The sequence below is a fragment of the Methylophilus sp. VKM B-3414 genome, assembly GCF_032248435.1.
GTDB lineage: Bacteria > Pseudomonadota > Gammaproteobacteria > Burkholderiales > Methylophilaceae > Methylophilus > Methylophilus glucosoxydans.
Genome location: NZ_JAVTLI010000009.1, coordinates 1 through 54,647 on the forward strand (window position 1 = coordinate 1; position 54,647 = coordinate 54,647).

At 52.0% G+C, this 54,647-nt stretch carries 52 protein-coding genes; 19 read left to right on the plus strand and 33 right to left on the minus strand.

The features are described from left to right. The first annotated feature begins 152 nt into the window (after positions 1 to 152). The 6 genes from Q9292_RS09525 to Q9292_RS09550 all read left to right on the plus strand — a co-directional run bounded on the left by Q9292_RS09525 (position 153) and on the right by Q9292_RS09550 (position 5,593). The gene (locus Q9292_RS09525) at positions 153 to 551 is read left to right on the plus strand and encodes a hypothetical protein (RefSeq protein ID WP_313987312.1); all 399 of its coding nucleotides are present in this window, start codon (positions 153 to 155) and stop codon (positions 549 to 551) included. A gap of 826 nt (positions 552 to 1,377) precedes the next feature. Then, positions 1,378 to 1,809, plus strand: a complete 432-nt coding sequence (locus Q9292_RS09530) for a hypothetical protein (protein WP_313987314.1) — start codon at positions 1,378 to 1,380, stop codon at positions 1,807 to 1,809. Positions 1,810 to 2,126: 317 nt separating this feature from the next. Beyond that, positions 2,127 to 2,414, plus strand: coding sequence for a co-chaperone GroES (locus tag Q9292_RS09535; protein WP_018986062.1), 288 nt, complete (start codon positions 2,127 to 2,129; stop codon positions 2,412 to 2,414). Between the two features lie 46 nt (positions 2,415 to 2,460). After that, complete coding sequence (gene groL / locus Q9292_RS09540; protein WP_194748563.1) at positions 2,461 to 4,101, plus strand: chaperonin GroEL; 1,641 nt, start codon at positions 2,461 to 2,463, stop codon at positions 4,099 to 4,101. 303 nt (positions 4,102 to 4,404) lie between these two features. Beyond that, entirely contained in the window at positions 4,405 to 5,022 is a 618-nt protein-coding gene (locus tag Q9292_RS09545) for an FKBP-type peptidyl-prolyl cis-trans isomerase (protein ID WP_409934493.1), read from the plus strand. A gap of 148 nt (positions 5,023 to 5,170) precedes the next feature. Next, positions 5,171 to 5,593 (plus strand): cupin domain-containing protein, encoded by a 423-nt coding sequence (locus Q9292_RS09550; protein ID WP_313987322.1) that lies wholly within the window; start codon positions 5,171 to 5,173, stop codon positions 5,591 to 5,593. A gap of 20 nt (positions 5,594 to 5,613) precedes the next feature. Here Q9292_RS09550 and Q9292_RS09555 read toward each other — a convergent pair whose 3' ends face one another. The 4 genes from Q9292_RS09555 to Q9292_RS09570 all read right to left on the minus strand — a co-directional run bounded on the left by Q9292_RS09555 (position 5,614) and on the right by Q9292_RS09570 (position 7,928). Further along, a complete protein-coding gene (locus Q9292_RS09555; protein ID WP_313987324.1) occupies positions 5,614 to 6,606 on the minus strand; it encodes an NAD(P)H-dependent glycerol-3-phosphate dehydrogenase in 993 nt (330 codons plus the stop codon). Between the two features lie 61 nt (positions 6,607 to 6,667). After that, the gene (gene secB, locus Q9292_RS09560) at positions 6,668 to 7,144 is read right to left on the minus strand and encodes a protein-export chaperone SecB (protein ID WP_194748568.1); all 477 of its coding nucleotides are present in this window, start codon (positions 7,142 to 7,144) and stop codon (positions 6,668 to 6,670) included. Between the two features lie 95 nt (positions 7,145 to 7,239). Beyond that, a complete protein-coding gene (gene grxC / locus Q9292_RS09565) occupies positions 7,240 to 7,497 on the minus strand; it encodes a glutaredoxin 3 (protein ID WP_194748569.1) in 258 nt (85 codons plus the stop codon). Positions 7,498 to 7,508: 11 nt separating this feature from the next. Then, positions 7,509 to 7,928, minus strand: coding sequence for a rhodanese-like domain-containing protein (locus Q9292_RS09570; RefSeq protein ID WP_194748570.1), 420 nt, complete (start codon positions 7,926 to 7,928; stop codon positions 7,509 to 7,511). Positions 7,929 to 8,074: 146 nt separating this feature from the next. On the opposite strand from Q9292_RS09570, the gene gpmI reads away from it, so the two are divergent. Together gpmI and Q9292_RS09580 are read left to right on the plus strand one after the other, a co-directional pair. Beyond that, positions 8,075 to 9,625 (plus strand): 2,3-bisphosphoglycerate-independent phosphoglycerate mutase, encoded by a 1,551-nt coding sequence (gene gpmI / locus Q9292_RS09575; RefSeq protein ID WP_313987330.1) that lies wholly within the window; start codon positions 8,075 to 8,077, stop codon positions 9,623 to 9,625. Positions 9,626 to 9,641: 16 nt separating this feature from the next. After that, positions 9,642 to 11,021, plus strand: a complete 1,380-nt coding sequence (locus Q9292_RS09580) for a murein hydrolase activator EnvC family protein (RefSeq protein ID WP_275356181.1) — start codon at positions 9,642 to 9,644, stop codon at positions 11,019 to 11,021. Between the two features lie 47 nt (positions 11,022 to 11,068). Here Q9292_RS09580 and Q9292_RS09585 read toward each other — a convergent pair whose 3' ends face one another. The 5 genes from Q9292_RS09585 to Q9292_RS09605 all read right to left on the minus strand — a co-directional run bounded on the left by Q9292_RS09585 (position 11,069) and on the right by Q9292_RS09605 (position 16,371). Beyond that, positions 11,069 to 11,368 (minus strand): hypothetical protein, encoded by a 300-nt coding sequence (locus Q9292_RS09585; protein ID WP_313987334.1) that lies wholly within the window; start codon positions 11,366 to 11,368, stop codon positions 11,069 to 11,071. A 35-nt stretch (positions 11,369 to 11,403) separates the two neighbouring features. Then, positions 11,404 to 11,823 carry a secondary thiamine-phosphate synthase enzyme YjbQ gene (locus Q9292_RS09590; protein ID WP_194740530.1) on the minus strand — a complete coding sequence of 140 codons (420 nt, stop codon included), beginning with the start codon at positions 11,821 to 11,823 and terminating at the stop codon, positions 11,404 to 11,406. A 30-nt stretch (positions 11,824 to 11,853) separates the two neighbouring features. Next, positions 11,854 to 12,390, minus strand: a complete 537-nt coding sequence (locus tag Q9292_RS09595; protein ID WP_194748574.1) for a hypothetical protein — start codon at positions 12,388 to 12,390, stop codon at positions 11,854 to 11,856. A 122-nt stretch (positions 12,391 to 12,512) separates the two neighbouring features. Then, positions 12,513 to 15,095 carry an ATP-dependent chaperone ClpB gene (gene clpB / locus Q9292_RS09600; RefSeq protein ID WP_313987341.1) on the minus strand — a complete coding sequence of 861 codons (2,583 nt, stop codon included), beginning with the start codon at positions 15,093 to 15,095 and terminating at the stop codon, positions 12,513 to 12,515. A gap of 118 nt (positions 15,096 to 15,213) precedes the next feature. Next, positions 15,214 to 16,371: a sialidase family protein gene (locus Q9292_RS09605; protein WP_313987344.1), complete on the minus strand. Its 1,158-nt coding sequence runs from the start codon at positions 16,369 to 16,371 to the stop codon at positions 15,214 to 15,216. A 170-nt stretch (positions 16,372 to 16,541) separates the two neighbouring features. On the opposite strand from Q9292_RS09605, the gene Q9292_RS09610 reads away from it, so the two are divergent. Both Q9292_RS09610 and Q9292_RS09615 read left to right on the plus strand, forming a co-directional pair. After that, on the plus strand, positions 16,542 to 19,481 hold the full coding sequence (locus Q9292_RS09610) for an EAL domain-containing protein (protein WP_313987347.1): 2,940 nt from the start codon (positions 16,542 to 16,544) through the stop codon (positions 19,479 to 19,481). Next, positions 19,474 to 20,751, plus strand: a complete 1,278-nt coding sequence (locus Q9292_RS09615) for an HD-GYP domain-containing protein (RefSeq protein ID WP_313987350.1) — start codon at positions 19,474 to 19,476, stop codon at positions 20,749 to 20,751. Before Q9292_RS09610 ends, Q9292_RS09615 begins: the two co-directional genes overlap by 8 nt. A gap of 38 nt (positions 20,752 to 20,789) precedes the next feature. Here the strand turns inward: Q9292_RS09615 and Q9292_RS09620 are convergent, their stop codons facing one another. The 6 genes from Q9292_RS09620 to Q9292_RS09645 form a co-directional block, all read right to left on the minus strand. Continuing rightward, complete coding sequence (locus Q9292_RS09620) at positions 20,790 to 23,141, minus strand: TonB-dependent receptor (protein ID WP_313987353.1); 2,352 nt, start codon at positions 23,139 to 23,141, stop codon at positions 20,790 to 20,792. 30 nt (positions 23,142 to 23,171) lie between these two features. Further along, positions 23,172 to 25,436 (minus strand): TonB-dependent receptor, encoded by a 2,265-nt coding sequence (locus tag Q9292_RS09625; RefSeq protein ID WP_313987356.1) that lies wholly within the window; start codon positions 25,434 to 25,436, stop codon positions 23,172 to 23,174. Between the two features lie 62 nt (positions 25,437 to 25,498). Next, positions 25,499 to 26,218, minus strand: coding sequence for a PEP-CTERM sorting domain-containing protein (locus Q9292_RS09630; protein WP_313987359.1), 720 nt, complete (start codon positions 26,216 to 26,218; stop codon positions 25,499 to 25,501). 63 nt (positions 26,219 to 26,281) lie between these two features. Beyond that, the gene (locus tag Q9292_RS09635; protein WP_313987362.1) at positions 26,282 to 27,031 is read right to left on the minus strand and encodes a PEP-CTERM sorting domain-containing protein; all 750 of its coding nucleotides are present in this window, start codon (positions 27,029 to 27,031) and stop codon (positions 26,282 to 26,284) included. A gap of 77 nt (positions 27,032 to 27,108) precedes the next feature. After that, the gene (locus Q9292_RS09640) at positions 27,109 to 27,357 is read right to left on the minus strand and encodes a helix-turn-helix domain-containing protein (RefSeq protein WP_194748582.1); all 249 of its coding nucleotides are present in this window, start codon (positions 27,355 to 27,357) and stop codon (positions 27,109 to 27,111) included. Positions 27,358 to 27,421: 64 nt separating this feature from the next. Continuing rightward, positions 27,422 to 27,856, minus strand: a complete 435-nt coding sequence (locus Q9292_RS09645; RefSeq protein ID WP_313987366.1) for a DUF2946 domain-containing protein — start codon at positions 27,854 to 27,856, stop codon at positions 27,422 to 27,424. 64 nt (positions 27,857 to 27,920) lie between these two features. On the opposite strand from Q9292_RS09645, the gene Q9292_RS09650 reads away from it, so the two are divergent. Then, positions 27,921 to 28,817 carry a DUF808 domain-containing protein gene (locus Q9292_RS09650; RefSeq protein ID WP_313987369.1) on the plus strand — a complete coding sequence of 299 codons (897 nt, stop codon included), beginning with the start codon at positions 27,921 to 27,923 and terminating at the stop codon, positions 28,815 to 28,817. A gap of 131 nt (positions 28,818 to 28,948) precedes the next feature. Next, a complete protein-coding gene (locus Q9292_RS09655; RefSeq protein ID WP_313987373.1) occupies positions 28,949 to 31,162 on the plus strand; it encodes a putative bifunctional diguanylate cyclase/phosphodiesterase in 2,214 nt (737 codons plus the stop codon). A 24-nt stretch (positions 31,163 to 31,186) separates the two neighbouring features. Here the strand turns inward: Q9292_RS09655 and Q9292_RS09660 are convergent, their stop codons facing one another. The 5 genes from Q9292_RS09660 to murJ all read right to left on the minus strand — a co-directional run bounded on the left by Q9292_RS09660 (position 31,187) and on the right by murJ (position 37,463). Continuing rightward, a complete protein-coding gene (locus Q9292_RS09660) occupies positions 31,187 to 31,546 on the minus strand; it encodes a DUF1905 domain-containing protein (RefSeq protein WP_313987376.1) in 360 nt (119 codons plus the stop codon). A 45-nt stretch (positions 31,547 to 31,591) separates the two neighbouring features. Continuing rightward, a complete protein-coding gene (gene lspA / locus Q9292_RS09665; RefSeq protein ID WP_313987379.1) occupies positions 31,592 to 32,071 on the minus strand; it encodes a signal peptidase II in 480 nt (159 codons plus the stop codon). Continuing rightward, complete coding sequence (gene ileS, locus Q9292_RS09670) at positions 32,064 to 34,922, minus strand: isoleucine--tRNA ligase (protein ID WP_313987382.1); 2,859 nt, start codon at positions 34,920 to 34,922, stop codon at positions 32,064 to 32,066. The genes lspA and ileS overlap by 8 nt, the downstream gene beginning before the upstream one ends. A gap of 94 nt (positions 34,923 to 35,016) precedes the next feature. After that, positions 35,017 to 35,919 carry a bifunctional riboflavin kinase/FAD synthetase gene (locus Q9292_RS09675; protein WP_313987385.1) on the minus strand — a complete coding sequence of 301 codons (903 nt, stop codon included), beginning with the start codon at positions 35,917 to 35,919 and terminating at the stop codon, positions 35,017 to 35,019. Beyond that, positions 35,919 to 37,463, minus strand: a complete 1,545-nt coding sequence (murJ, locus tag Q9292_RS09680; RefSeq protein ID WP_194748588.1) for a murein biosynthesis integral membrane protein MurJ — start codon at positions 37,461 to 37,463, stop codon at positions 35,919 to 35,921. Before murJ ends, Q9292_RS09675 begins: the two co-directional genes overlap by 1 nt. Positions 37,464 to 37,672: 209 nt before the next feature. Here murJ and rpsT point away from each other — a divergent pair, with 209 nt between their 5' ends. Together rpsT and Q9292_RS09690 are read left to right on the plus strand one after the other, a co-directional pair. Next, the gene (rpsT, locus tag Q9292_RS09685) at positions 37,673 to 38,044 is read left to right on the plus strand and encodes a 30S ribosomal protein S20 (RefSeq protein ID WP_194748589.1); all 372 of its coding nucleotides are present in this window, start codon (positions 37,673 to 37,675) and stop codon (positions 38,042 to 38,044) included. Between the two features lie 151 nt (positions 38,045 to 38,195). Next, positions 38,196 to 38,660: a PH domain-containing protein gene (locus tag Q9292_RS09690; RefSeq protein WP_313987389.1), complete on the plus strand. Its 465-nt coding sequence runs from the start codon at positions 38,196 to 38,198 to the stop codon at positions 38,658 to 38,660. A 64-nt stretch (positions 38,661 to 38,724) separates the two neighbouring features. Here Q9292_RS09690 and Q9292_RS09695 read toward each other — a convergent pair whose 3' ends face one another. The 7 genes from Q9292_RS09695 to Q9292_RS09725 form a co-directional block, all read right to left on the minus strand. Further along, positions 38,725 to 39,873, minus strand: coding sequence for a 5-(carboxyamino)imidazole ribonucleotide synthase (locus tag Q9292_RS09695; RefSeq protein ID WP_313987392.1), 1,149 nt, complete (start codon positions 39,871 to 39,873; stop codon positions 38,725 to 38,727). After that, positions 39,870 to 40,364, minus strand: coding sequence for a 5-(carboxyamino)imidazole ribonucleotide mutase (purE, locus tag Q9292_RS09700; protein WP_313987394.1), 495 nt, complete (start codon positions 40,362 to 40,364; stop codon positions 39,870 to 39,872). The genes Q9292_RS09695 and purE overlap by 4 nt, the downstream gene beginning before the upstream one ends. Before the next feature lie 68 nt (positions 40,365 to 40,432). Then, positions 40,433 to 41,554 carry a glutamate 5-kinase gene (gene proB, locus Q9292_RS09705; RefSeq protein ID WP_313987397.1) on the minus strand — a complete coding sequence of 374 codons (1,122 nt, stop codon included), beginning with the start codon at positions 41,552 to 41,554 and terminating at the stop codon, positions 40,433 to 40,435. A 4-nt stretch (positions 41,555 to 41,558) separates the two neighbouring features. Further along, a complete protein-coding gene (gene cgtA, locus Q9292_RS09710) occupies positions 41,559 to 42,611 on the minus strand; it encodes an Obg family GTPase CgtA (protein WP_313987400.1) in 1,053 nt (350 codons plus the stop codon). Between the two features lie 212 nt (positions 42,612 to 42,823). Then, on the minus strand, positions 42,824 to 43,081 hold the full coding sequence (rpmA, locus tag Q9292_RS09715; RefSeq protein ID WP_049637894.1) for a 50S ribosomal protein L27: 258 nt from the start codon (positions 43,079 to 43,081) through the stop codon (positions 42,824 to 42,826). Between the two features lie 47 nt (positions 43,082 to 43,128). Next, entirely contained in the window at positions 43,129 to 43,443 is a 315-nt protein-coding gene (rplU, locus tag Q9292_RS09720; RefSeq protein WP_018986099.1) for a 50S ribosomal protein L21, read from the minus strand. Positions 43,444 to 43,577: 134 nt separating this feature from the next. Continuing rightward, a complete protein-coding gene (locus Q9292_RS09725) occupies positions 43,578 to 43,922 on the minus strand; it encodes a hypothetical protein (RefSeq protein WP_313987406.1) in 345 nt (114 codons plus the stop codon). Positions 43,923 to 44,034: 112 nt separating this feature from the next. Here Q9292_RS09725 and Q9292_RS09730 point away from each other — a divergent pair, with 112 nt between their 5' ends. Both Q9292_RS09730 and ccoG read left to right on the plus strand, forming a co-directional pair. Continuing rightward, positions 44,035 to 45,438 carry a PLP-dependent aminotransferase family protein gene (locus Q9292_RS09730; protein ID WP_313987409.1) on the plus strand — a complete coding sequence of 468 codons (1,404 nt, stop codon included), beginning with the start codon at positions 44,035 to 44,037 and terminating at the stop codon, positions 45,436 to 45,438. A gap of 112 nt (positions 45,439 to 45,550) precedes the next feature. Then, complete coding sequence (ccoG, locus tag Q9292_RS09735; protein ID WP_313987411.1) at positions 45,551 to 46,960, plus strand: cytochrome c oxidase accessory protein CcoG; 1,410 nt, start codon at positions 45,551 to 45,553, stop codon at positions 46,958 to 46,960. A 45-nt stretch (positions 46,961 to 47,005) separates the two neighbouring features. Here ccoG and Q9292_RS09740 read toward each other — a convergent pair whose 3' ends face one another. After that, positions 47,006 to 48,397 (minus strand): 3'-5' exonuclease family protein, encoded by a 1,392-nt coding sequence (locus Q9292_RS09740; RefSeq protein WP_313987414.1) that lies wholly within the window; start codon positions 48,395 to 48,397, stop codon positions 47,006 to 47,008. Between the two features lie 306 nt (positions 48,398 to 48,703). Between Q9292_RS09740 and Q9292_RS09745 the strand changes: the two genes are divergently transcribed. Continuing rightward, a complete protein-coding gene (locus Q9292_RS09745; protein WP_313987416.1) occupies positions 48,704 to 49,078 on the plus strand; it encodes a MarR family transcriptional regulator in 375 nt (124 codons plus the stop codon). 81 nt (positions 49,079 to 49,159) lie between these two features. On the opposite strand, the gene Q9292_RS09750 is transcribed toward Q9292_RS09745, so the two are convergent. The 4 genes from Q9292_RS09750 to Q9292_RS09765 form a co-directional block, all read right to left on the minus strand. Continuing rightward, the gene (locus Q9292_RS09750) at positions 49,160 to 49,387 is read right to left on the minus strand and encodes a hypothetical protein (RefSeq protein ID WP_313987419.1); all 228 of its coding nucleotides are present in this window, start codon (positions 49,385 to 49,387) and stop codon (positions 49,160 to 49,162) included. Positions 49,388 to 49,447: 60 nt separating this feature from the next. Further along, on the minus strand, positions 49,448 to 49,720 hold the full coding sequence (locus Q9292_RS09755) for a hypothetical protein (RefSeq protein WP_275356208.1): 273 nt from the start codon (positions 49,718 to 49,720) through the stop codon (positions 49,448 to 49,450). A 15-nt stretch (positions 49,721 to 49,735) separates the two neighbouring features. Then, the gene (locus Q9292_RS09760) at positions 49,736 to 49,945 is read right to left on the minus strand and encodes a hypothetical protein (RefSeq protein ID WP_194748602.1); all 210 of its coding nucleotides are present in this window, start codon (positions 49,943 to 49,945) and stop codon (positions 49,736 to 49,738) included. A 121-nt stretch (positions 49,946 to 50,066) separates the two neighbouring features. Then, positions 50,067 to 52,505, minus strand: a complete 2,439-nt coding sequence (locus Q9292_RS09765) for a putative bifunctional diguanylate cyclase/phosphodiesterase (protein WP_313987424.1) — start codon at positions 52,503 to 52,505, stop codon at positions 50,067 to 50,069. Between the two features lie 397 nt (positions 52,506 to 52,902). Here Q9292_RS09765 and Q9292_RS09770 point away from each other — a divergent pair, with 397 nt between their 5' ends. Further along, positions 52,903 to 53,139 carry a hypothetical protein gene (locus Q9292_RS09770; protein ID WP_313987427.1) on the plus strand — a complete coding sequence of 79 codons (237 nt, stop codon included), beginning with the start codon at positions 52,903 to 52,905 and terminating at the stop codon, positions 53,137 to 53,139. 74 nt (positions 53,140 to 53,213) lie between these two features. On the opposite strand, the gene Q9292_RS09775 is transcribed toward Q9292_RS09770, so the two are convergent. Beyond that, positions 53,214 to 53,555, minus strand: coding sequence for a PilZ domain-containing protein (locus Q9292_RS09775; RefSeq protein WP_194748605.1), 342 nt, complete (start codon positions 53,553 to 53,555; stop codon positions 53,214 to 53,216). A 231-nt stretch (positions 53,556 to 53,786) separates the two neighbouring features. Here Q9292_RS09775 and Q9292_RS09780 point away from each other — a divergent pair, with 231 nt between their 5' ends. Beyond that, positions 53,787 to 54,437 (plus strand): PEP-CTERM sorting domain-containing protein, encoded by a 651-nt coding sequence (locus Q9292_RS09780; RefSeq protein ID WP_313987431.1) that lies wholly within the window; start codon positions 53,787 to 53,789, stop codon positions 54,435 to 54,437. Positions 54,438 to 54,647: the final 210 nt, after the last annotated feature.

A 54,647-nucleotide genomic window follows, 5' to 3' on the forward strand; every position in this document is an offset into this window, starting at 1 on the left:
TTGCTCATTTAATACTCCTATTAACCTCAAGTATGAGGCTAAAAAGTATCTAATGCAGCCGGGGCGATTCACTTTTATGAAATGTTTATTAATAACGAGGGTTGAGTCGCCAATGTCGCCAGCCCCTTACCTCAAACGTTAGGCATACCATAATGGACAAGGAACGCATCAATATTCTCCTTGCTGAGTTAGAAGAGTTGGTACCTATTGAAGGTGCGGAAGTCCAATTTCTAAATGGGCCAGAGGAAGCATTGTTTAAAGCCACAGAGGCGGGTTATTTACGCTTTGGCCTCGAATTCATGAAAGGTGCATTTTTGCCGAAGCAGAATGAGAAAGTGTCTGATTTCATTCCAATGAATCTAGAGTCTATAGTTACCAACGACTCCACGGTGGCATTTGATTGTTTTTTGCGTGTTGATAGCTTGCAAGAACCGGATAAACCTTCCCCATCAAACAAAGTTATTGGCTGGGCACTCGCAATTACAGGGAGTCTCCTAGTTACCATGCTCGTAATTGGTGTGTTCACTACAATTGCTTGGCTTTTCAAATAACCTCAATGTCTAGCCCATCATTCAAGCGGGACTGGCGAGAAGATGCTTTTATGAATTGTTTATTAATAACGCAGGTTGAGCCTCCAGTGTCGCCAACCCCTTACTTCAAACGTTAGAGCTACATATGATCCGCTGGGGTTTATTGCTGCTAGCTGTAATTGTTAATTTTTTTTGGGCAGTTTCGTCCTATGGCACTTGCTTTGTTACATGGGCACAAATTGTTCCAAAAGAAATAGGCTGCTCATTGTGTTCGCAGCCCGAAGTGCAGGCAGCTCTTATCAAAGCTGTTGAGCTTGGGCGACAACAAATGTGTAACGGGTTGCCAGACACATGGCTGGTGGTTTGCCTGGTTCTGTTTAACTTGGCGGTTATTGCGGGTTTGCTGTTTTCCTCCGCTCTAACCCGTCAGTCAAGCGGGTCGCGCTAAAGCGCGCCCCTTACTTTCGACATTAGGTGCCAGATGATTTGCGAACATTTGAATCCAGTTGAAGAAAAAATTAAGTCTGAAGGTATTCCCGAAACTTTCAGAGGCAAGCCTTGGAGCAATGTCAAAGGTGTGTGAGTTTACTTCGACTGTTACCTTTCTCCAAACAGTCTAATTGAATCATTGTCTCTCCCCGGCTGCGTTAGAAAGCATGAACACAAAGGCACTCACGACGGCTCAGAGCTAGGCCTAGTATGCGAGAGTTGTGATCGCGGGGTAATGGGCTTACACCCCTCTGTAAGAAAAGGCGGCATTAAAAGTGTCGGCTAGATGGTGTCCATTTTTTACAGGCAAGATCACTGGCCAAAGCCAGCCCCTTAATTCAAACGGTTAGGAGGCTATGTGAGCACGAAGAACATTGATTCACTACATTTGTTCGGCGCTTCTTTTGCGGCCTCTATTGTTTTATGTCTTTTCAGCATGGTTGCAACGTTCTTTATAAAAACAGACGGAACAGTATTCGGTACTTTATTTTGGCAAGTTGTTTTTGGCTTCTCTTACACCCCTGTAATTTTTGTTTGCTCAATCCCTCTCATTTGGGTCACATGGCGGCTCATCAAAAACTACAAGTTAAGCAGAATCATTTCAGGTGGAGCAGTTGGGATATGCGCAGCATGGCTTGTAGCCTCCGCCAATCTTCCATATTTTGTAAGTCTTCATTTGCTGACAGTGCCTTATGATCTTCTAATTGTTACAGCAGGTGTGGCTTTAAACATCGCGGCTTTTTTATGGTTGTCGTCGCCACCTCACCCATCCATCAAGCGGGACGACTAGTGGCGCCCCTGACTTCAAACGTTAACCTAAATCTCAAATTTAGAAAAAACTTCCTTTTATTGAATCCTTGAGATTAAGAAGTTCGTTAACTATCTGATTTTACTGAAATGACACTCTCGACTTGAATTGCAAAAATCTCAAGTTAAATTGCAAACGACAAAAACCCATAAAATTTTTATGTATTAGCCCTTGAAATCAAAAAATCCCGCCCCAAATTAGCAATCAAGGTGCGCGAGTGCTAAAATGCGTACCGCTTTGATTGTTTTAGTTTTAACGTTATCCCTATAACACTTTAGGAAAACTCCAAGGAGAATCTCATGAACATTCGTCCGTTGCACGACCGTGTAATTGTTAAACGCGCTGCTGAAGAGCGCACTACTGCTTCTGGCATTGTGATCCCTGACAGTGCAACAGAGAAACCAGACCAAGGTGTGGTTCAGGCAGTTGGCAATGGCAAAAAAGATGAAAACGGCAAGGCGATTGCTTTGGACGTGAAAGTCGGCGACAAAGTATTGTTCGGCAAATACTCCGGCCAAACAGTGAAAGTCAACGGCGAAGAGCTGTTGGTGATGCGCGAAGAAGACATTATGGCGATTGTTGAGTAATCACTCGCAACTCAATCCCACACATTTGTAATTTAGGAGAATTTAAATGGCAGCTAAAGACGTAAGATTTGGTGATGACGTTCGCCAAAAAATGGTAAATGGCGTTAACGTATTGGCTAACGCTGTTCGTGTAACTTTGGGCCCTAAAGGCCGTAACGTGGTATTGGAGCGTTCTTTTGGCGCGCCAACCATCACTAAAGATGGTGTGTCTGTGGCTAAAGAAATCGAACTGAAAGACAAGTTCGAAAACATGGGCGCACAGATGGTGAAAGAAGTTGCTTCTAAAACCAATGACATCGCTGGTGACGGTACAACGACTGCGACTGTGTTGGCACAAGCCATCATCCGTGAAGGCATGAAGTCTGTGGCTGCGGGCATGAACCCAATGGACCTGAAGCGCGGTATCGACAAAGCAGTTGAAGCTGCTGTAGCTGACCTGAAAGCACAATCCAAACCCTGTACTACCAGCAAAGAAATCGCCCAAGTTGGCGCGATCTCTGCTAACTCTGACGCCTCTGTTGGCCAGATCATTGCGGATGCAATGGACAAAGTGGGTAAAGAAGGCGTGATCACTGTTGAAGACGGTTCAGGCCTGAGCAACGAGCTGGATGTGGTTGAAGGTATGCAGTTTGACCGTGGTTACCTGTCTCCATACTTCATCAACAACCCAGAGCGCCAAATCGCGTTGCTGGACAACCCATTCGTGTTGTTGCACGACAAAAAAATCTCCAACATCCGTGACTTGCTGCCAACCTTGGAGCAAGTAGCGAAAGCTGGCCGTCCATTGCTGATCATCGCTGAAGATGTCGATGGCGAAGCGCTGGCAACCCTGGTAGTGAACAACATCCGCGGCATCTTGAAAACGACTGCAGTTAAAGCCCCAGGCTTTGGTGACCGTCGTAAAGCCATGTTGGAAGACATCGCGATTCTGACTGGCGGTACTGTGATCTCTGAAGAAGTGGGTCTGAAACTGGAAGCCGTACAACTGCACGATCTGGGTCAAGCCAAACGTATCGAAGTGGGCAAAGAAAACACCATCATCATTGACGGTGCTGGCAACGAAGAAGCGATCAAGGCCCGTATCACTCAAATCAAAACACAAATCGAAGAAGCTTCTAGCGACTACGACCGTGAAAAACTGCAAGAGCGCGTGGCCAAACTGGCTGGCGGTGTTGCCGTGATCAAGGTTGGCGCGACGACTGAAATCGAAATGAAAGAGAAAAAAGCCCGCGTGGAAGATGCATTGCACGCGACCCGTGCTGCGGTTGAAGAAGGCATTGTGGCAGGCGGTGGCGTGGCATTGATTCGTGCCCGCGAAGCGATTGCCAAAGTGAAAGGTGACAACCTGGATCAAGAAGCAGGCATCAAGATCGTTCTGCGTGCGGTTGAAGAGCCACTGCGTCAGATCACACAGAACGCTGGCGTTGAACCATCAGTCGTGGTGAACAACGTGGCTGCCGGTAAAGGCAACTACGGTTACAACGCAGCCAACGAAACCTATGGCGACATGGTTGAGATGGGCGTACTGGATCCAACTAAAGTGACCCGCTCTGCCTTGCAACACGCGGCTTCTGTGGCTGGCCTGATGCTGACCACTGACTGCATGGTGGCTGAATTGCCTAAAGAAGATGCACCAGCGATGGGTGGTGATATGGGCGGTATGGGTGGCATGGGCGGTATGATGTAGCCTTTGCTTGGATGACATCATTGCCGACCATACAAAACAGTGGCGCGGCATGATGTCATTTCAATCTTCCCTGCATCGGTGATGCGTCGTTAGTTTTGACATTTAGTCCTTGCCGTACTTCATGTACTGTCTGCGTCGTAAATGTTTCAACGCCTAGCCTCACCTTGGCATTGAAGTTGAAATGCCCTAACAAGCATTCGCACAAACAAAACCCGCTTCTGCGGGTTTTGTTTTATCTGTCATTCTCCGCCATAATGGCGAATGGCGCGGCGCATATGCGCGGCATACTCATCTCACGAAAGAATTCATATGACTACTCTAAACACCCTCACTCAACGCCTGAGCTATATCGTCGGCGAAAATATGGCTCACCAATTGCAAAATGACGGCCTGGAGCTGGATGCTGCGGCCGTGGCGCTGGCAGTGAGCGATGTGATGGCCGGCAATGCTTCACGCATGACCGACGACGAAAAACGCAGCACAGTGGAACAAGTACAACAAGAGAGCCAGGCCAGACAGATGGCTGCCCACGCGAAAAACAAGGCGGCAGGTGAAGCCTATCTGGCAGACAATGCGAAAAAAGAAGGCGTAACCACAACAGCAAGTGGCTTGCAGTATAAACAACTGGTCGCAGGCGATGGCGCCAAGCCTACCACCAGCGACCGTGTCAAAGTCCACTACCACGGCACACTGACCGACGGCACGGTGTTTGATAGCTCTTATCAGCGCGGCGAACCGATTGTGTTTCCGGTGACTGGCGTGATTGCAGGCTGGGTAGAAGGCTTGCAGTTGATGAACGTAGGTAGCAAGTTTGAGCTGACTATCCCATCGCACCTGGCGTATGGCGCAAACGGCAGCGGCCCGGTGATTGGCCCGGATGCGACGTTGGTGTTTCAGGTTGAGTTGTTGGCTATCGAATAAGCCGGTCCTAGTAATACAAATTCAAGGCAATACAGATTCAGGGCACCCGTCGGGTGCCCTTTTTCACGGGGCCGCCGATTCCCGGCTTGCCTCCATGCCTGCGCTATTGTTAGACTTTGTGAATCTTTCACATTGTCGAGCGCCACAGATGCAAGATCCTCAATTAAACTTAACCGGTGAAATCGTGACTGTGCGCCCTGAACACAGCATAGATACCATTCAGCACCTGCCCAATTATGTGGGCATCTCTCAAATGACGGCGGGGGCCAGGGGCATTTCGATGAATATCGTGGTGATCCCGCCAGCGGCAAAAGCGCAACCGCATTACCATCAAGGCTTTGAAACGGCGATTTACCTACTGAAGGGTGAAGTGCAAACGTTTTATGGTAAAAATTTGAGCAAGTCATGCACCAATCAAGCGGGCGACTTTATTTTCATCCCGGCAGGGGTGCCGCATCAGCCAGTCAATTTGAGCCCTGATACCGAAGCGATTGCGCTCGTGGCACGTAACGATGCCAATGAGCAGGAAAGTGTGCGGGTCTATGCGGCTCAGGCCACTGTGCTTGGCTGATCAAGCCGCTGGCAAAAAACCTAGACGGACTCTTGTCGCTGACCGCGACCCAACAAGGCGCTGACGGCTGCTTGCGCCGTTTTCTGGTTGGTGAGTAGTTGATTGACTTCAAAAGTGATGGGCATTTCGACGTCTATGGTTTCGGCACGACGCATGACTTCACGCGCAGTGTTGACGCCTTCTGCCACGTGGCCCAATCCCGCCAGAATGCTCTCTAATGATTTGCCAGAAGCCAGTTGCAAACCGACTTCACGGTTACGCGAATATTGGCCGGTACAGGTCAGAATCAAGTCGCCTGCCCCCGCCAAGCCCATAAAGGTCTCGGCCTTGGCACCCAGCGCCATGCCAAAGCGGGTGATTTCGGCTAAGCCCCGCGTGATCATGGCAGCGCGCGCATTGTTACCAAAGCCCATGCCGTCAGAGATACCGGCGGCAATCGCCATCACGTTTTTAACCGCCCCGCCCACCGAAGCGCCGACCACGTCGACGCTATCGTAGACGCGCAAGCAGCCGCCATGAATCAGCTGTGCCGATTGCTGCGCCAGCTCGCGGTGATTGGCGGCGAGTGTAATTGCCGTTGGCAGGCCTCGCACCAGTTCGGCGGCAAAGCTGGGGCCGCTTAACACGCCCCACGGATACTCTGCGCCCAACTCCTCTTGCGCCACTTCAAAAGGCAGTTTTGCCGTTTTCGGCTCCAGGCCTTTGTTGGCCCAGATCAAGGGCTGTTGTATGCCCAAACTTTTGAGTTGCTGCAAAATCGGCCGGAAACCCGCCGTAGGCACCACGGATAAAATCAAATCGGCGCCATCAATCGCTGCAGCCAGATCATCCTCTACCGAGAGTTTTTCAGGGAAAGCAAAGTCGCCCAGATACAGCGGATTGGCACGCGCCTTGCGCATGCCAGAAACGTGCCCGCTATTACGCGCCCACAACACCACCTCGTGTTGCAAGGCAATATGCATGGCAAGTGCAGTACCCCAGGCACCTGCACCAAGAACGGCAACTTTACTCATTTGGATGGATCCTGATCAGTCACCGCGAGGTGTCTGCGGTGACTGACAAAGTGAGACGAAATTAGTTAGGGGCGCCAGCCGCTTGCGCAGCTTGTTGCTGCTGTTGCAGGTACAAGGCTTCGAAGTTGATCGGGTTCAACAACACGGGCATGAAGCCAGCACGGGTAACCATATCGGAGATGGCTTCGCGTGCATAAGGGAACAAGATGTTAGGGCAAGCCACCGCCAGGATAGGCTCCATGTTTTCTTGTGGCACGTTGCGGATGGCAAAAATACCGGATTGGTTCACTTCTACCAGGAATGCGGTTTTATCTTCGATTTTCGCGGTCACAGTCACTTTGATGGAGACGTTGAAAATACCGTCTTCAACCTGTTGTGCCGTATTGCCCAGCTCTACATTGATCTGTGGCGTCGTGCGCTCGGTGAAAATCGCTGGAGCATTAGGCACTTCGATAGAAGCATCATGCACATACAATTTTTCGATGCTGAAAATCGGTGCTGCGTTTTGGTCCGCTTGGTTTTGTGGTTCCTGAGCCATGAATCGTCCTTAAAATTATCAATACACAAAGGCGCTATTCTAACCGGACATCCCTGGCCTGACTATGGGTTTTTTATGACAGCGGACAGGTCACTTCAAGCGGCCAGCAACGGGTCCAGACCGCCCTGCACATCCAGGGCATGCAAGTCATCAAAGCCGCCAACATGGTGCTCGCCAATAAAAATCTGTGGCACAGTACGGCGGCCGGTTTTTTCCATCATTTCGGCCCGTAACTCTGGCTGCAAATCGACACGAATTTTTTCAATTTCGGTCACGCCCTTGTTTTTCAATAACCGTTCGGCATTGATGCAATAAGGGCAGACTGCCGAGGTATACATCACTACTTTTGCCATCATGATTCCTTTCAAGTGGATGACTTGGTGGCTGGCATCTTGGCCTCCACCCAGGCGGCCATGCCACCTTTGAGCACATTCAACGTGGTAAAGCCCTGTGCCTTGAGCAATTTGGCAGCGGCGTTGGCGCGGCTGCCGCGCTGGCAAACCAGCAACACCGGCTTTTCCTTGAATTTTTGAATTTCATTTATGCGGTCAGCCAGTTGCGCAAGCGGAATATGGCGCGCACCCTGCAAATGCCCCTGGGCAAATTCGTCCGCCTCGCGCACATCCAGTACCAAGGCAGATTTTCTATTCATCAGCATTACGGCTTCAGTGACTGAGAGCACAGTTGCCCCCGCCGCAGAACGGCTCAGCATGGGCAAGATCAGCGCCAGGCCAGAGCCCACCGCCAGTCCGATTAACAACACATTATGTTTTAAAAATTCCACAGCATTACTCACTTTGTTGGGTTATGACGACCGGTGTGCGGTCTTCAGGAGACTGGCCGCTTGGGTAGGCGTGACCAGCGGTTGCGATTATAATAGACGAATTCATCAATCCGACATTTCGTCACCACTTTTAAAGATTGTTAGCCATGTCTATCAAACCTGTCATATTGCTGATCCTCGATGGTTTTGGCCACAGCGAGACCCGTGAACACAATGCTGTTTTACAGGCAAACACGCCTAACCTCGACCGGCTCAAAGCCACTTACCCCCACAGCCTGATCAACGCCTCCGAACACTATGTCGGCCTGCCAGACGGCCAAATGGGCAATTCTGAAGTGGGTCACCTGAATATTGGGGCGGGACGCATTGTCTTTCAAGACTTTGAGCGCATTAATAACAGCATCAGCAGTGGTGAGTTTTTCAAGTTACCCGCCCTGGTCAATGCCATGCAGGCCCTCAAAGCCAGTAACAAAGCGCTGCATATCCTGGGACTGCTGTCTGATGGCGGCGTGCATAGCTACCAGCCGCATATTCACGCCCTGCTCGAAATGGCCAAACAACAGGGCCTGAGCAAGGTGTATGTGCATGCCTTTCTCGATGGCCGGGATACCCCGCCCAAAAGCGCACAGCCTTACCTGCAAGCGCTCGAAGACCATCTCCAGCAGCTGGGCGTTGGCCGGGTGGCCTCTGTGGGCGGCCGCTTTTATGGCATGGACCGCGACAAGCGCTGGGAGCGGGTCTCGGTGGCTTATGAGTTGCTGGTCAATGGTACAGCCGAATATGTGGCGGCAGACAGCCTGACCGCCTTGCAGCAAGCGTATGCCCGCGATGAAAGCGACGAGTTTGTGAAGTGCACGGCGATTCGCGCGGCTGACAAAGCCCCCGTGCGTATGGAAGACGGTGACTGCCTGGTGTTCATGAACTTCAGGAGTGACCGCGCCCGCCAGCTGACCGATGCCCTGCTCAACCAGCAGTTTGCAGGCTTTGAGCGCAGCCGGGTGCCACGCTTTAGCCACTATTTCACGCTGACCCAGTACGACAAAAACCAGACGCTGGCAGAACCGATTTTCGCGCCCTACACCGTGCCCAATACCTTTGGCGAATATGTCTCTAAACTTGGGCTCAAGCAATTGCGTATTGCCGAGACCGAAAAGTATCCGCACGTGACATTCTTCTTCAACGGCGGTGAAGAAACCGTTTTTGCTGGTGAAGACCGCATTCTGGTGCCTTCACCCAAAGTTGCGACCTATGACTTGCAACCAGAAATGAGTGCGCCAGAAGTCACCGACAAACTGGTCGCCGCCATTGAATCACAGCAATACCAGGCCGTGATCTGCAACTATGCCAATGGCGATATGGTGGGCCATACCGGCAACTTGCAAGCGGCCATTAAAGCGGTAGAAACGCTGGACACCTGTGTCGGCCGGATTGTGGCGGCTGCCCAAAAAACCGGCGCTGAAGTGATTATTACCGCCGACCATGGCAATGCCGAGAGCATGTTTGACCACACCAGTGCGCAGGCACACACCCAGCACACCACCAACCTGGTACCCTTTATTTACGTTGGGCGCCAGGCGGTGATTCGTAGCGGCGGCGCACTGTCAGACATTGCACCGACCTTGTTATCGCTGATGGGGGTCGCGCAACCTGCAGAAATGACCGGCCAGTCGCTGATCCAGTTGAATGCTGCGGCCTGAGTGGCCGCTCAGGTGCATGACTCCGATCATCGTTAAGCAGCTGGCAAAGCCAGCGATCAAGTGCTTTAGCCTGTTGGCAGGCCTCTGGCTCTGTGGCGCCGTGAGCCTGCCAGCGCAGGCCGCGCCTGCGGACAAAACAGAAACGACCAAAGGCGATCTCGAACAGGTCAAAGAGAAAATCCAGCAACTGGCCAATGCGCTCAAAGCTTCGCGCGTGGCCAAACAGGATGCACATGAAGCGCTCAAGGCTTCGGAAACGGCCATCAGCGCATCCCGCAAAAAATTGCGCGAGATTCAGGATGCGCAGCTGGAAAACCGCAGCAAATTACAAGACTTGCAAAAACAACTCAACGGCCTGCAACGTCAGGTCAACCAGCAAAAACAATCGCTCAACGAGCAGCTAAACCAGCAATATCGGCATGGCAACCATAGCCCGCTGCAAATGTTGTTGCAACAACAGGACCCCAACAACACGGCACGCAATCTCAAATACCTGGGCTATCTGACGGCGGCGCACCAGCAGCAGATTCAGTCGCTGCAAACCAACCAGGAAGCCATAGACCGCGTCCGCACGCAAACCACCGAACAATTGCACGAAACCGAACGTCTGGCCAGCCAATACAGCGACACCACGCAAAAACTGGAAAACGAAAAATCACTGCGTAGCGAGGCGTTAAAAGAGCTGTCCAAACAGATCGAAACGCAAGAACAGCAGATGGTCCGGCTGAAAAAAGACGAAGAAGCGCTGTCACAGTTGTTCCAGCGCTTGCTGGCCGAGGCCAAGAAACGTGAGCAGGAAGCGCTGGCGAAAGCCAAGCGCGAGAAAGAAGCGGCGGCTAAAAAAGCCGCTGAACTGGCGGCGCGTAAAAAGAAATCCGGCGGCCGCACGTTTGAGCATACGCCGCAAGCAACAGTCGATGACTCAGGCAGCGACACGCAAAGCAGCACCGTGATTGCCAAAAACGAAACGCTACCTGAATACAATGCCAACAAGGAAAACTTTGCCCAGTTACGGGGACGCTTGCGCCTGCCGGTACGCGGCGATGTGATCAACCGTTTTGGCACGGCCCGGGCAGAGACCGGGGTAAGCTGGAAAGGCATCTTCATCCGCGCCAGGGAGGGCAGCGAGGTGAAATCGGTCGCGGGCGGGCAAGTGGTGTTTGCCGACTGGATGCGTGGCTTTGGCAACCTGATTGTGATTGACCACGGCAACGGCTACATGAGCCTGTACGGTAACAACGAGGCCTTGTACAAATCGTCAGGGCAAAGTGTTAAAGCGGGCGATACGATTGCCGCGGTGGGCAATAGCGGTGGCAATGCTGAAAATGGGGTTTATTACGAACTGCGCCGCAACAGTGTGCCGTTTGATCCGCTGCAATGGAGTAGTGTGCGTTAGGCGTTGGCCCGCCTTGCGCACCCCGGTGTCCTGGTCGGCGCGCGGTCCTAGTACCGTTCTTCTGTTGAAGAATCCACGGCCTCGCGCACATGCTGCCTGGCTTCCAGATACAACTTGTCCAGCTCTGCTTGCGACATGGTAAGCGTAGTGTTAGAGACCTGCATGAGTTGCACGGAGCGCGTGCCCCCCGCTGCTGGCATGGCATCCGCTGGCGGCGCCAGATCATTGGACGACACATCACTGGGTGGCAGGGGAAGCGCTGTAGACGCTTGGCTTGGCGCATCTTCGCTACAAGCCACCACCAAGAAACTACAGGTCAGAGATAAAAACAGTTCAGAATAACGCACGGCAATACGACACTTCTATCAAATACTCAAAAATCTTATTCACCCATCACATGCATGAGGACGCGTCTGCGGGCAGGCAGGTGTCGATGCTCAAACAAAAAAATGCCTTGCCACTGGCCCAGGGCAACCCTGCCTTGTAGCACAGGAATCGACAAACTGGTTTGTGTCAGCGCGGTACGCACATGTGCAGGCATGTCATCCGGGCCCTCAACGGTATGAATGAACAGGTCATCGCCATCCGGTACCAGCCGGTTAAAAAAGGCTTCCAGGTCCACCAGCACATCGCGGTCATAATTTTCATTGATCAGCAGGCTGGCTGAAGTGTGCTGGATATACAGCGTCAACAAGCCGGACTGAATGCCGGATTGCTGCACCCATTGCAATACCTGCGGCGTGATGTCATACAAACGCCGACCTTGGGCATTAATAGAGAGGGTTTCGTGCTGTTGTCGCATCCATCAATCTATCCGTAAATCAGCGTCAGTTTACCAGTAACGCCAGCCGCCGCCCCAATAGGGTCGGGGTCCCCAAGGGCCACCATAAAAACCGGGGCCGCCGTAAAAACCTGGCCCGTAAAACCAGGGATCCATGCTGCGCAACCGGGCATAATCCCGCTCACGCTTTAACTTGGCTTCTGCCTCAGCGCGCGCTTTTTCACGCTTGTTAATCTCATCGGCGATGGCATTTTGCTGCGCCAGCGCATTCGCCTGCTGCATATAATCAAGCACGCCTTTGGAAATGCCTTTTTGATGCCATGACAGCACCTCAGAAGGGGTTAGTGCATAACGCGATTGCGACTGCTTGATTGCGTCAATAATCTCGGCATCCGTCTTGCCCTGCTTGCTCATGGTCACAATCTCATCCAAACTCAACGTCGACTGCGGCGGTGGCACCAGCGCAGCGAGTTGCTCGGGAGAAATACGGTCAATCTGCACCGGCTGCGGTGGTTGTGTCGCGCATCCGCTCATCAAACCGAGCAAAAAAATGATCAAGGACAAACGCCAAGCTTGTGAGTCTCGCATAGTTGCTCCATTTTACACCCGCACAATAAAAAAGGGTCATACGAATATGACCCTTTGCCTGCACCACAGGTTCAGCCTGCATGCAGATGACTACGCTGCGCTCAAGATGAGTGCACTGACACTCAGGCTTTGCGGAACTGCATTTTCCCACCCTGAAAATCCACCTGTATCGTGTCTTTGGCTGCAAACTGCCCAGCCAGGATTTCACGTGCCAGCGGATTCTCAATTTCACTTTGAATGGCGCGTTTGAGCGGACGTGCGCCATAGACGGGATCAAAGCCTGCATTGGCAATTTCGGCCAGCGCTGCGTCGGTGACGTCGAGTTGCATCTCCATGGCCGCCAGCCGTTTGGCCAGCAATTGCAACTGGATATTGGCAATCGACTTCACATGCGCTTCTCCCAGTGAATGGAACACGACCACCTCATCAATCCGGTTGATGAACTCTGGCCTGAAGTGCGTCTTCACCTCACCCATCACCGCCAGTTTAACCACCTGATCATCCTGGTCACTCATGCTCTGGATCATCTGGCTACCCAGGTTAGAGGTCATGATAATGACGGTATTCTTAAAGTCTACCGTCCGCCCCTGGCCATCGGTCAGGCGACCATCGTCCAGCACTTGCAGCAACACGTTAAACACATCCGGATGCGCTTTTTCCACCTCGTCCAGCAATACGACTGAATAAGGCTTGCGGCGCACGGCTTCGGTCAGCGTGCCGCCTTCTTCATAGCCAACATAGCCGGGGGGCGCACCAATCAAACGCGAGACCGAGTGTTTTTCCATAAACTCACTCATGTCTATGCGCACCAGATGGTCTTCACTGTCGAACAGAAAGTTGGCCAGCGCCTTGCACAACTCGGTTTTACCCACGCCAGTCGGCCCCAGGAACAAAAAGCTGCCATATGGTCGGTTAGGGTCACTCAAGCCACTGCGTGAACGGCGGATCGCATCCGAGACCAGCCGAACCGCTTCGTCCTGCCCCACCACGCGCGCATGCAGGCTATTTTCCATATTGAGCAGTTTTTCGCGCTCGCCGGTCATCATTTTACTGACCGGGATGCCGGTAGCCCGGCTGACCACTTCAGCAATTTCATCGGCACCGACTTCGGTACGCAACATTTTATGTTTGACCGTGCCACTCGCTTCAGCGCTTGACGCGTGCTTCAACTGGGCTTCGAGTTGCGGCAATTTGCCATACTGCAACTCTGAGACTTTTTGCCAGTCCCCTTTGCGTTTGGCGGCTTCCATCTCCAGTTTAATTTTTTCAATCGCCTCTTTCACGCCTGCCGAGCCTTGTACGGCAGCCTTCTCCGCTTTCCAGATTTCCTCGAGGTCGGCATACTCTTTTTCAAGCTTGCTGATTTCTTCTTCAATCAGGCCAAAGCGTTTCTGGCTGGCTTCATCTTTCTCGCGGCGCACGGCTTCACGCTCAATCTTAAGCTGAATCAGTCGGCGATCCAGCTTATCCATCACTTCCGGCTTGGAGTCGATCTCCATCTTGATACGCGAAGCCGCCTCGTCGATCAGGTCGATGGCCTTATCCGGCAAAAAACGGTCCGTAATATAACGGTTAGACAGTTCTGCCGCCGCGACAATGGCCGGATCGGTAATTTCCACACCGTGGTGTAATTCGTACTTTTCCTGCAAACCGCGCAAGATGGCAATGGTCGCCTCGACGCTAGGTTCATCCACCAGCACCTTCTGGAAGCGACGCTCCAAGGCCGCATCTTTTTCGATGTATTTACGGTATTCATCCAGCGTGGTCGCGCCCACGCAATGCAGCTCACCCCGGGCCAATGCAGGCTTGAGCATATTGCCGGCATCCATCGCGCCTTCAGATTTGCCGGCACCGACCATGGTATGAATCTCGTCAATAAAGACGATGGTCTGGCCTTCGTCTTGCGCCAGCTCCTTGAGCACCGCTTTCAAACGTTCTTCAAATTCGCCGCGGTATTTGGCCCCGGCCAACAGGGCAGCCATGTCCAGGCTCAATACTTTTTTGTTTTTAAGCGAATCAGGCACTTCGCCATTGACGATACGCTGCGCCAGGCCTTCTACAATCGCGGTTTTACCCACGCCGGGCTCACCGATCAATACCGGATTATTTTTGGTGCGGCGCTGCAAAACCTGAATGGCGCGCCGAATCTCGTCATCGCGGCCAATCACCGGATCCAGCTTGCCAGCACGGGCGCGCTCGGTCAGGTCCAGCGTGTATTTTTTCAACGCTTCGCGCTGGCCTTCCGCTTCCTGGCTGTTGACGGAATCATTGCCGCGCACGGCTTTAATCGCCTGCTCAAGTGCAGTTTTACTCAAGCCATGTTGCTTGAGCAGTTGCCCGGTGGGGCCTTTATCTTCGGCCAGCGCCAGCAAGAACATTTCGCTGGCGATATAGCTGTCGCCACTCTTTTGCGCAAGCTTGTCAGTGACATTGAGCAAATTATTGAGGTCGCGCGACACGCTGACATCGCCGCTGTTTTCGCTGACTTTGGGCAGGTTGTCTATGGCTTGCTGCAACCCGGTTTTAAGTGCGCTGACTTGCGCGCCTGCGCGAGACAACAGCGCCGCTACCCCACTGTCGTCCTGGTTGAGCATGGCCAGCAACAAGTGAGGCGCTTCTATGGTGGGATGGTCCGCCCCGACGGCCATGCTCTGCGCATCGGCCAGGGCCTGTTGAAATTTAGTCGTGAGTTTATCAAAACGCATGGCAAACCCTTTCTTGATTTAAAGTATCGCCGCACGCTTGCGGCTGGATACCCATATAATGCGGCGGGTTTTTACGTTTTCAATAGCGCCAGATCAAATGACAGCGTTTTTGAGCTGGCTATTTTGCGAATGGCAGGACTTTCAAGCCTTGATCACTGGTATTCACGGCCAGCGACACCTGGCCTTGTAAATTGAGCCATTGCGGGTAATCCAGCTTGGTCGTGCTATGCAGCATGACACTGGGCGCGCCCCAGGTACGGCCACCATCCACAGAGACCATGGCCACAATATCAAAACCGCTGCTATCCCGCTCTTGCCAGGCCAGCCAGACTTTATCGGCCACGCTCAACAAGGCCGGATGACTGGCATTGCGTTTGAGGTCACCAATCCGTTTCGGCGGTGAGCTCACCCAGGCTTGGCCATCCATGCGCGCCAGCCGCAAGCCGGGCTTGTCCCCTGCCCCATCAAAATAGGCCAGGTGATAGCCAAAGCCTTCACCAACCGCAATCGCAGCACCATGATGCGGACAACCATCCAGTTTCCAGTGACCATAACTGGCACGCACCAGCACCGGTTTGCCGGTGCCACCAATTTCGGCCATGGCATGGTCGCGCTCACTGCCCTCAAAGACATGCCGCCACAAGACCGCCACCGTGCCATCCGGCTTGCTGGTCATGGCAATCCGGCAACACTCGCAGCTGCTATCCGCCAATTTTTGTTCTGGGGCAAAACTTTTGCCTTGATCGCTTGAAACCGCATAGTAAATGGCAGCACCATCATACGGTTTACCCGTAGCCTTGGCGGCCAGCAAATCACGTTTATCCACCCAGGCCACGGTGATGGTGCCATTGGCGGCCACGTGCAAACTGTCAAAACGGTGGGTGATTTCATCGCGGTGCTGGTGCACGATATAAGGGGCCTCAAAGCTTTTGCCGCCATCGGTAGAGCGTGCAAACCAGATATAGCCGGCATAAGGCTTTTTCAGCGATTCGGTCCAGGTGACATACAGATGGCCATTGGGGCCAACCGCAATCTTGGGCCTGGCTTCGCCATCGGCGGCCACTTTCATCGGCAACGGATTGACCACGGTTTCCCGACCAAGGGGTTTGCCCGTGGCATCCAGCAAAGACACCCAGACCTGACCCTGCCTGGCCTGAGCCAGCCAGATGCGGCCGGCACCCTCGGGCGCGACACTGACGGCCAGGGCGTTGGGCGCCTGCTCGGCATGGCCCTCATGACCTTCGTGCGCTTGCGCACAATCCACCCAGCTTGTCATCAGGACAAATAGCCCTAAAACCACGCTTAACCCGTGCCTGAGCAGATTGATTTTATGTATAAAATTGACGTTCATTAACACAAGTGAAACTCGCTAAAGTTTAGCGCCAACTGCGCCGTTAACCCACTTAATCGTCCCAGATAGACGCCTGGAATCAAGCAGACTGAATTATGTTACCCACCGTTTTTGATCATCATAGCACAGCATGGTTGCAGCCATTTGCCGTCACCATGCCCGATATGGCTATGCTGGCCATCAATCGCCGTGCAGTGAGCCTGGCGGCAAACGAACAGGCATTGTCTCTGCTCGCCCCCGTGGGTGAGGAATTACCCAAAGAGTCACGTCAGGTGCTCATCGAAGCCATGCGCGAAGGCAAAACCGAGCTAAACATCACGCTTACCCTCAAAGGCCTCAAGCGCGATTTCAAATGCAGACTATTCTATCCGCAACACACCCGTCGCGCCGTGGGCCTCATGCTGGAGGAAGAAGAAAAGACCTTGACCGACCAGTTGCTGCATATGCAATCCATCGTGCATTCACTGATCGAAATGAGCCCTGACCTGATTTGCATCAAGGATAGCGACAACCGCTGGATGATGGCCAACGAGCAAATGCTCAACACCTTCCAGATCAACCATTTTGACTTTGAGTTTTTGAATAACCGTCAAATTGCGCAGACCTTGCATCCGGTATTCCGCAACAGTTTTGAACATCACGAAAAATCAGACCAACAAGTCTGGCAAACGCGCCAGCCCTACCACAATGAAGAGTTGGTGCATTTGCCACAAGGCGGTCATAAAACGCTAGAGGTGCATAAAGTCGCCTACTACGACCGCGAAGACCTTCCAAGCCACCTGATCACGGTCGCCCGCGATGTGAGCGAGCAAAAGTTTATTCAAACCCAACTCAACAACCGCAGTGCCGTGCTGGATACCCTGATCTCATGCGACTGGATGCTGCACTCGACTGAACGCTGGCAAACGGTGGCAGAAAACGTACTGCAACAATGCTGCCTGTCCTTCAGATTCAGTCGCGCCACCCTGCTGCAGCATGAGAATATCCATACGCGCAACAAGACAGAAATGCGCTCCAAGGCCCTGTTTCATTGGGCCATGAACGGCTTTCATGCCACGTATGAGCACTGGGAAAAAGTGTCTTTCCTCACGCCAGAACTACAACGCTGGCATGCCCTGCTGGCGCAGGGCCAGCCGGTCATGTGTGATGCCCTGAGCCTGCCAGAGGCCGAGCGCGCCCTGCTCAAGTCGCACGACACGGTCAACCTGGTCATTGTGCCGCTGATGCTGGACGATGACTGGTGGGGCTCCATGGTCATTGAACGCTGTTTTGATGCAGAGCCGACCAGTTCACAAGAACTGGGCTCACTGATGGCTATCGGCCGCACCTTGAGCGTGGCCATCAACCGCGAACAAACCGGCAAACATCTCAAGCTGGCAAAAATCGCCTTTGACAGTACTACCGAAGGCATCATGATTGTGAACCCGGCCGGGGAGCTGGTCGGGATCAACCAGGGTTACACCTTGATTACTGGCTATGCAGAAGAAGAGGTGCTGGGCAGCAAACCGCAAATCTTCAAACAGCGTCCGCGCGGCTTGTTTGGTGCGCTCAAACGTCATGGCAAATGGTCTGGCGAAATTGAGAATGTCCGCAAAAACGGTGAGAGCTACACCGAGTGGATGACCATCACGGCGGTGCGTAACCACGCCAATGCCATCACCAACTATGTGGGCGTGTTTGCGGATATTTCGGAAATGAAACGTTCGCAACGCCAGTTGAACTCTCTGGTCAATCACGATCCGCTGACCGGCCTGCCTAACCGCCGTCTGATTAATCACCTGTTCGCGCATGCGATTCAGCGCTCCGGCCGCAATGAGCAGCAAGCGGCCATTCTGTTTATCGACCTCGACCGCTTTAAAAATATCAACGACAGCCTGGGGCATTATGCAGGCGACCAGTTATTGTTGAGCGTAACCGAACGTCTGCGTCAGGCCGTCCGTGAGTCTGACATCGTTGGCCGCCTTGGTGGTGACGAATTCATCATCATGCTGGAAAACCTGCGCAGCAAGGCCGATGCGTCACAAAAAGCGCATGATATTCTGGAAGCCCTGCGAGTTGAATTCAATATTGACCACCACCAGATTTTTGTCAGTGGCAGCATAGGCATCTCGATGTACCCGCAGGATGGGCAGGATGTCGAGAGCCTGATCAAAGCCGCCGACCTCGCCATGTATCAGGTCAAAAACAACGGTAAAAACCATGTCGCGTTTTACGACGCTGCACTGAGCCGCGATGCCGTTGAGCACTTCCAGCTGGAAACCGAGTTGCGGCAGGCGCTCAATAAAAACCAGCTGAATATGTTCTATCAGGCCCAGATTGACCTCAAGACAGGCATGATTATTGGCGCGGAAGCGCTCATCCGCTGGATGCATCCGACACAGGGCATTATCTCGCCCGCCAAATTCATCCCGCTGGCAGAAGAAACCGGCCTGATTCTGAGCATAGGGGAATGGGCCCTCGCTCAGTCGGTCCGGCAAGCGCATGCCTGGCATCAACAGCATCCGGAATTCAAGAAAATTGCGATTAATGTCTCTGCTGTGCAGATCATGAAAAGCAAGTTTGCCGACACGGTCTACGGCATCCTGATGGAAAGCGAATGTGACCCATCCATCATTGAGCTTGAAATCACCGAAAGCACCTTGATGCAGCATACGCAACATGTGGTCGACACCTTCAATCAACTCAAGCTGTTGGGAATCAGCATTGCGATTGATGATTTTGGCACCGGCTACTCTTCACTCTCACACTTGAAACGGTTGCCGCTGGACCAGATCAAGATAGACCGCAGCTTTGTCAAAGACCTGCCAAACGACAAGGACGATGCTGCGATTACCAGTGCGATTTACGCCATGGCGACCCAGCTGGGATTTACTGTAGTGGCTGAGGGCGTAGAGACAGAAGAGCAGGAAAAATTTTTACAGCGACTGGGGTGCCAGACAGCCCAAGGCTATCTGTACGCCTATCCGGTCAATGCGGACGATTTTGTAAAACTGTTAACATTAAACAATCAAAGAAAAATAAAACGCCATGCATAATCAAGCCTCCGACACTTATTACATTAGCCCAGACCAACTGCAAGTGGGGTTATATATCCACCTTGATCTCGGTTGGATGGATCATCCATTCTCGGTCAGCAACTTCAAGATCACTGAAGATGCGCAAATTGACACGATCAAATCGCTGGGGCTCAAGCAGCTACGCTATGACCCGCGACGGAGTACCAGTCACCCGCTGAAAAAAAATGCCAATGTTGTGGAGTTTCTGGTGAAAAAAGCGTTGTTCCCGGAGCCGGAACCCGCCAAAGAAACAACGCCGCTCAATGCTGCTCAGCAAAAACGACAGGTGCTCAAGCAAGTCATCAACGAGAGTGAGCAAAAGTTTATGCGCACCAGTGCCGAGGTCAAAAATATTCAGAAGCTCTCTACCGAGCATCCTGACCAGGCCTATGGACTGGCTCAAACCCTGGTACAAGACCTAGTCAGCAGCACACTGACTGAAGGTGATATTGCGATCCACGCCATGAGCGGACACCGTGTCGGCGATCAGCATTACCAGCATGAGCTGAATACCCTGGTGGCCAGCCTGATCCTGGCCAAGAACCTGAATATCAGCGATGAGGATGCTGTGATACTGGGCATGGCGGCCATTTTGCATGATATTGGCAAGCGGCAGATTAGTGACAAAATCCTGTTGAAAAAGGACCCCCTTAACCTGCGCGAAGTCGCGATTTATCAAACCCACGTCGCCTTAGGCCTGAATATGCTCAAAGAGGTGGCCGTACCCAAAAAAATCATGACACTGATTGCCCAGCATCATGAATTTGCGGATGGCAGCGGTTACCCGCAAGGCCTGCGTGCAGAACAGATTGACCCGTTGGCGCATATCCTGATCATCGCCAATGTGTATGACAATCTATGCAACCCTTCTAACCCGGCCTTGGCAAAAACGCCCTACGAAGCGCTCAGCATGATGTTTGCGCAGCAACGTCACCAATTTGACCAGACCATTTTGCGCCGCTTTATCAAGTGCCTGGGCATTTATCCGCCAGGCAGTGTAGTGCGCCTTTCAGATCAGCAACTGGCAACGGTGATCTCCACCAACCCGCAGCAACCTTTAAGGCCTTTCGTGCAGATCCTCAACGATGATCCTGAGGAAGAGGGTGAAACTTTTGACCTCAGGGAAGCGCTGGACATCAACATCATCCAGTGTCTGAAACCAGAGCAGCTGCCCGATATCCTGCAAAAACGTATGCGGCTCAAACAGCGCACCAGCTACTTTCTGGATAAAGTTTACGCGACCGTTTGACCCGGTTGAAAGATGACCCGCGGTAAAAATGGCGCGGGTCAATAATCAAACTTGACTTGTACATACCCCGTGCGTTGCGGGTAGGGGTGGCGGACATAGGCCTGATCGTTGTTCAGATTATCGATCCCCACACTGGCGGTCCAGCGCTTGCTCATGTGATAGTTGGCCTTCACATCCACGAAAAAGAACTTGCTCGCAGCGATGTAGGTGTCATCATTGACATCGCTGTTATCCAGCAAGTTGTATTGACGGCCGCTATACCGGGCACTCACACTGTAGGTAATCTGACTGCCCTGATGATAGGTCGTCACCAGCTTGAACATTTCGCGTGGAATCCGCGGGGCCTTATTGCCCTCAATACTTCGGTCCACCCGGTTACGGAGTATTTCTGCATCGGTAAACGTAGCACTGCCCAAAATATCCAGGCCATGAATCCATACATCCTGCCATTCTGTGGACAACTCTATCCCCCGGGTCCTGACGTGGTCCAAATTCTGGATAAAGGAACAGCCACCCGCCCCGGCTGTACACACCCCTGTGCCATAGGGAATCGCGCGGCCATTGGCAATGGTCTGTGAGATCAAGGCATCATATTTTTCTTCGTTAAACACGCTGGCGCGAATCAGGCCGTTAGCAAACCGCCTTTCGGCGGTGATTTCAGCTGATAGCACCTCCTCCGGTTTGAGATTCGGGTTGTTCTGGACAATCTGGCTGCTCTGCGTAACCTGTTGATAGAGCTCACTCACCGTCGGAAAACGGAATGCCTGTCCAAATGAAGCACGGAATCCCCATTCTGGCATGGGTTCAAAACTCAATGAAACCTTGGGCGAAAACCGGTTAGCCTCTGCCGTCGCATAATTGGCCGTAGACAACACGCCGCCAGTCACGGCCTGGTTACGGCCATCCATAGCCTGCCAGCGCTCTGCACGTCCGCCTAACGTGAGCGACCATTGCGGGTGCAATTGCCATTTATCCTGAATAAACAATGCTTGCGTACGCGTGCTGCCACGTGAGCTGCTATTCAAGTTGCCTTTGTTTCCCACTTGCCAGTCTGCCGTATCAAAGGTGGTGCTGCCAAGATCGTACTCATCAATATGGTAGCCCACATCCACAACATGCCGCCCCCAGCCAGCCTCTGCTGGCCTGAAGGTTGCACGCGCATCAAAGGTGGTCCAGCCCGTGCCTGACATGTCTGTCACGCGCCCGGCACGATTGATGTAGGGATTCCCCGCAGCAAGTGTCGTTGTCGAGGTAGCAATATTTGACTGGCTATTTTTGTCCTGCTGGTAGTCATAGTCTGAAAAAGTCAGTTGCCAGTCAAAAAAGCCTTTGCTGTCCGACTTGAGGTCAATGGCCTGCATGACATGCGTCGCGTCGGCTTTTGACGGATTAAATCCGCTCAAATCATAGCGCAGGCCATTGAGCTGTACGCGGTTGTTATACACCGTGTTTCCATTAGCGTCCTTGAGATACGACGCCACATCCGTATGACTGTTCAAATGCCATAACCCCAGGGTATAGGTGGCTTTCACGGTATCCGTTACATCGTATGCGGCCTTGAACCGCAGATTTGTTTGCTCCGGCCGCTCCATGCTCACTGCCCCAAACACATTACGCGGCAAATTTCTATCGTTTTTGTCGACAGAGGCACCGGTAACGGCGACCCCGCCCGCTGTGCGGCTCCCAGCACTCAAATCACGGACGACAAAATCCATGGGCTGGCCTTCATTATTCAGATAATCAGCGCTGAGCAGCAGGCTCAGGTCATTCCATTTGTCACCAAGCGAAGCAGAAAGGTGCTGGCCTTCAAGATTGAGTTTTGAATGGTATAAATCAAAATTTTGGCGGAAATACTGCACATTGGTATGCGCCTCCAGCTTGGTCGGCATCCTGGTTTTTACACTGACCACACCGCCAAACGAGTTACCGGCGAACATGGCAGAAAAAGGTCCATACATCATGCTAATCTGCTCAATCTCATCCGGACTAATCATGCCCCAGCGTGGCGGGAAGGCAAACGAGTTTCCCAGCAAATTGGAGAGTAATACGCCATCTGCGTACAGCATGGTTTGCGCACTTGAAAGTGTCCCCACGGTCCGCCCGGCAATAATGCCGTTTCTATCGCCAATATAGCGCTCCCGGATTTGCAAACTGGGCAAAAACTTCATCGCCTGCGCGGCCGTGGTGGCATTCACACTCTCCTGAATCTGTTTTTTGTTAAAGCTTTCTACGGTGGCCGGATAATCGACAATCCGGCTATCCACCGTACCCGATACCTCGACATCATCCAGCTCTACCTGATTATGATCGGCATACACTGGCATGGATGCCAACCCCAACACCAGGCTGGCACCCCAGTAAAGGCTGCCTGGTAAACGAAACTGCTTCATGACTTCTTCCCTGAGCATTTAAGTAGATGGTTAATAAAATAGATTAAAAGCCACATTGACCGACCGCCCCATGCCGGGCACATTCATCCCGTAATAGGCGGCCCCCCCCGTCGTCATGGAGTTACCTTCTGCCACATATGCCCCGCCCAGGGGCAATAAATAAAATTTGTTGAACAAGTTTTCGACAGAAAAATCGAGGCGTGCATGCTGCCACTCATAGCTGCTGCGCAAATGAAAAATCGTGTAACCAGGCGTATTTACTTCGTTTCGCACCTCTGAAACGCGCACTTTTTCTGCCACACTTTGCAGCTCAAGACGGTTGGTCCACTTGCCCAATTGATGCTGAAAGCCAGCTTTTAGATTGAGTGGCATCATGTGGTAAAGATGTCCGCCAGTGGTTTCATTATTCCCACGTACGTAGCTAATTACCCCTGTGGCTGAAAAGTTGCCTACACTTGCCAATCGCCCAAACTGATAGCTGCCGGACAAATCCGCCCCATATAGCAGCGCATCCACATTCTCATATTGCAACAAGACGTAGCAATTCGTGGTCGTGACGTTAGTACCATTACAGCCGCTCCCCGCAGAGGTATTTCGTTGCAGGCGTCTTGCATCAATATAATTGTCAACATAAGTGGCATATGCCGTCGTTTTCACCGCCCATTTTTCATGGTTGGCATCCTGCCAATCCGCGACCACACTCATGGTATAGGCGACCTCAGGCTTTAGGTCTGGATTACCCACATAACCATTGCCATCCCCAACAAAGTTATTCATCAAGGCGGCCATGCTATTGGTAGACCATGCGAAGCGTTCGTATAAATTGGGAGAGCGATTTTTGCGGGCGAATCCGATCTCATAAGCCTGATTGGCGTCAGCACGATATTTCACTAGCGCGGTCAAATCATACTGCTGAGTCTGGGTGTTACGATCGCCACGATTCAGTTTGGCAGCATCCACACTATAGGTAGTGTTGTAGCCTTGAACAGGGTCAACAGATGAACGGACACTGTCTGTACGCAGGCCTAATAATGTCATCCATTCTGCATCCCATACAGACTCCCACTCGCCATAAACACCCAGACGGTCTCTTTTACCATTCCGTATGTTCTGAAACGTGTTTGGCCCCATATTAAAACCATCAATAGGTGTCCACCAATCGTCGAGACGATAGTTTTGGAAATCCACCCCAAGGCGCAGCGTGTCACGCGCATTAAGTAGCAAAGTGGTTTTGATGCTGCCGCCATCAGTGCTTGCGTCGCTCAGCATAGGCATATACATACCAAATGCTCGGCTGCGCAACATATCCATGGCGTGTCGGATGTCTTGATGAAAATAGCGAACCTCCAGTTCACCCCAATCGTATGCTCCCAGATAATGCATGTTGACGGTTTTATTTACGTTTGCAGGCTTGTGCGTTAACAGGCTGGAACCATTATTCGGATCAAACTCGCTGGAGACCATGTCCATACGCTGATTGGGAAACCCCTCCCAATCTATGCTTTGCTCACCCCACTTCAATTCAAACAGGTGATTGTCATCCACGTTCCACGCCAACCCCAGCTCCTGATTACGCGATCGGCGGAAAGCAGAGCTGGCCACCTCTTTTTCGCCAACCCGATCTTCAGTCGGAGTCGTTTGCAGAATTGGTTTTTTGAAATTGCCTGCTGCCTGATAATTATTAGCATCGGCATAAGTCTCTGTATATGCCAGACTAAACTGACGGGTTGCTGCACCCAAAGCCACATTGGCTCCTCTGGCCGCCCCATTGCTCCGGTAAAACGTCCCCAACTGCCCAAAGCTGACATAGACCTGATCGTCATTTGCAAAGCGCGGACGCGCTGAATCCACTTGTATGGTGCTGCCGATACTATCGCCGCCCACGCTAACTGGGGCAACGCCCGCATAGACCTGAATGCTGCGCACTTGCGCCGGATTGATAAATGACAACGCCGGGTTCATATGATTTGGGCAAGCACTCATCAAATCCATGCCATCCACTTGCGTACGGTTACGGTCATCTGCAAACCCATGGATGGTCGGCAGGCTTGAAATGCCGCCAGCACTAAAGCTACTGACACCAGGGATCTCTTCTAGCAACTTAGCGGTATCTGTCGTGTTAGCCCCCTTTTGCCGAATGGCTTTCAAAGGGATGACCTCCCCTTTAAAACGGCTTTCCTGGTCAACTTGCACGGGAGGCAATTGCAAGCTTTTCTCGCTTTCCTCAGCATTAGGGCCAGCGTAACCAAGCATGGGCGAGACGAGCAACGCCATCAACAATCTCAATAATTTCATGATTTTTTCAGTCAAAGATGGCAAATGCGCATGCATTTACCATCTTTCTCCGCTCTTCCTAGTTATGCTTGCTCACGGCGGCGGCGCGCTATCATGCCGGTCATGACCAGGCCTAAACTCAACAGCGTATAGGTGCTTGCCTCAGGAACAGGCACAGCCACAATGCTGATCACCTGACTGACGGGATACCCACTCATGGTGCCCACCGAGCCATACCCAGCCGCGGAGGTCCCTGTCATACAAACGGCGCCCATCATGCCGCCAGGCGCACAGTCGGCATAAGCCAGTTTGTTAATTTGAGTCTGTGTCAACGCAGTCAATGGATTATCAGGGACAAAAATCAAGGCGTAAGCGTTACCAGGATTATTTGCCGGACGCGGATAGCCGTAATAAACACCGCCGATATCCACACCCGCCTGAGGGCTCCAGCCATCCCCGCCAGCCAGGGTTGAGAAGGTATTCGTGTTGCTGTTTTTAAAGGTGGCAGCAAATGTGCCGCCTAAAGCAGCGTCATACCAAGAAACCAACTGGTAATTCAGGTTTAACCAAGTCATATTGGAAGCATCTGTACCAGTCATAGACTCACTCAGCTTACCCGCCAGGCCGGTAATTACTTTTGTTGCTGAGTCATAACTAAATGACCCTTCAAAAATAGAGTTTTTTGGCTGGGTGTCTGGCTCAAACCAGGTGGTGGTCACATTGTAAGTAGATACCGCAGCAAATGCTGGGCTGGTTGCCAAAGTCATGGCAGCGATTGCCAATGTTTTTTTCAATACGTTCATTTTCTTCTCCTATCATGTTGGTGAGGGCGTTAAGCACACTCACCAACGACTCATGTCATGGGGTTAATTGCTAAGACGGCGCACCTGCCAGCCGACCAAGGCCAGACCTGTCAGCAACAGGGCCATGTTTTCCGGCTCTGGGACTGCGCTGACATTCAGTGAGGCGGTGTAGCCAAAACTAGTCGCCAGCTGGTTTGCGGCGTTGTTACCGCCAATCATGATGGTGTAATCCCCTGCCCCCAGCAGAAACTTGCCGGTGACCACATCGGTCGCTGTGGTCGCAGAGCCCTTGTAGATAAAGCTGCTCAGTTCGCTGTCGATGCCAATCGCATCGCCGTCACCGCCCATTTTCCAGTTGCCCAGTGCGTTCCAGCTGCCATCGGTGTCGGTATACGACTTGTTGGAGCCCAGGTTGGCTTGCGCCCAGCTGTAGCGCCAGACGATAGAAGCGTTGGCACTATCGTAATCGGCACTGGTTTGCGTGCCAGGGAAAACACCGCCAGTTCTGATGGCCGCCAGTCCACCGTAAATAGAGAAAGCAGGTAACAGATCGGCAGAGGTTGCATCGACGCTGAAATCCACCCAGGCATTGTTTTGCAGGGTGAAGCGGAAAGCGCGGCCGATATGGCTATCGCCCAGATTGCCGTCAGCAGCGCCGGCCCAGCCATAGTTGGTATTGACGGTGGTGGTAATACTATTGCTGGCATTCACCAGGCCAGAGAATGTGCCAAAGTCACGCCCGGTATAACTTAAATGCGCCCAGGCAGGTTGAGTGAGTCCCAGCAAGGCCAGGGCCAAGAAGGTTTTTTTCATATACTTTTCCTCAGAAATATTTTTTGTAAACGGCATGCCCCCTACTGGCCAGCTACCAGCAGGGTTAGCATCACACATCAGGCGGCGAAGACTTGCCTGGCATCCCGATCGGGTTGCCAGCGGATAAGCGCGCTGATGTCACAAGCAAAATAAGAGCAAAGTTTGCCCAGATGCTCAGTGCATGCGTTGTAAGAAGGATTTTTGACCATGCGATGCAAGGTCATGCGGCTGATGCCGGTAGACTCAGCGATTTCTTTGAGGGTGATGTGGCGTTTCCACTCCACCTGTTTGGCAAATATCATTGCCTGAAGGTTGATGACGATCATGTCATGACTCCATATGTGCCTGCATCACAGGCATACCCATAAACCGTCTAGACGACAGACGGTGCTAGATTGAGCGTGGAGTCAGTGGGGGTGCGCGCGTGGGGTGCGCGGTGGAGTAAACACTTGCGACAACCGGGGCCTGATAGCTGCTTAAAGCAATCTCGGCCTGGGCTTGTTGAAACAGAATGTAAGCCGGATTGGGCTGGGGCAATACCACATCATCCATCGCCATATGGCAGAACGGACAATGATTGAGATGATGTCCCAGTGAAACCGGTTTTTGTGAAGGCTGATAGTCAATCAGGGTGGCGCGCAATTTTCCTTGCGTGGTGATCACCTGAATGACCAGTTTACTGCCCTGCGAGGAACACACCTCCTGAATAAAGCTTTTGCCTGTTTGCATGGGAAACGCGAGGCTCAACGTCGGCACGAGCGCAGCCAGCATGATAGCCATCAAGGCCATGCGTGCCATCCAACGTTGAAATTTGCGCGTCACCATGCCGCCATTTTAACGGCAATCCTTTAAAATAAACAATAGCCTCTTCATTGACACAGGACAAACCATGGCCACTCCCAGCCTGCTGGCACTACTAGATGACATTACCACCATGCTGGATGACGTTTCCGTCATGAGCCAGCTCGCGGCCAAAAAAACAGCGGGGGTGCTGGGCGATGACCTTGCGCTCAATGCCCAGCAAGTCACTGGGATTGCCGCCAAGAGAGAGCTGCCAGTGGTGTGGGCGGTGGCGCGAGGATCGCTGCTGAACAAACTGATTCTGGTGCCTGCAGCGCTGTTGATCAGTGCGTTTTTACCTTGGCTGATCACCCCCTTGCTGATGCTGGGAGGGGCCTTTCTGTGCTTTGAAGGCTTTGAGAAAGTCTGGCACAAACTGCGCCATGACAAGCACTCGGACACCAGTGAACAAGCGATCCACGCCGCCATGCAGCAACCTGAGACAGACCTGGTCGCCCTGGAGCAGGAAAAAATCAAAGGCGCTGTTCGGACGGACTTCATTCTGTCCGCCGAAATTATTGTGATTGCCCTGGGCGTTGTCGCCGATGCAGCTATCACGCAGCGTATTCTGGTGCTCTCCCTCATTGCAGTCGTCATGACACTGGGGGTGTATGGCCTGGTCGCTTTGATCGTCAAAATGGATGATATCGGCTTATGGCTGATGCAACGAAGCGGTCATCATCTTCTGGCCTCTGCCGCACGCAAAACAGGTTGGGGCATGGTGCAAACGGTCCCCTACCTGATGCGCTTGCTCAGCATCGTCGGCACCGCGGCCATGTTTCTGGTCGGCGGTGGCATTCTCGCCCATGGCATCCCCCCCTTGCATGCGCTGATTGAGCAATCTCCACAGTGGACGCTGTTGTGGAACGCCTTGATCGGCATATTGGCGGGCGCTATCTGCTTCGTCTTAATCCATATCGCGATGATATTTAGAAAGAAACACTAGTTTTTTTCTAAGCCCTTGTTAGAATTACCTAAAAAGGGGGCTTCATGATACTTTCGCGCAAAGTAATAGTGGTTGCTTTATCGGTTTCCGTTGCTTGCTTGCTCGGTTCTTTGCAAGCAACACCCGCTCAAATGTTATGGCTGGATAATGTGCACTGGTTTGTCACCAATGCGGCCTGCCTGATTCTGGCGCTACTGGGTTATTACCGCAGCCATCTCTCACACCGCCCCTGTAAACGCTGGTTTGTGTTTGGTACCTTGGCCTATTTTACCGGCGGCGTGCTCTGGATATTTGAAGTCCTCACCAAACAAACCAATTTCCCCGCCCAGTCCGATATTTTTTACCCCCTCATGGGCGTATGCCTCATCATCGGCTTTATCACCGCCTTACGCAGCCAGCTTTCTGCGGCCAAAACCTGGGCATTCTCGATTGACACCATTTCATTCAGCATTGCTGTTCTCAGCTACATCCTAATTTTATATTTGCCACAATCGTCCGAAGTCAGCCCACTACAGCTGGCCGTGCTCAGTGCCTACCCTGCCAGTTTACTCAGTGCTGCGCTGGTTTCCCTGCTATTGATCCCATACCTGCGACCGGCATGGATGATGCCCTGGCTTATGCTCAGCGCGGGGTTGACCTTGCTGGGCGCATGCTGGATGCAATGGAACCTGAACGCACTCAACCACGTGCCTCAAACTAGCCTCTGGACCAATTACGGTTTTTCAGCGGCAGACCTGTTGATCGGCAGCGGGCTGTATGGCTGGCAAGTCCGCATTGCCAAGCGCGTGTCTTATCACAGGCAATGCAGACGCGTTCGCGGCTTGATTCCAGCCATTACCTTTATTTTTAGCATGTGTACACTGGCGCTCATCTGGTGGCAAAGCGGCCCGCACCCCTATGCCTATTACATTGCCATCGGCTCAGTCATGATGATTCTGGTGTTCTCGGCCCTGCGGCAAAGTATCTTGCTGCGTGAGAGTGAAAAACTGCTACTCGCCGAAAATCTGCTGGCCGAAAAAGAACGCCAGTTCCAGCAGTTGTCGCGCAACGACCCGCTCACGCGGCTTCCCAACCGGCTGGCCATACACACACTGCTAGAACACGCCATCATCACGGCAGCCGATGCCAGCGACACCGTCGCCCTGCTCATGATTGATTTAAAGCATTTTCAAAGCATTAACGACAGCTTCGGCCACCATACCGGCGACTTGTACTTACTGGAGATCGCCCAGCGCCTGCAATATATCACGCATGAATCCGGCGAGTTAGGCCGTGTGCATGGCGACAAATTTGCCCTGATTACCTCGCGGAAAACCGATGCCGAACTGGTTCATCTGGCAAACAATTTATGCAGAATTGTGCATAAGCCCGTGCTGATTGAAGGACATGAATTGATTCTGGATGCCTATATCGGCATCAGCCTGTTTCCGCGTGATGCAGAAGATGCAGAGCAGCTGGCACGCAATGCCAACACCGCACTTGCGCATGCCAAGCACGGCACCCAACATCCGTATTTATTCTATTGCAAAGAACATACCAGGCTGGCTCAAAACCGCTTCAAGCTCGACGTGCAACTGCGCAAAGCCATCAAAAAACAAGAATTCTTTTTGCAGTTTCAACCGATTTTCAGCCTGGGCAAACAACAACCGGTCATCTGCAATATTGAGGCGCTCATCCGCTGGAAAACCAACAAGGGAGAGGTGGTCTCCCCGGCTGAATTTATCCCCTACGCCGAACAGTCTGGCCTGATTTTACCCATGGGCGAATGGATTATTGCAGAAGCATTCAAGCATTGGGCCAAGCTGGTTAAAGACAGTGGTCATGAGGTGGGCCTTTCAATTAACATCTCCCCGCGGCAATTCCGTGACCATAGCTTGCCACTGCGCATTGCCGGGCAACTACAACGCTATCACCTGCCGGCCCGCTTGCTGACCCTGGAAATCACCGAAAGTGCCGTCTTTGAACATGAAGAACAGGCGCTGGAAACCTTAAAACAATTCAAGGCTATTGGCGTGCGCCTGTCGCTCGATGATTTTGGTGTAGGCAACTCATCGCTGTTTAAACTCAAACACCTGCCCCTGGATGAACTCAAAATTGACCGTGCCTTTATGATTGATGTACCGGAAAGCAGCGCCGACAGCGAAATTGTCAGCACCATTATCAAAACAGCCGGCATTCTGGGCTTGTCCGTTGTGGTAGAAGGCATTGAAACCGAAGCGCAGCTTGAGTTTCTGCGCAAGATCGGCTGCGATTGCATCCAGGGCTTTCTGCTGGGCCGCCCGATGGATATCCAAGGCATTCCGCCCCTGTTAGTCGCGGCCAAGACACAAACGCTGAGCGCTTAATCTTTGACGCTGTCAGCCTACGGCTTAAAACTGCAGTTTGAGTTGTATAGTCACGGCATCACCTTCCCGCACACTCGCCTGCTTGCGAATTTCTGCCTTTAAAAACAAGGCATAGCGCTTGTGATCAAATGCCGGAAAAATCGAGGTTTGCCACGTCAAGGCTGGGGCTGGAATAGATGGGGCGCGGTTGGAAGTGATACTCGCAGTGACCTTGACCGCCCCCCAGCCGCGGCGTTTGGTTTGATGGTATTGGCTAAGGGTATGAATTTCGTCAGAGATGTCTGGCGGCAAGCTGACGTAATGCCAGGTGCTTTTGCTGCCTTGCCAAAGCCTGATCACATCAGTAAACGTATATTCCAGTCCATCCATCACCACCTCAGTCATCGCAAGTCACCAGGACCCGCGTTCACTAGACTGCAGAACGCGGTTTCAGGAGGCCGTGGGTTGTTTAAAACTATCCAGCATCAACATGCCCACACCGACGCAAATGGCACTGTCTGCCACATTAAACGCAGGCCAGGCCCATTGCTGATAATAAAACAGCAAAAAGTCCACCACATAGCCGAGCGTGAGGCGATCATAGAGATTGCCCAAGGCGCCGCCCAACACCAGCGCCAGCCCCAAACAGAATACCTTTTTCTGCGGATGTTTGACCAGCAAATACACCATCACGGCCGAAGCCAGCGTAGAGACCGCGGTGAAAAAGCCATGCTGCCAGCCGCCGGCATTGGCCAAAAAGCTAAAGGCCGCGCCGGTGTTGTGGTAACGCACCAGATCAAAAAAACCGGTCACTGGCACGTGCTCGCCATAGACAAACATGCGCTGGATCAGGTGCTTGGTGTAGAGATCAAGCGCGATGACAATGGCGCTTAACACCAGCCATGGCAGAGCCGAGCGAACATTAGGCATAGTTGCGCACTTCACCTTTGCCAAACAGGTTGCTTACACAGCGGCCGCACAGGGTCGGGTGTGCGAGATCAATGCCGACATCCGCACGGTAATGCCAGCAACGGTCGCACTTCTGGTGTGCGCTCGGCTTCACCAGGATTTTCTGCGCTGACGCATCGGCCACTTTATAGGTGATCGCGCTGGAGGTGATCATGACAAAGCGCAAGTCATCCTGCAGGCTGCTCAGGGCTTCAAACGCCTCGCTGGTAACATGAAACTCCAGCTCGGCTTGCAATGAAGACCCCACCTTGCCTTCGCCACGCAACACTTCAATCTCTTTGGCAGCTTGCGCGCGCAAGGCAATAACAGTTTGCCAGTGCTGTAATTGCGTGTCACTCAAGCCATGGGCAGGCAATGCATACCAGTCTTCTTCAAACACGGTCGCCACAGCATCCAGTCCCAAGGTCTGCCAGATTTCATCAGCAGTAAAGCTCAAGATTGGCGCCATCAAACGCATCATGGCATGCGTGATGTGATGCAGGGCGCTCTGAGCCGCACGTCGCGCATGCGAGGTTTCACCGCTGGTGTACAAACGGTCTTTGAGGATATCGAGGTAGAAACCGCCCAAGTCTTCAGAACAGAAACTCACAAATTTCTGTACGGCCAGATGGAATTCGTATTTGTCGTAATCGGCCAGAATACCCGTTTGCAATTGATGGGTCAGATGCAGCGCGTAACGGTCAATTTCCAGCCACTGATCAACCGGCAACAAGTCTTTGCTGGCATCAAAGTCAGCCAGGTTAGAGAGCAAGAAGCGCAAGGTATTGCGGATACGGCGATAGCCATCGGCCACGCGCTTGAGGATCTCGTCACTGATGGTCAGCTCACCTGAGTAGTCGGTTGAGGCAACCCACAAGCGCAGGATATCAGCACCATAGGTGTCCATCACCTTTTGCGGTGCAACCACGTTGCCTTTGGACTTACTCATTTTGTGACCTGCTCCATCCACCACAAAACCATGTGTCAGCAAGGCTTTGTAAGGCGCATTGCCATCAATGGCGCACCCAGTCAGCAAGCTGGACTGAAACCAGCCACGGTGTTGGTCAGAGCCTTCCAGATACAAGTCAGCCACAGGCTGGTGTTCAGCCTCACGCTGGTTAGCTGCCGCAGATAGGCTAGCATGATGCGCTGAACGCACCACTGCATAATGCGTGGCGCCAGAGTCAAACCACACGTCCAGCGTATCGGTCACTTTTTTGTATTGCTCGGCATTTTCAGGCGCATGCTGCGCGAGGAAAGTCGCGCCATCGAGGCTGAACCAGGCTTCTATGCCCTGCTGCTCCACCTGTTTGCACACGGTTTCCAGCAACTGCATGGTCTGTGGATGTGGTTCACCAGTTTCTTTATGCACAAAGAACGGCATAGGCACACCCCAGTTACGCTGGCGAGAGACGCACCAGTCTGGGCGGTTTTTAATCATGGCCTCCAGGCGTGCACGGCCCCAGCTCGGGAAGAACTGGGTCGCGTCTACCGCTGTGTTGGCATGTTCACGCAAAGCTTTGCCATCTTTGCCAACAGAGTTCATGCCAATAAACCACTGATGCGTTGCCAATTGCATCAATGGCGTTTTATGGCGCCAGCAATGCGGGAAGCTGTGGTTTAAACGCGCAGAGGCAAACAGCACGCCGTTTTCCTGCAATTTAGCCAGAATCACTTTATTCGCATCCTGACGGCTCAGGCCTCGGATCTCAGCCAGCTCAACCAGCTCACTGGTAAAAAACTTGCCATCCCCCCCCATCAAGACGCGTGGTTTTTCATTCGGGAAATGCGCACGCATGACCAGCCAGTCATCGTTACCGTGGGCGGCTGCCGTGTGGACCAAGCCAGTACCGGCATCGGTGGTGACGTGGTCGCCCGTGATCACAGGCACCTGGCGGTGATCGAACGGGTGTTGCAACAATAGGCCACGCAGGGCTTCACCCTTGCAACTGGCGACCACAGAAGTATTTTCTTCCGCATATCTGACCAAGGTTTTCTCGGCCAGGTCACGCACCAGAATCAGCAAGCCTTTACTGGTTTGAATCAGGTCATATTCGAGCTCGGCATTCACACTCACCGCCTGGTTGGCAGGTAAGGTCCATGGCGTCGTGGTCCAGATCACGGCATAAGCATCACCATTCACTGTTGTACCAAATGCTTTGCTTAACGCAGCGTTGTCCACCACTTTGAAGCCCACATCAATCGCAGGTGAGTTAACGTCCTCATACTCCACCTCGGCTTCAGCCAGCGCAGAACCGCAGTCCACGCACCAGTGCACGGGCTTGGAACCCTGGTACAAATAGCCATTCTGGTAGATTTCGCCCAAGGCACGCATGATATCTGCCTCGGTATTAAACGCCATGGTCAGATATGGGTGATCCCAATCGCCCAGTACCCCCAGGCGAATAAAGTCTTTTTTCTGTTTCTCGACCTGCTCAGCGGCGTAGGCGCGGCATAGCTCACGAAACTTGGCAGGGTCTATATTTTTTCCGTGGTTTTTCTCGACCACCAACTCAATGGGTAGACCGTGGCAATCCCAGCCTGGCACATAAGGCGCGTCAAAACCACTCATGGTTTTGGCCTTGATGATGATGTCCTTGAGGATTTTATTGACGGCGTGACCAATGTGGATGTCACCGTTAGCGTAAGGCGGGCCATCATGCAGTATGAACGCTGGCGCACCTTTGCGCTTGGCGCGGATACGCTCATAGACCTTGCGTTCTTGCCAGCTTTTTAACCAGGCGGGTTCGCGCTTGGACAAATCACCACGCATGGGAAAGCTGGTTTCGGGTAAATTCAGTTTATATTTTGAATCTTTGCTTTGGTCAGTCATTTAAAATTCTCAAATCGTTTTAACCACAGATAAACACAAAGGCACACAGATATTCTGCGTCGGCTCCCAGCAATTGCTTGGTTTTTATCTGCGTTTATCTGTGTGTATCTGTGGCAAAATAGCTTTTTGCTGCTGCAGTATCCAGCGCAATTTGCGCTTTCAGGGCATCCAGTCCGGCAAATTTTTGCTCGTCGCGCAGTTTTTGAAAAAACTGCACATGCACATGTTGATCGTAAAGATCACCATTAAAATCAAACACATGCACTTCGAGTTTAAGCTTGGGGATGCCTTCCAGCGTCGGGCGATTGCCCAAATTGGCCACAGCCGGTAAATTGTTCAATTTTACCGCATAAACCCCTGTCAGTGCAGGCCGTTCGTGGCGCATATGGACATTGGCAGTGGGGAACCCCAGTTGCCGGCCCAGCTTGGCGCCATGGACGACCTTGCCACTGATGCTGTAAGGCCGCCCCAGCAAGGCCTGCGCTTTGAGCAACTCACCAGCCGCCAGCGCATCGCGCACCAAGGTGCTCGACACACGCTCACCTTGCAGCTGCACTTCTGGTAAGGGAATCACATTAAACCCGTGCTCAATCAGGGTTTGCACACTGCCCGCCCGCCTGGAACCAAAACAGAAGTCCTCGCCCACCATCACCACATTGGCGTTGAGTTGCTCGCGCAGCACTTGCATAAAAGCGGCTGGACTCTGCCCGGCAAACGCCTGGTTAAAGCGCTGCACATAGACATGCTGCACACCACACTCGGCAAAATACTCCAGCTTTTCGCGCATGGAGGCCAAACGCGCGGGGGCGTTTTGTGGTGTAAAAAATTCACGTGGATGCGGCTCAAAGGTCATGACCGCTGGCGTAATCTTGTAGGTTTGCGTGTAGGCAATCAGCTGCCTGAGCAAGGCCTGATGCCCTAAATGCATGCCATCAAAATTACCGATGGCAATCGCCTGCGGCGTTTGAGCCGCTGGAAAATGACGAAATATTTGCATTATTTGGCCACCCGCTTCATAAAATGTTGAGGCCTAAAGCCTAGCAAACCTAAGGCTGAAAAATAAACTGCCATACCCAAAACCACCACGCCCGCCAGATGCAGCATGCGCGTCAAGGCTGGCATGGCTAACCAATCCCCCACCCAACGATCTGTGGCGTGCAATGCCAAGGCCATCAGGGTGACCGCAACGAGCAGCTTGAACAGAAAGCGGCCCCACCCTGGCTGCGGCTCGAACGCACCACTTTTTTGCAACATAACCCACAGCATGGTCGCATTCAGGCAAGCGCCCAAGCCCACGGCCAGCGCCAGCCCGGCATGCTGCAATGAGGTAAACAGCAAAAAGCCCACATTGAGAATTTGGGTCATCACCAAGGTAAAAATCGCAATTTTGACCGGTGTTTTGATATTTTGGCGTGCATAAAAGCCAGGGGCCAGTACCTTGACCATAATCAGGCCCAGCAGGCTCAGGCTATACGCAATCAGGGCGCGCTCGGTTTGCGCCACATCGACCGGTGTGAATTTGCCGTAATAAAATAGACTCGCCACCAATGGTTTGGACAGCACGGCCATCGCCACAGCCGCCGGAATGGCCAGCATAAACGTAAGGCGCAAGCCCCAGTCCAGCAATTGCGAAAACTCGGCGCTGGATTTATCCACATGCGCCTTGGATAAGCTGGGCAACAAAATCGTGCCCAATGCCACGCCCAGCACCCCGGTCGGGAACTCCATGAGGCGGTCAGCGTAATACAGCCAGGACACACTGCCTGTGGGCATGAATGAGGCAAAAATGTTATTCAACACAATCGAAATTTGCGCGACAGAAACGCCAAAAATCGCGGGCCCCATGAGCTTAAGGATGCGGCGCACGCCTTCATCTTGCAAATTCAGTTCGTAGCGCGGCAACATGCCTATCTGTTGCAGGTAAGGCAGTTGATACAGTAACTGAATAATCCCGCCGACAAACACGGCCCAAGCCAGTACATACACCGAGTTGTGAAAATGCGGGGCAATAAAAATCGCAGCGGTGATAAAACTCAAATTGAGCCAGACGGGCGTAAATGCGGGCACCTGAAACTTGCTGAAAGCATTCAACACGCCCCCCGCCATCGAAACCAGCGAGATAAACAGGATATAAGGAAAGGTAATGCGCAACAGCTCCGTGGTGAGTGCGAATTTGGCCGGGTCGCTCACAAACCCAGGCGAGGTCAGCCGCACGATCAGCGGTGCTGCCAGCATGCCCACAATGGTGATCCCGACCAGAAACAGGCCCAGCAAACTGGCAACATGATTGATCAAGGCCCGGGTCGCTTCTGGCGTGCGTTGCTTGCGATATTCGGAAAGGATAGGCACGAAGGCCTGGCTAAATGCCCCTTCGCCCGAGATCCGGCGTAATAGATTAGGAATCTTGAAAGCGACAAAAAAAGCATCGGTGGCCATCCCCGCGCCAAAAATACGGGCAATCAAGGTGTCACGCACAAATCCCAGCAGGCGCGAAATAAAGGTCATGCCACCCACGGTGGCCAATGCTTTGAGCAAATTCATAAATGGTGGAAAATATAGGCCCTGGTTTATTTTTTTGATCGTGAGCCGCTCCCAACGAACGGCTGACTGATTAAAAATTTGGCCGATTTTACCATGCAGGCATCCGCAGTCGAGGAAAATGCGTTTTTATCTTGCAAAAACAAAGCGAAAACAGTATGATGCACGGTTTCGTATCACACCCCTTTTGAAAGTTACAGGATAAAACGAATATGGCAAATACCGCACAAGCTCGCAAACGCGCGCGCCAATCCGTCAAAGTTAACGCGCACAACGCTGCGTTACGTTCAACTTTGCGTACTGCGATCAAAAAAGTAATCAAAGCGATTCAATCTGGTGACAAAGCTGCTGCTGTGGCTTCTTACCAAGAAAATGTCAGCGTGATCGACCGTATCGCTGACAAAAAAATCATTCACAAAAACAAAGCTGCTCGTCACAAGAGCCGTTTGACTGCAGCAATCAAAGCATTGTCCGGTGACGCACCTGCAACTTTGGTTTCTGTGAAAAAAGCAGCAGCCCCTAAAGCCGAAGCTGCACCAGCTAAAAAAGCTGCCAAGCCTCGCGCGAAAAAAGCCGCTGAATAATTTCAGTAGGGGTGCATACTAAAAAAGCCGGACTGATGTCCGGCTTTTTTATTGCCTTGATCTATTGATTACGATGATCTAGCGCATTATCCAAACCGCTGTTGCTGTTATGATCACAGCTGAAAATGCAATCTTTGCCCAGGAGAGCCCCTTGAGTTTTATTGACAAAAACTTGCTTGAGAATGAAGTGGTGATTTACCGCGCGCAGATGCACTGGATTATTTTCCTGAATACCTTCATCTACTTATTGTTGAGCGTGTTGGCGTGCGCATTTAATCTGCGCTTGGCACAATCCAACCAGCTATTATGGGCGATCAGCCTGCTCGGCTTGTTGCTGTCCTTGATCAGTGGCATCAGCAGCTATATCCGCTACAAGACCTCTGAATTTGCCATTACCAACAAACGCGTGCTGATCAAGATTGGCTTTATCAGACGCCACTCGCTGGAAGTATTGCTCCATAAGGTGGAAGGCATAGGCGTCAATCAAAGCATCCTCGGCAGAGTATTCGGCTTTGGGACGATTACCGTCACAGGCACAGGCGGCACCAAAGAAACGTTTGACCAAATTGCTGCACCGCTTGAATTTAGAAAACAGGTGCAGGCAAACCTTTCGTAGCCTGCCTGCTTCAGAGACAAAAAAGCCCGGATAACCGGGCTTTTTTGATGGCGCTGGCAAACAGTTATTCACCAATATGCAACTCGCTACGCGCCACTTTAGCGGCATTCAACACAGCCTGCGCATCATCGCCAATCACCGTGAAATGGCCCATTTTGCGGCCTTTGCGCGGCTCATGCTTGCCATACAAATGCATTTTGAGGTTGCCGTGGGCAAAGGCTTTATCCCAAGCTGGCTCTACCTGTTTACCACTGTACAGCCAGCTATCGCCCAGGATATTCACCATCACCGCATCGCTATGCAAGCGCGGACTACCCAAGGCTTGGCCGGTGATCACGCGCACTTGCTGTTCAAACTGATTGGTGACACAGGCATCGATAGTGTAATGGCCAGAATTGTGAGGGCGTGGCGCAATCTCGTTCACCAGCAACTGGTTGCCCACCACAAAAAACTCAACGCCCAATACGCCGACATAATTGAGCTTGGTTGCCAGTTTTTTGGCCAGCTCTTGGGCATTGGCTTTGATCACTTCAGAACAGCGCGCAGGGGCGATGCTGACATCCAGAATCCCGTTCAAATGGCTGTTTTCTGCCGTGGGGAAGGCGGCAATGTGGCCGTGCGCATCGCGCGCCAGCACGACAGACACTTCCAGGTCCAAAGGCAGCATTTTCTCCAGCACGCAGACTTCTTGCTTAAAGCCCTGAAAGGCAGCGACCGCTTGCTCACGGTTGGCAACACGCGCCTGACCTTTACCATCGTAACCGAAGCGCGCCACTTTGAGCACGGCAGGATACATCTCGCCACCCGCAGGCAAGTCGCTCTCCGCCATCACCGGCACAAACGGACCCACCGGCAAGCCAGCTTCTTTAAAGAACGTTTTTTCTTTCACACGATGCTGGGCAATCGCCACCGCATCCGCGCTCGGATGCACGACGGTAGACTTAGCCAAGGTAGCCAGCGTCTCGGCCGGTACATTCTCAAATTCGGTAGAGATGGCCTGACAGGTTTCCGCCATGGTTTTCAGCGCGGCCGCATCGTCATAGGCTGCACATAAATGCACATCGGCAATCATGCCTGCCGGACTGTTCTGGTCAGGGTCCAGCACAGTGACTTTATAGCCCATCTCGTGCGCTGCGATCACAAAAAAGCGACCCAGCTGGCCGCCGCCTAACATGCCCAACATGGCAGGAGGTTGAATCACGGATGATGTCATGGTTTTTCGCTCAACTCCATTGCATGCACTTTTTCAGCTTGTTTTTTGCGGAAGGTAGTTAATTTTTCTGCTAACACCGGATCTTGATTGGCCAGCATCGCCACCGCAAACAAACCAGCATTGGCCGCACCGGCATCGCCAATGGCAAAGGTCGCCACCGGGATGCCCTTGGGCATTTGCACGATGGACAACAGGGAGTCTTGCCCTTGCAGATGCTTGGAAGGTACAGGCACACCTAACACTGGCAAGGTGGTTTTTGCTGCAACCATGCCAGGCAAATGTGCGGCGCCCCCCGCCCCGGCAATAATCACCTGAAAGCCATTACCTAAGGCAGACTCAGCAAACTCGAACATCAGGTCTGGCGTACGATGGGCAGAGACCACACGCGCTTCATAAGCGACACCAAAATCTGCCAGCATTTGTGCGGCATTTTTCATCACCGGCCAGTCACTGTCCGACCCCATAATAATGGCTACCAAAGGTTTACTCATCCCGTTACCTTTTAATCAATGTGTTCACTTGTCATGCGTAGCTGGCTTCTGCAGCCAGCTACGTTTGCTTATAACAACACCAGATTGTCCCGGTGTATCAATTCTTTTTCTTCCACATACCCCAGCACGCTTTCTATTTCGCTACTGGGCTTACGTTTAATCCGTCGTACTTCATTGGCATTGTAATTGACAATGCCGCGTGCCCATTCCTTACCCGTGGCATCGACGCAAGCCACCACATCGCCGCGCTCAAACTGGCCCAGCACATCGACCACGCCAATCGGCAGCAAGCTTTTACCCTCTTTGGTCAGGACATTCACCGCGCCGTCATCCAGCACCAATTTACCACCCACGCGCAGATGATCCGCCAGCCATTGCTTTTTAGCCAGCGTTTTCATTCTCACGGCTTGCAGGTGCGTCCCAATCGCCTCGCCCTGACTCAAACGTACCAGCACTTCCGGCTCGCGCCCTGATGCAATCACGGTATGTGCGCCACTGTTGGCGGCGCGCTTGGCGGCCAATATCTTGGTTAACATGCCGCCAGTACCCACTGAGCTGCCTGCGCCGCCTGCCATGCTTTCGAGCGCAGGATTGCCTGCAGTTTCAAAATTGATAAACACGGCATTCGGGTCTTTACGCGGATCGGCGGAATACAGGCCTTTTTGATCAGTCAGGATGATCAGCGCATCTGCTTCAATCAGATTCGCCACCAGCGCACCCAGGGTGTCGTTATCGCCGAAACGGATTTCTTCAGTCACCACCGTATCGTTTTCATTGATAATCGGGATGACATTGAGGTCTAGCAGTGTGCGCAAGGTGGAGCGCGCATTGAGGTAGCGCTTGCGGTCGGCCAGATCTTCGTGGGTGAGCAGCAATTGCGCCGTGTGCAACCCGTGTTGCGCAAAGCATTGTTCATACATCTGCACCAGGCCCATTTGACCAACGGCCGCAGCGGCCTGCAGCTCATTGACCTCTACCGGGCGTTTTTTCCAGCCCAGTCGCTGCATGCCTTCGGCAACCGCACCACTGGAGACCAGCACAACTTGTTTGCCCTGCTTGACCAAGGCACTGATTTGCTGTGCCCAAGCGGCAATCGCCGTCTTATCCAGGCCCTGACCATTGTTAGTCACCAGGCTGGAACCCACCTTGACGATCAGGGTTTTACTGTATTGTATGAGTGAAACGCTCATAAAACTATTCTGTGATCGGTTGGACGGGAGTCTCTTCAAGATCACGTTGCGCACGCGTCTGGTCTATATGATCCATGATGGCGTAGGTCAAGGCCTGGCAACCAACACCGCTAATGGCGGAGATAGGAAATACCTGTCCATCCCAGCCATAGGCTTTAATAAAGTCAGCCACTTTTTGCGCACTGTCTTCCAGCATATCAATCTTATTCAACACCAGCCAGCGAGGTTTGTCGTAAAGTTCCTGATCGTATTTTTTCAGCTCGTTGACGATGGCCTTGGCTTCCTGCACCGGATCGACGCTCTCATCAAACGGCGCAATGTCAACCAAGTGCAACAGCAAGGAGGTGCGTTGCAAATGACGCAGGAACTGATGTCCCAGTCCTGCCCCCTCCGCCGCGCCCTCAATCAGGCCAGGTACATCGGCAATCACAAAGCTGCGATTGCTATCGACCCGCACCACGCCGAGGTTAGGGTGCAATGTGGTAAAAGGATAATCGGCGACCTTGGGCTTGGCGGCAGACACCGAGCGAATAAACGTCGACTTACCGGCATTAGGCATCCCCAGCAAGCCCACATCGGCCAATACTTTCAGCTCGAAATATAACTCAAAAGCTTCACCAGGCTCACCCTTGGTACATTGACGTGGAGAACGGTTGGTACTGGTTTTAAAATGGATATTCCCCAGACCGCCATTGCCGCCTTTGGCAATCAGCACTTTCTGGCCATCAGTATTCAAGTCCACCATCATCTGGCCGGTCGCCTTATCGCTGATGGTCGTACCGACAGGCACACGCAGTATCATGTCGTCGCCCCCCTTGCCATAGCAATCGGAACCGCTGCCGTTTTCGCCACGCTCGGCCTTGAAGGTCCGCGTATAACGGTAATCGACCAGGGTATTGATATTGCGGTCTGCAATGACAAAGATGGAACCACCACGGCCACCGTCACCGCCATTCGGACCGCCCATAGGCTCGTATTTCTCACGGCGGAACGTGGCAACACCGTTGCCGCCGTCACCGGCGTAGACTTTGATGGTCGCTTCGTCAATAAACTTCATGATTCAATTTGCCTTTAAGCGCATTACTGCGTAACTCGGTGCTCAAAACCTGTGTGTATTGCAAGCTTGGGCCTACCGTGCGCCTTGCACTGCATCTTAAAATTTCTCACTGCGCGCGGACAATCCAGCGCACAACCATACAAGGCTACAATCTGATAACTATAAAGTAAAAAGCCCCGTCAAGCGACAGGGCTTTTTTCATAAAAGTGCGATTAGACCGCTTCGATGCTCACGGTATGACGCTTCAACGCGCCTTTTACAGCAAATTTTACTTTGCCTTCTACCAGTGCATACAGGGTGTGGTCTTTGCCCATGCCAACGTTTTCACCAGCGTGCATTTTAGTCCCGCGCTGACGCACGATGATGCTACCAGCGTTGACAACTGTTTCACCGAAGGCTTTAACGCCCAGGCGTTTGGCTTGTGAGTCGCGACCGTTACGTGAACTACCGCCTGCTTTTTTGTGTGCCATGTTTGATTCCTTATTCTAGCAATCTGCTCTACTCAAGCAGAACGTGCTTATTTTGCTGAAATAGTGTCGATTTGAATTTCTGTGTAGCTCTGACGATGACCTTGCGTCTTGCGGTAGTGCTTACGACGACGCATTTTGAAGATCATCACTTTGTCACCACGGCCATGTGAAACCACTGTGGCATTCACTTTTGCACCAGCTACCAACGGTGCACCAATCGTAGTTGTCTCGCCGTCTGCAATCAACAACACTTTGTCGATCACTACTGTGGAGCCAACGTCGCCAGTCAATTTCTCAACTTTTACTTTGTCACCAGCGGCTACTTTGTACTGTTTGCCACCTGTTTTAATCACTGCGTACATAATAATGCCTTAAACATCGCCTTTTAAAGAACCCGCAATTATACGCAATTTATTCGGGAATGCAAATATATTTATGCATCATTTCAATCGCGTGCAGGAACGGTGGATGGCAGCCAGCGCTGGCACCAAAGGGGCTAGTTTACCCTAGATCGCCAGGGACGAATACTGCCACGTGTGTAATAGCGGTAGACTGCAAACACGCACATGAGCAACTCCTCTTCCAGCACGGGATCTATCTGCTTGTCCATTTGCATGTCCGCCACCCGATACACCGGTTGTATTTCCAGATTATTCAGCGAGCTCAAAGGCTGAAATCGCACATTGAGCAGAACCCGGCTGTGTTGCATTAATTGCACGGTAAACATATCTTGCACGGCAAGCTGTAACGACTGACCATCTCTCAATGTGACGCCGTACAGCTTTTTGTTGTGCTGAGTCATTTGCTCAACCCCCGTATTAATTTTCCCTGTGTCAGTCATTGGTCCTGCCGCCTGCTGAAAAGGCCAAGCTTAACGCCTACGCTGGTTGCATCACAGAGGCAGTTTGCTTTAAATTGACCATATCAGATAACCTCCCTGTCAGGACCATGGCTTGAAAAAATACGAAATGATTGCCGAAGAGATTGCCAGTGCGATTCAGCAAGGCTTGCTCAAGCGGGGAGACAAACTGCCTTCTATCCGGCACATCCAGGCCAGCAAACAGGTGAATGCTTCGACCGTGTTTCAGGCATATTATCTGCTGGAGGCCCGCGGCCTGATTGTGACGCGCCCGCGCTCTGGTTACTATGTGGCGGGGCCGTTACGCAGCGAGCGCCTGCTGCCACAAGCAGCTCACAATGCCAGCCACCCGACCAAACTGCAAGTCAGTGACCTGGTGTTCACGTTGCTGGAGCGTATCAAAGACCCGCAACAAATCCCGTTTGGCTCGGCGTTTCCCAGCCCTTCCCTGTTCCCGCTTGCCAGACTGGCCGACCATATGGCCAGCACGGTGCGCCGCATGCAGCCACAACTGACCGTCAGTGATATCGGCCAGGGCGATGTCGAGCTGCGGCGGCAAATCGCCTTACGCTACCAACTGGACGGCAAACCGACGGATCCGCATGAGATCGTGGTGACCAATGGCGCCATGGAAGCACTGAACTTATGCCTGGCCGCGGTCACGCAACCGGGCGATAGTGTGATCATCGAATCGCCCAGTTTTTATGCCGCGCTGCAAGCCATCGAGCGCATGGGGCTGAAAGCCATCGAGGTGCCTAGTGACCCTGAGCTGGGCATAGACCTGGTGGCACTTGAGCAAACAATCCTTCAGCATCACCCCAAAGCGTGCTGGCTCATGACCAATTTTCAGAACCCGACAGGCAGCCTGATGCCAGAGCCGAAAAAACAGGCGCTGGTGGCCCTGATTACCCGTCACCGGTTACCGCTGATTGAGGATGACGTCTACCGCGAATTGTATTTTGGCAAACAGCGGCCTTTACCGGCCAAGACTTGGGACAACGACGGCTGGGTCATGCATTGCAGTTCATTTTCAAAATCGCTCGCGCCCGGATACCGCGTCGGCTGGGTTTCAGCCGGGCGCTTCAGCGAAACCATCACGCGCCTCAAACTCTCCACGACCCTGGCAACCTCGATTCCGGCACAGCTGGCCCTGGCCAGCTATCTGGCGAAAGGCGGTTACGACAAACACTTGCGCCAACTGCGTCACCAGCTCATGTTGCAACAACTGCAGTTCACCCAAGCCATCCATCAATCCTTTCCTGCTGAGGTGCGCTACACCCTGCCGCAAGGCGGCTATTTCTTATGGCTGCAACTGCCCGGCCATCAGGATAGCCTGACGTTGTTTCAGCAAGCCATCCAGCACAATATCAGCCTCGCCCCTGGACACTTGTTTTCCTCGCAACAGCAATATGCCGGATATGTGCGCCTGAACTATGGCCACCCACTCAATGCAGAGCACAGGCAGGCGATAGAGACTCTGGGGCAGTGGATGCAATAGCCAACGAACAAGTCAGCCCTTCTGATATGGTTTTTTATTTAAAAACTGAATCTGTTTAAAATAACCTCCAGCCTCTACACTGCACACGTCTTCATCAAGATTGAGTGCCTGTATGACCGTCTCTCGTAGCAAACCCGTGATCCCGATTGTGGCTGCCCCTGCCAGCGAACAAACGATTTCGCTGTATCAGAAAACCAGCAAAGTCTACCCGCGCAGTGTCAGCGGCTATTTTAAAAACTGGCGCTGGTTCATGATCTGGGCCACACAACTGGTGTTTTACGGCTTACCCTGGCTGCAATATGGCGGCCGCCAGGCGTTCTTGCTCGATATTGATACGCATCGCTTTTATCTGTTTGGCCTGGTGATCTTTCCACAGGACCTGTTTTATCTGGCCATGCTACTGATCATTTGTGCGGTCGGATTATTTTTGTTTACGGCGGTGGCAGGCCGGCTCTGGTGTGGCTTTTCTTGCCCGCAGTCGGTGTATACCGAAATTTTCTTATGGATGGAACGCCGCATAGAAGGCGACCGCCTGGCCAGGCAAAAGCTGGATGCCCAACCCTGGGGGCTACGCAAAACTGGCCTCAAGTTAAGCAAACACTCGACCTGGCTCGGCTTTTCGCTCATTACCGGTTTGAGTTTTGTCGGCTACTTTACGCCCATCCGTGAGCTAGTCACTGACCTCACACAATGGCAGTTAGGTGGCTGGTCCTGCTTTTGGCTTGGCTTTTACAGCCTGGCGACCTATGGCAACGCTGGCTTCTTGCGCGAACAGGTATGCAAACATATGTGCCCCTATGCGCGTTTTCAGAGTGCGATGTTTGATAACCACACCCTGATCGTCGCCTATGACAGTGCGCGTGGCGAACCGCGCGGTCACCGCGCCAAGGGTCAGGACTACCAGTCACAGGGACTGGGCGCTTGCATCGATTGCAGCATCTGCGTACAGGTGTGCCCGGTAGGCATTGATATCCGCAATGGACTGCAATATGAATGCATCAGTTGCGGCTTGTGTATTGATGCCTGCAATGACGTGATGGACAAAATGCACTATCCGCGTGACCTGATTCGTTTTTCTGCGGCTGGCGCCACAGACCAGCACGCGCTCAGTTCCCATTTATTGCGTCCGCGCGTACTGATTTACAGCAGTTTATTTGTCCTGATGATCGCCTGGCTGGGATACGGCTTGCTACACAAACCGGATTTCAAGGTCGATATCATGCGCGACCGCAACATCCTATACCGACAAACCAGCCAGGGCATCGAAAACGCTTACCAGCTGCACCTGACCAATGCCACCGAGCACCGCGAAAGCTATCAATTACGTGCAATTGGTCTGGATGGCTTGCAGATCGAAAGTGAGCAAACACTGACTGCGCAGCCGACACAGGAAGTCCTGGTGCCGATGAGCCTGCTGGCCCCCGCCAGCGACCACCGTGGCAGCCAACGCATCCAGATAGAAGTGACTGCCTTATCCAGCGGCGAAAAAGTCAGCACGGACAGCACCTTCTACCAGCCCTGACCTGACAGCACCCCTTGCCCGCGTACCATGGCTGACCTACCCTCTTTAGTCAGCCAAATCGAGTACGCGGGTCTTTTTATGCGCCAGCATTTTCAGTAGCAGTTTGTAACTATCCAGATCAAACTTGAGCGCTGTGGTTTGCGCACGCAAGGCATTTAAACTTTCATCGTCTTCTGCCACGCCCAGATAGACCCAGTGCTCAAACACATGAATCTGACGCAGATCATGCTCCAGGTCATATTCCTCAATGCCAATCTTGCCACGATAGGGCCAGACTTTCAGCTTGTGTGCCATCAGCGCCTGTTGTACGCGCAGAGCATGCATTTCAGGCGACTCCTGTCCGCAACATACGCCTTTGCAGCGCCTGAGCTGAAAGGCAAAACAAGGCCCGCTGCGGCCGGGTTCCAGCCCCAGGGCCTTGACACATAAATGACTGAGCTCAGCAATCTTGCGCAAGGTTTCTACAGCCTGGCGCTTGCTTCTAAAGGTGCCAAACAAATGGGACATCTGGCTAGGATCAATCTCATCCTCATGCACCAGCCTGACTAAAGGTTGCCCGGCCGGATCAATCTGCCAACTGCATAAAGAGCGTTCTCGGCGAAGCTGACGGTTATAAATGGGCTGCCGTTCCTTGACCAGCCGCGACTCCAGCAACAAGGCACTGAACTCACCGGCGGTCGCGATCCATTCAAAACGCTTCATCTCCTGCGTTATGCGCATCTCCTTGGTGGAGGCATGATCGCTGCTAAAATGCGACAGCACGCGTGCGCGCAGATTGACACTTTTACCGATATACAGGGGCAAGTCATTCTCGCCATAAAACAGGTAGACACCCGGCGCCTCAGGCAACTCGCCGACCAGGCTGGCATCAATATGCGGTGGCAGGGTTGGGGCTGACATCAGCTTAAGCGCGGCAGCTTTCACGGCCTCTTCGCCAAGCTCTCGACGCGCATCGTTGAGCATGACCAGTATCGCCTCCACATCGCCCATGGCGCGGTGTCTGGCCAGGCCAGTGATCTGGTGGCGTGCCACAATCGCATCTATGCCATGACTATAATGTTGCGGATAAAGCAATCGTGACAGCTTGACCGTACACAATACTTTTTGCCGCAAGGTGATGCCTATGCGCTTGAATTCGGTCTTTAAGAACCCATGATCAAAGCGTACATTGTGTGCCGCCAACACCGTGCCCTCGAGAAAAGCAAGCAAGGTGTCTGCGACCTCGGCAAACGTTGGCGCCTCTGCCACCATGCCGTCATTGATGCCTGTCAGCGATTGAATAAACGGCGGGATAGGCTGTTGCGGATTGACCAGTGTTTGCCAGCGTGCCGTTTCGACGCCGTGGTCAAAACGCACCAGCGCAATTTCGGTAATCCGGTCTTTGAGTGGTGTGGCCCCGGTGGTTTCGAGGTCAAGAAAAGTAACAGAGGGCAACATCAGGCAGACAAACGATCACAAATGCAACATAAGAAATTTCATGGCCTTTATTTTAGCCCAGAAAGAGTGTTTTAGCGGGTTTCAATTGAGACGCATTGCAAGGCTGCTGTAAGCTCACTACGATAAGATTTAACGATTATTATGTAACATTAGTTACATACTCCTACACGACAACTATGGACACCCTCGATAAATGGTGCTGTAATTGTCTTTATACATATTAATGACAATATAATTTTAACTATGCCAAATTTATACTTAGAAAATCAATTATGTTTTTCGTTGTATTCCGCTACTCATGCCTTATTGCGGTCTTATAAGCCTGACCTTGATAAGTTAAATCTGACTTATCCGCAATATCTGGTTCTGGTAGCCTTGTGGCAATACAAACAGCTCTCAATTAAAGAAATTGCAGAGAAGCTATTACTGGAGCCTGCCACGATTACGCCAGTGGTCAAACGACTGGAAGTCAAAAAACTGACCAAGCGTACCCGCCAGAAAGATGATGAGCGCGTAGTGATTGTCAGCCTGACTGAAGAAGGTCAAGCCTTGCGTAGCAAACTGTCAAACGTGCAAAAGCGCGTGGCCTGCGATACCGGCCTGTCTAATGATGACTTTGATGGGCTCAACAAAACATTGAGCAATTTGACTAAAAACGTTTCTGCCAAAATCCCTGGCTAAGCACACACGGGACTCTCGCCCAAACAAAAAAGCTGTGATGACATTCATCACAGCTTTTTTATTGCCGCCAGGGATAGCCGCCTAGTCAGGCATATTGAGCTGGCGCATAAAGGCGCGAAATGATCCTTGAGACGCTTGTAACGCCTGTAGTTTACTGAGTGACTCAGAGAGCGCATCACTCATCACCGCCAGCGCCTCTTCATCAAGCCGCAAACTCATGGCACCTATTTCCAGTTCAATCGTACGGTGGGTTTCACAATAGTGCACGCGAAACCCGCTTTGGCCGGACAATAATATTCTTTTACACATCATGTTTTCTTTCTACCATTCGTCGATCAGAATTCATCCATCAGCACCAAAAGCGCGCGCTTAGCTGGTCGCCAGTGCCGGGCTGGCCTGCTCATGTTCATTGACTAGCAGGGTCCAGTGCACGCACATGCGGCGCGACACGTGACATATTAGATCTGAATCCGCGTATTCTGGCGCAGCCAATGTTTCAGCTAGCCGCAACGCCTGTTTGGCCAGGTCATAGGTGGGTTTTTTGATATATAACGTCGCCACATATAGCAGCGAGGCCATCACAGACTCGGCATCGGGCAAGCTGGGGTCATACCGCATGGCAGGCATAGTCATGGTTTGCATGGTGTGTTCTCCTCTCTAAACCGTCATCGCAATTTCGGTCTGCATCACAATCCGTGCCGCCGCCTTGCGCAACATTTCATTAATCACAATAAAGCTGTCTGCTTCAAACTTGAGCGTAGTCCCGCCCACTTCGAGCTCCACCATGTCTGATGACTGGTGATAAAGTACTTTGCATGCGGTGTTGCCGGCCAGCATGGTTTTACCCACAACAGTTTGACGTTTCATCACAAGCCTCCTTTAGCTGATTGAGACTAAATGATAATGATTATCATTTATAAAGTCAACCAAAATGACAGCAGGCGTGATAGCGGTGGTAAATAAGGGCCAGAGATCGTGCGATTAGCGATTAGTGACGGTGCGGATAGGCCAGCAAGAATGCGGTGGCATCCTCGACTTGCATGGGTTTGCTTAACAGGTAGCCTTGCATTTCATCACAGCCTTGCGCCTGCAAAAAGGCTTGTTGCTCAGGCGTTTCCACCCCTTCGGCAATGGTTTTCAGGCCCAGGCTGCGCGCCAGTTGAATGATGGCAATCACAATGGCCTTGTCTTCATCATCGGTGGTGAGGTCGCGCACAAAAGACTGATCGACCTTGAGCTTGTAGACCTTGAATTTTTTGAGATAGCTTAAAGACGAATAGCCGGTCCCGAAGTCGTCAATCGACAGCCGCACGCCTAACGCGTTGAGCGCATCCATCATGGTCACCGCCCCCATGGGGTTCTCGAGGGCCACGCCTTCGGTCAGTTCAAGCTCCAGACAATCTGGTGCCACGTCATAGCGCTCAAGCGTGCTTTTCACCAGCGCAGGTAATTTGGGATCACGGAACTGAATACTGGAGAGATTGACCGAGACCGTCATCTTGTGTAACCCCAGCTGCTGCCAACGCTGAATTTGCTGAGTCGCCTGTTCCAGTACCCAGCTACCAATGGCAATAATCAGCCCGTTAGACTCCGCCAGTGGAATAAACTCTGCAGGCGAGATAAAGCCCAACTGTGGATGCTGCCATCGCAACAACGCCTCGACGCCAACCAACTGACCATTCTCCAGTGCAATTTGTGGCTGGTAATACACTGCCAATTGCCCCAGGGCAATGGCGTGACGCAGGCCATTGACCAATTGCAAATTGCGCGCCGTTTGCAATTGCATATGATTACTAAAAAAACGGAAACTGTTACGACTCTCCTGCTTGGCGCGATACATGGCGACATCGGCATTGCGTTGCAGGCTTTCCATATCCAGCCCGTCATCAGGATAAATCGCCACGCCTATTGAGGCCGTGATCGTTAACTCATACTGGTCAATAATCACAGGCAACTCAACCACCTTGAGCAGGCGCTCGACCATGTCCTTGGCCATCGCCTGATCGGCCTCAGTGAGCAGAAAGACAAACTCGTCACCGCCCAGGCGGCAAATCGTATCTTGTGGGCGCACCATGGCCTGAAAGCGCTTGGTCAGTGCCACCAGCAGATTATCGCCGTAGCGATGGCCCAGACTATCATTAACGTCCTTAAAGTGGTCCAGGTCGAGAAACATCAACGCAAACTGCCCATCCTGATCCCAGGCTTTTTCGATTTCAGCCATCACGCGCTCGGTGAGCAGGTTGCGATTCGGCAGCCCGGTCAAGGCGTCATAATTAGCCAGAAACCGAATGCGCTCCTCAGCCTGTTTTCGCGTGGTAATGTCGCGGATAAACGCGCTGTAATAACGATCGTCGTCGCGCTCGATTTCAACAATCGTCAGCTCGATCGGAAACTCCTGACCATCGCGCCGGATCGCCGTGATCTCAATCAACTTACCCAGCAGCGTAGATTGGCCAGTTTGCTGCAAGCGCAGCATGCCCTGATGATGCGCCTCCCTGTAAGCGGAAGGGACAATGACCTCGCCCAGATCGCGTCCCATGACATCAGCTCGCGCATAGCCAAACAGTTGGCTGGCCGCCCGATTCCACTCTACAATCCGCCCGGCCTGATCAATATTCACAATCGCATCCAGCGCGTTTTCAAGCACAAGCTGCGCGCGCTGCTCACTGATCTGCAAATCCCGCCTAAAAGCCGTGCGCTGCGCCTCTACCGCAAAGCGGTCCAGCGCAAAATCAATATTGGCCGCCATGTCCTTGAGTAAATGCTGGATATTTTCATGAAACGCCTGCGGCTGCTGGGCATACAATGCCAAGCAACCTATCACCCGGCCTTCTGTATGCAACGGTAAAAAAGCGGCTGAATGCCAATTGAACTCCTTGGCTTTGTCATGCCAGGGCGCAGTGACCGGATGCGTTTGGAAATCCTGTACCCAGTAAGGATGGTCTGACACAATCGCCAACCCACAAGGTCCTCTGCCACTGACCTGTGAAGGATCTACCGTAATGGTCAGCTGATCGAGATACTCAAGCCCTGAACCATAAGCACTCGCCATCCGAACCTGCTTGGTATCATGATCCAGCTCACCGACCCAGACCAGATTCGCGTGGCCCAGATGTACAATAATGCGACAAATCTGGTCGAACAGCGCCTGTTGATTCTGGCTTTGAATAATTAACTGATTACACTGGCTTAAAGCCATGTAGAGCTGATTCAGCTGCCTATGCTGCGCGCTGGCTTCAGCCTGCTGTGCCTCCACACTTCGCTTGAAGAGCACTTGCTGGCGCCAGGCCAACCAGCCGCCCATACTCCACACCACCAGGCCGATCACCAGAAGCAAACTGACAGAACCCGCCTCGGCAGAAAAATCATCGCCTGTCGCCAAATATAGGCAACACAATAGAACACACAAGCCTATCAGCCATATCATTCTGATAAGCGCGCCCTGCCCTGCGAATATGTTTTTTTGTGCAGTCATGGATGTCCAGCCTAACCTCCCGCACATTAATTTAAGGGAAGTGATTAAAATCAATTCGCCAATTACATAGATAAACATCCGACAAATTGACTGATACGGATAAATCAGTGATACAGACCGGCCGGTCATCAACAAGACCAGAAAGCTTAAGACAGGGGTATGGCGCAAAATACAAACATCACCAGACCAACAACCGCCCAGCAACGATGCTAATACAAGCGTTTAAAAATAACCAGCCCATCCCCTGCATGCAAAATATGTCACCTCTAGACCTCAAGCGCGGGAATCATCCCCAAACCGCATTAAACCAGATATATTTATAATCATAAAAACAACTCGGGGGCACAAAATGGACTTTAAGGTATTCTCGGCATTCTATTTGGTACCACTCATTATCTCCGCCATCGGCTCGCTGATTGAATTCAGAAACTGCGAATTCAACACTCCCAGGCACGCCCTGGGCAAAGCCTTCTTCCTCACCTTCAGGAGCATGGTGCCCGTCCTCAACATCTTCTCAGCCATCCTCTACTTGATGACCTGCGGCGCCTACACCTGGAAAAAGTGCACCCTTAGCAAAAAGCAGTAAGCCAAAAAACAAAAAGACCCAAGGCACACACCCTGGGTCTTTGCATCTCTCGTGGCGACCATCTGCCCACACGCTTATCTGGACATCACTGACTGAATCAAGTGTTTATTTTCTGACGGCACATCCAGAAACTCCAAATTAGTCCTGAATCCCCGCATCCCGCACAAGGATGAAAAAACCACTCGACAGTTAAACCTGTATTTGCGCAAGCCAGACTCAGCCGCCACCGGAATCTCCACATCACACACCTGCCCAGGCTTGTAATACTTATCGGCAAACAGGCTCATGCCGCTCATGGAAATATCGTGGGTAACTGCAGTATAAGCGCGTCCAGTACTATCAATTAACTGAGACTTTTTGCGCCACAAACGACGGTTTACGTCAGATGAATTGTTGTACAAACTACTGATAGACATGATGCGAAAAACGTCAAAAACATTTACTTAATTGACCAATATTTTATTAAGGATTTTTGCTCTGAACAAGAGGGTTTTATTTAAAGAAAAAACTTTAAATAGGCAGGATTTAGCATAAAACACAAAATGCTAGACATCATCTAAAAAATCAGAGTGTTTTTTTACTCTGACCCCATTAGCATGGGTAAATAAGCTATTATTTTATTTTCTATAATCCTTAAGAAAATATATATGAAATCAATTGTTATCTTGCTAATCATTTTATTTTTTAGTTTTGAATCTAATGCTCAATCGGTAACAGCTTATAACAATTTTTTTGAACAGCCTCAGAACAGTACACAAAACACAGGTTTTGGACACTCTTATGGATTACAAGTAACTGATTCAATCATTGGTGTTTCATTCATTCCTACGATTAGTGGAGAGGTATCCAACATTTGGGTAGGCGTAGGAACTAGTTTACAAAATCCTGGAACAGATATATTCAATTTGTACATTGCGACTTCTGGCTCTTTTCAGGAACCAGACACAGTAATTGGAGAAGTCGAGGTTCAAGGTGAACTATCCAAAAGGACCAGTATTGTAGAACTTTCCGCAGAGTCCGGTATTTTTCTTAACAAGGGCACTTCATATTGGTTATTGATATCTCCTGGACAAGGCACTTCAGAGGTAGGTTTTTTAGGCGGTGCAACTACAACATCATTGGCATATTTATACCCAGATAGCCCCTCAGGTTGGTTTGTTGGTAGCTCAATGGGTAGTGCAGCCTTCAGAATTGATGTAAATGTTGCAGAGGTATCACCTGTGCCAGAACCAGAAAATTATGCCTTGTTAATGTTGGGAATTGGATTTGCTGCATTAACCATTCATCGAAGAAAGTGAATTGGGCTTAATTTAATACAAAGGTCGGGAAACCGGCCTTTATTATTTTAAGCAACTCCCATCCAAAATAATATTGGTTCTTCGTGAGTAACTACCCATCAAACTAAGATAGGTTTTGAGGCCTCTGACCAAGGAAGGGTGAATCGCCCCGGCTGCATTAGATACTTTTTAGCCTCATACTTGAGGTTAATAGGAGTATTAAATGAGCAA

Excerpts from the sequence above, each read along its gene's own strand:
- Q9292_RS09525 (WP_313987312.1), top strand. The coding sequence starts at position 153 with ATGGACAAGGAACGCATCAATATTCTCCTTGCTGAGTTAGAAGAGTTG.
- Q9292_RS09535 (WP_018986062.1), top strand. The coding sequence starts at position 2,127 with ATGAACATTCGTCCGTTGCACGACCGTGTAATTGTTAAACGCGCTGCT.
- groL (WP_194748563.1), top strand. The coding sequence starts at position 2,461 with ATGGCAGCTAAAGACGTAAGATTTGGTGATGACGTTCGCCAAAAAATG.
- Q9292_RS09550 (WP_313987322.1), top strand. The coding sequence starts at position 5,171 with ATGCAAGATCCTCAATTAAACTTAACCGGTGAAATCGTGACTGTGCGC.
- Q9292_RS09555 (WP_313987324.1), bottom strand. The coding sequence starts at position 6,606 with ATGAGTAAAGTTGCCGTTCTTGGTGCAGGTGCCTGGGGTACTGCACTT.
- secB (WP_194748568.1), bottom strand. The coding sequence starts at position 7,144 with ATGGCTCAGGAACCACAAAACCAAGCGGACCAAAACGCAGCACCGATT.
- grxC (WP_194748569.1), bottom strand. The coding sequence starts at position 7,497 with ATGGCAAAAGTAGTGATGTATACCTCGGCAGTCTGCCCTTATTGCATC.
- gpmI (WP_313987330.1), top strand. The coding sequence starts at position 8,075 with ATGTCTATCAAACCTGTCATATTGCTGATCCTCGATGGTTTTGGCCAC.
- Q9292_RS09580 (WP_275356181.1), top strand. The coding sequence starts at position 9,642 with ATGACTCCGATCATCGTTAAGCAGCTGGCAAAGCCAGCGATCAAGTGC.
- Q9292_RS09590 (WP_194740530.1), bottom strand. The coding sequence starts at position 11,823 with ATGCGACAACAGCACGAAACCCTCTCTATTAATGCCCAAGGTCGGCGT.
- Q9292_RS09595 (WP_194748574.1), bottom strand. The coding sequence starts at position 12,390 with ATGCGAGACTCACAAGCTTGGCGTTTGTCCTTGATCATTTTTTTGCTC.
- clpB (WP_313987341.1), bottom strand. The coding sequence starts at position 15,095 with ATGCGTTTTGATAAACTCACGACTAAATTTCAACAGGCCCTGGCCGAT.
- Q9292_RS09605 (WP_313987344.1), bottom strand. The coding sequence starts at position 16,371 with ATGACAAGCTGGGTGGATTGTGCGCAAGCGCACGAAGGTCATGAGGGC.
- Q9292_RS09610 (WP_313987347.1), top strand. The coding sequence starts at position 16,542 with ATGTTACCCACCGTTTTTGATCATCATAGCACAGCATGGTTGCAGCCA.
- Q9292_RS09615 (WP_313987350.1), top strand. The coding sequence starts at position 19,474 with ATGCATAATCAAGCCTCCGACACTTATTACATTAGCCCAGACCAACTG.
- Q9292_RS09620 (WP_313987353.1), bottom strand. The coding sequence starts at position 23,141 with ATGAAGCAGTTTCGTTTACCAGGCAGCCTTTACTGGGGTGCCAGCCTG.
- Q9292_RS09625 (WP_313987356.1), bottom strand. The coding sequence starts at position 25,436 with ATGAAATTATTGAGATTGTTGATGGCGTTGCTCGTCTCGCCCATGCTT.
- Q9292_RS09630 (WP_313987359.1), bottom strand. The coding sequence starts at position 26,218 with ATGAACGTATTGAAAAAAACATTGGCAATCGCTGCCATGACTTTGGCA.
- Q9292_RS09635 (WP_313987362.1), bottom strand. The coding sequence starts at position 27,031 with ATGAAAAAAACCTTCTTGGCCCTGGCCTTGCTGGGACTCACTCAACCT.
- Q9292_RS09640 (WP_194748582.1), bottom strand. The coding sequence starts at position 27,357 with ATGATCGTCATCAACCTTCAGGCAATGATATTTGCCAAACAGGTGGAG.
- Q9292_RS09645 (WP_313987366.1), bottom strand. The coding sequence starts at position 27,856 with ATGGTGACGCGCAAATTTCAACGTTGGATGGCACGCATGGCCTTGATG.
- Q9292_RS09650 (WP_313987369.1), top strand. The coding sequence starts at position 27,921 with ATGGCCACTCCCAGCCTGCTGGCACTACTAGATGACATTACCACCATG.
- Q9292_RS09655 (WP_313987373.1), top strand. The coding sequence starts at position 28,949 with ATGTTATGGCTGGATAATGTGCACTGGTTTGTCACCAATGCGGCCTGC.
- Q9292_RS09660 (WP_313987376.1), bottom strand. The coding sequence starts at position 31,546 with ATGACTGAGGTGGTGATGGATGGACTGGAATATACGTTTACTGATGTG.
- lspA (WP_313987379.1), bottom strand. The coding sequence starts at position 32,071 with ATGCCTAATGTTCGCTCGGCTCTGCCATGGCTGGTGTTAAGCGCCATT.
- ileS (WP_313987382.1), bottom strand. The coding sequence starts at position 34,922 with ATGACTGACCAAAGCAAAGATTCAAAATATAAACTGAATTTACCCGAA.
- Q9292_RS09675 (WP_313987385.1), bottom strand. The coding sequence starts at position 35,919 with ATGCAAATATTTCGTCATTTTCCAGCGGCTCAAACGCCGCAGGCGATT.
- murJ (WP_194748588.1), bottom strand. The coding sequence starts at position 37,463 with ATGAATTTGCTCAAAGCATTGGCCACCGTGGGTGGCATGACCTTTATT.
- rpsT (WP_194748589.1), top strand. The coding sequence starts at position 37,673 with ATGGCAAATACCGCACAAGCTCGCAAACGCGCGCGCCAATCCGTCAAA.
- Q9292_RS09695 (WP_313987392.1), bottom strand. The coding sequence starts at position 39,873 with ATGACATCATCCGTGATTCAACCTCCTGCCATGTTGGGCATGTTAGGC.
- purE (WP_313987394.1), bottom strand. The coding sequence starts at position 40,364 with ATGAGTAAACCTTTGGTAGCCATTATTATGGGGTCGGACAGTGACTGG.
- proB (WP_313987397.1), bottom strand. The coding sequence starts at position 41,554 with ATGAGCGTTTCACTCATACAATACAGTAAAACCCTGATCGTCAAGGTG.
- cgtA (WP_313987400.1), bottom strand. The coding sequence starts at position 42,611 with ATGAAGTTTATTGACGAAGCGACCATCAAAGTCTACGCCGGTGACGGC.
- rpmA (WP_049637894.1), bottom strand. The coding sequence starts at position 43,081 with ATGGCACACAAAAAAGCAGGCGGTAGTTCACGTAACGGTCGCGACTCA.
- rplU (WP_018986099.1), bottom strand. The coding sequence starts at position 43,443 with ATGTACGCAGTGATTAAAACAGGTGGCAAACAGTACAAAGTAGCCGCT.
- Q9292_RS09725 (WP_313987406.1), bottom strand. The coding sequence starts at position 43,922 with ATGACTGACACAGGGAAAATTAATACGGGGGTTGAGCAAATGACTCAG.
- ccoG (WP_313987411.1), top strand. The coding sequence starts at position 45,551 with ATGACCGTCTCTCGTAGCAAACCCGTGATCCCGATTGTGGCTGCCCCT.
- Q9292_RS09740 (WP_313987414.1), bottom strand. The coding sequence starts at position 48,397 with ATGTTGCCCTCTGTTACTTTTCTTGACCTCGAAACCACCGGGGCCACA.
- Q9292_RS09750 (WP_313987419.1), bottom strand. The coding sequence starts at position 49,387 with ATGTGTAAAAGAATATTATTGTCCGGCCAAAGCGGGTTTCGCGTGCAC.
- Q9292_RS09755 (WP_275356208.1), bottom strand. The coding sequence starts at position 49,720 with ATGCAAACCATGACTATGCCTGCCATGCGGTATGACCCCAGCTTGCCC.
- Q9292_RS09760 (WP_194748602.1), bottom strand. The coding sequence starts at position 49,945 with ATGAAACGTCAAACTGTTGTGGGTAAAACCATGCTGGCCGGCAACACC.
- Q9292_RS09765 (WP_313987424.1), bottom strand. The coding sequence starts at position 52,505 with ATGATATGGCTGATAGGCTTGTGTGTTCTATTGTGTTGCCTATATTTG.
- Q9292_RS09770 (WP_313987427.1), top strand. The coding sequence starts at position 52,903 with ATGGACTTTAAGGTATTCTCGGCATTCTATTTGGTACCACTCATTATC.
- Q9292_RS09775 (WP_194748605.1), bottom strand. The coding sequence starts at position 53,555 with ATGTCTATCAGTAGTTTGTACAACAATTCATCTGACGTAAACCGTCGT.
- Q9292_RS09780 (WP_313987431.1), top strand. The coding sequence starts at position 53,787 with ATGAAATCAATTGTTATCTTGCTAATCATTTTATTTTTTAGTTTTGAA.